Below are 57,671 nucleotides of genomic sequence, written 5' to 3'. Positions count from 1 at the left end.
TTCCTTGTTCCTGATCATTATCCACCACTACCAGGGGTAGGGAATAGAGAAAATAAATCAGCAACAACCCTGCAACAACGAAAATAATTTGGGATCTCTTCATCTTTTCTTTTTACCAGAAATTAATCCTGCGGAGCCAATTCTTTCACACTTTGGCTATTTTTGATTTTTTCGATAAAAGATTTTGATGGCTTGAATGCCGGAACGTAATGTTCGTCGATCACGATTGCCGTGTTTTTAGAGATGTTTCTCGCAATTTTTTTAGCTCTCTTTTTGTTAATAAAGCTGCCAAAACCTCTGACATAGATATTTTCTCCTTCTGCCATTGAATCCTTCACGACCCTGAAGAACGCTTCCACGGTTTGTGTAACATCGTCCTTCTGAATTCCTGTCTTCTCCGAAATCTTTGTGATTACCTCTGCTTTAGTCACTGTCTTAAAATTTTGTTGTGTAATTTAATAGAGGCTTAACCTCCTATTAACCAAGTAATTTTGGGAGTGCAAATTTACAATAACCATTCCAATTAAAAAATAAAATGAATAAAATTACCTTGTTTTGTTAGATAAGTGGTGAATAAACAAATTCTAAATATTTTGACTAGTACCTATTTTACTGAAAAACTTCTCGGTTGGTATCCCCTTCACCGTCGCGATTTGCCATGGAGAGCCACCCGGGATCCATATATCATTTGGTTGTCCGAAATCATTCTCCAGCAGACACGGGTAGCTCAGGGCCTGCCGTATTTTCATGCGTTTGTTAGCCGATTTCCCCGCGTACAAGATCTGGCAGCAGCACCGGAGGAAGACATTCTCCGCACCTGGCAGGGGCTGGGTTATTACAGCCGCGCCCGAAATCTCCATGCCTGTGCCCGGCAAATCGTCCAGGAACGAGGGGGTAAGTTTCCAGAAAACTACGAATCCTTGCTGCAGCTAAAGGGCGTAGGCCCCTACACTGCAGCAGCCATTGCCTCCTTTGCCTACCAGGAGCCGGTGGCAGTGGTAGACGGAAACGTGTACCGGGTATTGGCGCGGTTTTTTGGCATTTCCACCGATATTGCCTCCCATGCAGGGAAGAAAGAATTTCAGGTCCTTGCCAATCAGCTCATTCCAGGCGAGCATCCGGATCAATACAACCAGGCGATCATGGAGTTTGGCGCCCTGCAATGCACCCCCTCGAATCCGGATTGCCCAAATTGTCCGCTTTCATCCGGATGTCTGGCCTGGAACCGCAACCTGGTATCCAGCCTGCCCCTGAAAGAAAAAAAGACCAAAGTCCGCTCCCGGTTTTTTACCTACCACCACATACAGGTGGACGGCCATGTTGTCATTCACAAACGGACCGAAAGCGATATCTGGCAAGGTTTGGTCGACTTCCCGCTGGAAGAATTTACTTCTTTGGAGCAGATTCTTTCTCCAAGACCTGAAAACCTGTCAGTCCTACGGGAATTAGCGTCCCTTGGACCGGTTTTTGAGCAAGGAACGCAACAGCCCTGGAAACACTTGCTAAGTCACCAGAAAATATATGCGTCTTTTGTGAATATTACCATCCCGGAGGACCAACAAATCAAGCTTGAAAAATGGGCGCAGAAAAACGGGTACCAACTGGTAGACCGCCAAAGACTGGAGGAATTGGGAAAGCCCAAATTGATTGTTCGGTACTTGAATCAAAAAAAATAATTCAGTATATTTCATTTACAATTTTTACATCCAATCTGACTAAAAACGACAAACCATGGCAGGAGTAAATAAAGTAATTTTAGTAGGCAATCTGGGTGCCGACCCGGAAGTCAAACACCTGGAAGGCGACAAAGTCGTGGCGAATTTGCGGCTGGCCACTACGGAGGCTTACAAGGACCGGACCGGAAATCGCGTAGAAAATACCGAGTGGCATGACCTGGAGCTATGGGACGGACAGGCCAAAGTAGCCGAGCAATACCTACGAAAAGGAAGCCAAATCTACGTAGAAGGCAAAATCAAATCCGATACCTGGCAAGACGATCAAGGAAACAATCGCAAAAAAATCCGAATCCGGGTACTGAGTTTTACCATGTTGGGCTCCAAAAATATGGGACCGGATAATCCCTCCTCGGGATCGGGTCAAACTGCCGCCAATCCGGAAAGTGTACGGGGTAACCAAATGGCCCAGCAGCCATCCTTTGAAAATGAGGAAGATGGTTCTGACGATTTACCGTTCTAAGCCAACCGGGTTCCGTTAAAATTCTGTAGTTTTGCAAAAATTAATTTTCATACATTAATGGACGACCCCTACCCGAGTTTGCTGCTGCTGGCAGATGTTCTGGCTGTTTCACCGGTTTACGTGGTATCCAATGCGATTCTATTCATCGTCTTGTTGGTTATATCCGCATTGGTCTCTGGCTCAGAGGTAGCTTTTTTTTCGTTGAATCACGAGGATATTGCGTCTATCCGGGAAACTCCGGATTCCCGTTCGGAAAAAGTGATTGCGCTCATAGAAAATCCCCAGAAATTGTTGAGCACCATTTTAATCCTTAACAACCTGATCAATATCAGCATCGTCACGCTGACTACTTTTTTTACTTGGACGGTATTCGGAACGGATACCACTGGCATTGTCATCATCCTTTTTCAAACGGTAGGCGTGACCTTCGCCATTGTATTTATTGGAGAGATCGTTCCCAAGGTCTATGCCAATGCCGCCAGGGTGGCCTTTTCGCGGCTGACGTCCACTTTTCTGTATTTTTTTTCCCTGCTGCTCAGCCCCCTGTCTTATGCGCTGATGGCCATGAGTAACGTCATTGAAAAACGCATCGAGCGAAAAGGCTATTCCCTATCCGTGGATGAATTGCACCAGGCGCTGGAAATCACCTCGGTGGATACCAGCAATAACGAACGGGATATTTTAAAGGGGATTGTAAATTTCGGCACCTTGTCTGTCAAACAAGTGATGCGTTCGCGCATGGACCTTACAGCAGTAGATGTCGATATGGACTTTCATGAGTTGATGGATAAGATCAATAAAAGCGGCTATTCGCGAATACCCGTTTACGAAGACACCATCGATCAAATCAAAGGTATCCTTTACATCAAAGACCTGCTCGACCACATCGATAAAGATGAACATTTTCGTTGGCAGGATCTGATTCGAAAAGGCTATTTTATTCCTGAAAATAAAAAACTGGCAGACCTGTTAAAGAATTTTAAAAACAGACGGGTACACATGGCGATCGTCGTGGACGAATACGGCGGAACCTCGGGTCTGGTGACCTTGGAAGACCTGATCGAAGAGATCATCGGAGACATCAACGACGAATTCGATGATGTGGAAGAACACCTGTTTCGAAAAATCGACGAGCGAACGTATATCTTTGAAGGAAAGATATCGTTGAACGATTTTTGCAAAAAGCTGGATTTGGACATTCAACTATTCGACGAGGTGAAGGGGGAAAGCGAATCCTTGGGGGGGTTATTACTGGAACTAAATTCCAATTTGCCAAAAAACGGGACTAAAATCAGGTTTGAAAACTTTGAGTTTACCATCATTGCCGTAGACACCCGGAAAATAAAAAAAGTAAAAGTGGTATTAGATGCCCCGATAGACAAAAACATTCCGGACCATTCCGACTGAGCCCATTACCGATCTACCGGACTATTAAAAGATTCAGTTTAATTTTTGTAGGGACCGGTTTATTTTTCTGATTTTTTTTTTGTAGTTTTAAAATTACGAAAAGCGAGCTTGAATGAGCACTTCAGCCCGAAGACTTCCTAAAAAGTGGTTAAAAATCGAACCAGAAAATTCAAAACAAACGTAAAATAAGCTCAAACAGGTTCGGATTTAAGGGTAATCTCTTATTCTGTTAATGATAATTTTTTATTTGGTTCTGAACATTTCTTTCATTTTTGTTTTACCTTTATTGTCTAGAATTTAAAATTTGAAAAATTTATTGTGAATTTTTCAAACCGATTGGAATACCTATTACAAATAAATATACCAGAATGAATCAAGGATTATATCGTTCACAGTTTGAGCATGATGCCTGCGGAATTGGGGCTGTTGTGAATGTGAAAGGCCAAAAAAGCCACGAAACGATAAGTGATGCTTTGCTAATGCTTAGCAATATGGAGCATAGAGGTGGAAGAGGAAGTGATCCCAAAACCGGGGACGGTGCCGGTATCCTCATCCAACTTCCCCATACGTTCTTGAAAGAGGTGACGCTAAGGCTTGGTTTTGGGTTACCGGAAGAAGGAAGCTATGGCGTTGGCATGGTCTTTTTCCCCAGAAACAAGCAACTATACAGAAAAAGCAAAACACATTTAAACACACTAATTCAGGAGCTTGGATTCGATTTGCTCGGCTACAGGTCCGTACCTACCGATGAAACAGTACCCGGATCCGGTGCATTGGAAGTAATGCCCATTATTGAGCAAGTATTTGTGCGGCATCAGGACGGGCTTTCGGGCATCGACCTGGAGCGTAAGTTGTACGTGCTGAGAAACTATGCCACCCGCGTCATCAATGCAACCATCCCCGGTGTCAACGATGCGTTTTACTTTGCAAGCTTCAGCAGCCAAACCGTCATCTACAAAGGACAGCTGCGAACGGATCAGGTGCTAACCTTCTACAAAGACCTGCAAAACAACAAGCTTACCTCCGCAATCGCACTCGTGCATTCTCGTTTTTCGACGAACACCTTCCCAAATTGGCGATTGGCGCAACCCTTCCGTTTCCTATCCCATAATGGGGAAATAAACACCATCCGGGGCAATCTAAATAAAATGCGCTCCAAAGAAACGCTGATGAAAACGGCGCTTTTCACGGACGAGGAACTTCAGATGCTCATGCCGATCACCAATGCCAAGCATTCGGATTCTGCCAATCTGGACGCCATGGTGGAGCTATTGACCCTTAGTGGAAGAAGCCTCCCTCACGTCATGATGATGCTGGTGCCGGAAGCCTGGCAAGACAACAAAACCATGGACAAGAAGAAGAAAGCCTTCTATAAATTCCATGCGTCCCTGGTCGAACCCTGGGACGGCCCTGCGGCCTTATTGTTTACGGATGGTAAATCCCTGGGTGCGACACTAGACCGTAACGGGCTTCGCCCACTCCGCTATTTCGTTACCTCTGACGATCGGCTTATCCTTTCCTCGGAAGCAGGAGCCTTGCCTATTCGGGATGCCACCATTTTGGAAAAAGGCCGAATTAGCCCCGGCCGAATGCTGCTAGCCGATCTGGCAAAAGGAAAGGTAGCCTTCGATGAGGAAGTCAAAGCTGAGGTGTGTAATCGAAAACCGTACGACGCCTGGATTCGAAAAGAACGGCTGAAGTTGCGATTGATTCCTTCACCGAAGGAGCTTTCCCTACCCTACAGCACCGAAAACATTCGCAAGCGGCAGACCATTTTTGGCTACAGTCAGGAAGATCTGAAAGTCCTGCTCGCTCCCATGGGTGATACCGCCTATGAGCCGATTGGATCCATGGGTGCCGACACGCCACTTGCCGTACTGTCCAAACAAAGTCAGCATATCTCCAATTACTTCAAGCAGCTTTTTGCCCAGGTAAGTAATCCACCCATCGACCCCATCCGGGAGCGGTTGGTGATGTCACTTTTCACCCGAATCGGTGAAAGCCACAACATCCTGGAAGAAAGTCCGCAACATACCCGGCAAATCCACATATCCCAGCCCGTGTTGCTGAACGAGGATCTGGAAAAATTGAGAAACCTGGAAGACAGAGGGTATCGGTCTGCCACCTTGCATGCACACTTTACAGCCGACCACCAACCCGGTCGCCTCCTGGAGGCACTGAACCGCCTCTGCCAAGACGCAGAGGACGCGATCAAGGCAGGTAAAAATATACTGATCATTTCGGATAGAGACTGCAAACAGGAAACGGCCCCCATTCCGTCACTCCTGGCCGTTGGGGCCGTGCATCACCACCTGGTGAATCAGAAAATCCGAACCAAAGCGGGAATCGTGGTGGAAGCCGGAGATATCCGTGAAACCCACCATTTTGCCACGGTAATCGGGTACGGTGCCAGTGCCATAAATCCCTACCTGGCCTTGGAAACGCTTCTCTACCTCAACGAGAACGAGATGCTTTCCAAAAAGATACCGCAGAAAAAGCTGTTTGAAAACTACAAAGAAGCGATTGGAAAAGGCTTACTGAAAGTACTCTCCAAAATGGGAATCAGTACACTGCAATCCTACCAAAGTGCACAGATTTTTGAAGCGATCGGTTTGGGCCCGGAAGTCATCGAAAGGTGCTTTAAAGGTACTGTAAGTAGAATCAGCGGAGTGTCCTTCGATGAATTGGCAGACGAAGTATTGGTCCGCCACCATGCCGCCTACGAAACCGAAAGTCCCTTGTTGGAAGCAGGTGGAATTTACCAATGGAAGCGGCGGGGAGAAAAGCATTTGTTTAACCCCGAAACCATCCATTTATTGCAAAAATCGACCCGGCTGGGGGATTACGGATTGTACAAAAAATTTGCGAAAAAGATAAACGACCAAACCAAGGATGCATTGACCTTGCGGGGACTACTGGAGTTTAAAAAACGTATTTCCATTCCTGTAGAGGAAGTGGAACCGGTAGAAAAGATTATGAAACGCTTCGCCACCGGTGCTATGTCGTTTGGGTCCATTTCTCACGAGGCCCACAGTACCTTGGCCATTGCCATGAACCGAATCGGTGCGAAAAGCAATAGCGGGGAAGGTGGAGAAGACGAAATCCGCTTTGAGAAAAAGCCCAATGGAGACTGGGAACGCTCTGCGATCAAGCAGGTGGCCTCGGGAAGGTTTGGCGTTACAAGTAATTACCTGGCCAATGCCGACGAGTTACAAATCAAAATGGCCCAGGGAGCCAAGCCTGGAGAGGGTGGACAGCTACCCGGGCATAAGGTGGACGACTGGATCGGTCGGGTACGGCACTCAACGCCGGGCGTGGGATTGATTTCACCGCCGCCACACCACGACATCTATTCGATTGAGGATTTGGCGCAGCTTATTTACGACCTCAAGAATGCAAACCGGAAAGCCCGGATCAACGTAAAACTGGTCTCTCAGGCCGGTGTTGGTACCGTGGCAGCAGGGGTAGCCAAGGCCCAATCGGATGTAATCTTGATTTCCGGAGCGGATGGTGGTACGGGAGCCTCTCCCTTGAGCTCCATCCGGCATGCCGGATTACCCTGGGAACTGGGTCTTTCTGAAGCCCACCAAACCCTGGTGAAAAACAACCTGCGAAGCCGGGTAACCCTGCAAACCGACGGGCAATTGCGCACGGGCCGGGACCTCGCCATCGCCGCGCTGCTTGGTGCCGAGGAATGGGGTATCTCTACCGGAGCCCTGGTGGTGGAAGGCTGCATCATGATGCGAAAATGCCACCTCAATACCTGTCCCGTAGGCATCGCTACCCAAAACCCCGAACTCCGAAAGCTCTTTACAGGCGATCCGGATCACGTGGTAAACTACTTCCGTTTCCTGGCCGAAGACCTTCGGGAAATCATGGCCTCTTTGGGATTCCGTACGGTGAACGAAATGATCGGTCAAAGCGATGTGCTTAAGGCAGCCAATGGGCAGATGAACCATTGGAAATGGGATAAATTGGACTTGAGCCCGATTTTCCACAAAGTGGAAGTTCCGGACCACGTGGGTATTTACAAGCAAATCGATCAGGATTTCCGACTGAAAAAAGTACTCGACAGAAAGCTAATCCAGGCGGCCACCCCGGCGCTCGAACAAGCAAATCCGGTACGGGGAAGTTTTGAGATTAAAAACGTAGACAGAACGGTAGGTGCCATGCTATCCAACGAGGTTTCCAAGTTTTTTGGCAGCCCCGGACTACCGGACAATACCATCCACTTTAAATTCAAGGGATCGGCCGGACAGACCTTCGGTGGTTTCCTGGCCAAAGGCATCACCTTTGAATTGGAAGGAGAGGCCAATGACTATTTTGGAAAAGGGCTCTCTGGTGGAAAGCTGGTTGTTTTCCCAAGCCGAAATGCCAATTTCGTAGCCGAAGATAATATCATTATCGGCAACGTGGCTTTCTACGGCGCCACTTCGGGCAAGGCTTTTATCAAAGGAAAAGCCGGAGAGCGGTTTTGCGTGCGGAACTCGGGAGTAGAAGCAGTCGTTGAAGGAATCGGGGATCATGGCTGCGAATACATGACCGGTGGCCTGGCAGTGATTCTTGGCGAAATCGGCCGTAACTTCGCTGCCGGTATGAGTGGGGGTATTGCGTACATTTTCAAAGAAAATATAGGCAATATCAACAAAGAAATGGTAGACATCGACCCACTGAACGAAGACGATTACGCTACCATCAAAGCTTCACTGCAAGAACATTTGGAATACACTTCCAGCAATATCGGCAACGCAATTCTGGAAGATTGGGAAGCAAACAAAGCGCGCTTCATCAAAGTTATCCCAAGAGACTACAAAGAAGTACTGAGAAAAAGAGCGTTGGAAAATTCAAAAACATTAGTGTAATATGGCGGATAAGGAAGGTTTCTTAAAATACAAACGACAGCTACAAAGCTCACGGTCGCCTGAAAATAGGAAAAACGATTACAAAGAAATATACAAGCCCTTGGACCCCAAGGTATTGAATCAGCAGGCAGCCCGATGCATGGATTGCGGCATCCCCTTTTGCCACAACGGCTGCCCCCTGGGCAATGTCATTCCGGATTTTAACGATGCGGTTTACCACAAGGAATGGGAATTGGCCTACAACATCCTTCGCGGCACCAACAACTTCCCGGAGTTTACCGGTAGGATATGCCCTGCGCCATGTGAGGCCAGTTGTGTACTGGGCATCAACAAAGACCCGGTGGCGATCGAGTTGATAGAAAAGAGCATTGCAGAAAAAGCTTACGAACTTGATTTGGTCAAGCCAAAAATCCCAGCCCATCGGACTGGTAAAAAGGTAGCAGTCATTGGTTCCGGCCCTGCGGGTCTTGCCGCGGCAGACCAGTTAAATCAGGCGGGGCACGAAGTCACCGTATTTGAAAAAGACAAGGAAGTAGGTGGCCTGCTTCGGTATGGCATCCCTGACTTCAAATTGGAGAAATGGGTGATTGAGCGCAGGGTAAACGTGATGAACGAAGAGGGTGTCATATTCAGCAAGGACACCGAGGTTGGGTTCAATATCAAAGCCGAAAACATACTTCAAAATTACGATGCCGTTGTTTTGTCCACTGGAGCACAGCACCCCCGGGATTTGAAAATCAACAACCGGGATGCCCAGGGCGTACACTTCGCGATGGATTTTCTGGGACGGCAAAATCAGGTAATCGCCGGAGAGTTGGATGAAAATCCGATCCATGCAAAAGGCAAGCACGTGATTGTAATTGGTGGCGGCGATACGGGGAGTGACTGCATCGGTACGTCTAACCGCCACGGAGCAGCTTCCGTAACGCAACTGGAACTGCTTCCCAAGCCTCCACAGGGCAGGACCACCCTCAATCCATGGCCAGAATGGCCCATGACGCTGAGAACCTCCAGTTCCCACGAAGAAGGAGCGGAGCGCGTATGGTCGGTACTTACCAAAGAGTTTACCAAAGATGCCGATGGAAATGTTACAGGTCTTACCGTAGTGGAAATCGAGTGGAAGGAAGAAAACGGAAGAATGCAGTTTTACGAAATCGAAGGTACTGAAAAGACGCTTCCTTGCGACCTCGCATTGCTAGCGATCGGCTACCTGGGGCCCAAATCTGGGCTTCTGGAAGCTTTTGACGTGGAATTGATGGAAAACGGGCTGCCCAAATCCAAAAATTACCAAAGTTCTGTCCCTAAGGTTTTTCTTGCCGGGGACATGCGTCGGGGTCAATCCCTGGTGGTATGGGCCATTGCCGAGGGTAGGGAATGTGCCGTAGAGGTGGATAAATTCCTAAGCGGTGGAAAATCTTCCCTGGCCCGAAGGGATCAGTCCTTCTACTCCTACGAGCAAAGCGAGGCGGAGGCCTAAACTTGAGGAGTTGATTGAATAAAATACAATAAAAGGCAGTTTTTTGAAACTGCCTTTTTTTTTAATAAAACCCAAAAATGGAAGAATTTGGTCCAGGTGAACACCGGAGCCAGGCTTGTTTTGTTGGGAGGCGACGCACAATTCTACCATTTTTTTGGCCACTAATCGCAGGTACCCCTCGACCGCATTCGCTATGGGAGAATCGGGGACGCTTGGCGTGGTGGTGACCAGTACCAAAGATGGACAAATCATACATCCCTTTATCCCAAACGAAGGGGACAAAGACCTGGATGAGGAGGCACTACGAGTGACTCGCTTACTCCCAGACGAATGGGTTCCACTAAAACTAATGGCATAGCCATGGATAGTTTGGTCCTTCTATTCCTCAATTTTCGACGGGGCTAAGGCGCCCTCCACTACCCGAAAAAAGCAATGCTACCCGGAGACAAAAAATTCAGGCTTTATTAGATTAAATCTAAATAATAATTGTATATATTTGGTCGGAAAGACGCCGTCCTTTGTCGGAGGTTTGCACAGCGCTTTCGCAGGGCTGGTTTGTTGCTTGGCTGACAGACACTGCTGCGGGATGCTCCGCTAGTAGCATTACCCCGAACGAAGGCAGTGAGAATAAATACCCATTTGATCCGGTTTCAAACAAGGCGGGGACATCCGTACTGACTTGTTTCCGCTAAAAATACTAGCAAATGCTTTTCCCATGAATACACCTGGCACCAACCTGTCCTGGATTACAATCCGAAAATTTGTTAACGACATTCATCTCTGGGCTGGACTGATTAGCGGCATTGTGTTGCTGATCGTATGTCTAACCGGAACCTTGTATGTCTACAATACCGAAATTAGGGAGTGGGCTGCCTCCCATCTTTACCGGGTAGAGGTGCCTCCCGGGCAAACCAGGTTAGCGGTGGAAACCATTCTTGAGAATGGACAGAAATATATCGAAGGAGATATTACCGGACTAAAAATTCCCTACGAGGCCAACCGCAGCTTGCAGGTGACCGCCAGGGCCGAGGGGGACCTTAGCCGTTTTGGGACGACCTATTTTTTCAATCCGTATACCGCTGCCTACCTGGGCAATAGCAAAGAACCCAACCCTGCCGCGGAGGTAATGGGGAACCTCTTTAGCCTGCATCGCTGGCTGCTCCTGGACAAAATAGAAGAGCCATTGATCGGTGGGTTGGAAAACCGCAAGCTGGGAAGTTACATCACGGGAAGTGCCACTATTTTGTTTACCATAGGAGTCCTGACCGGTCTGATCATCTGGGTGCCCAGAAAAGCCCGCTATTGGCGGAAAGGGTTGAAAATCAAATTCGACAGCAATTGGAAACGGATCAACCACGACTTACACAATACCCTGGCTTTTTATTCCGCAATCGTTCTTTTCCTCATGGGGGTCACCGGGCCTTTCTGGTCCTTCCCCTGGTACCGGGAAGGCTTGCAAAAAACCCTCGGAACCTATCAGGAGCGCAGGGAAGCCAAACCGGAAAAAAGTGCTGCAACGACCAATGCCGCACCGAAAGAAAGTGGAGCAATGGCCTTGTTTCCTATGGAAGAATACGTGGAAGTGGCCGACCTGGCGTTGGGCTACAAAGGAAGCTACAGCATTGATCTGCCTCAGAAAGGGGCAACAGACGTACGCATTAGCAAAAAGAGGGCAGGCTTTTTTGCGCCCGCCGCTTCGGACCAGGTGGTAGTGGATGCCGGCACCAAAGCAGTAAAGCAAGTGGCGTTGTTTCGCGATCAACCCTTCAACCAACGTATTTCCCGGTCCATCAAAGCCCTGCATGTGGGGGACGTGTACGGGTCCTTTAGCAAGTTGCTGTATTTTATTTCCTGCCTGATAGCGACCAGCCTGCCTGTCACCGGCACCCTTATCTGGATCAATAAGATGAAAAAGAAAAAACAGACAAGGAAACCACCAAAAGGCCGGGAAACCGTCACTTCCTACTAATGGATCTTTACGAGGAAAAAGCAAGCCGGCGGTAGATATCTCGTAGGGAATCAATCCGGAAAAAGGCTCGCATCCATGTTGGGGATAATCCGCAAGGCATTTTTATAGTAAACTTTTTTCAATACTTCGTCCGGCAAGTCCAGGCCGTACATGCGCCAGAAGGCATGGTATTTCTTGTAGTAGGGGAAATACTCATCGGCTGTTTCCAATACCCGGAAATAGGTGTAAAATTCTTCTTTGTTGTAGGCATCCTTTCCAAAAAGAATCCGGTCCTGGTACTGGATAAAAAACTCCCGTGCCATGCGGGGCTGCCTGCCGAATTCGGCTATAACTGCTCCAATACCAAAGTTTACATTGGGATATTCCTCCAGGTGGCGTCCGGCTTTTGCCAGATCGTTAGCCATCCAGCCCATATGGGCATTGATAAAGGTGGTCTTGGGGTGCTTGCGAAACACATGGTGTTGCTCGGCAATGATTTGCTCGAAAGGCGCCGGGTTGTCCGGGCCTCGTTTTCGGTTGGGGTTAATTTTCAACTCCAGCCAGCGCTCGTTGCGGGCATCCATGGGCTGCCAAAAGGGGGCCGGGTCTGCCGCATGGATAAGCACCGGAATGCCCAGTTCGCCGCACTTGGCCCATATCGGGTCCAGGTCAGGATGGTCAATCGGTACCCGGTTGCCTTGGATATCATTGATAGAAAGTCCGAGGCTTTTGTAAATCTTCAAGCCATTGGCACCATTTCTTACGTCCGTTTCCAACTCCTCTACTGCATTTTTCACCCAATCTTCGCCTCCGAAACCCTCGAACCCCAAATTGGTAAAGACAATAAAACGACCCGGAGCGACGCCGTTAAACCGGCGGATCATCGAATTCAAGTAGGCCTGGGCATCGATTTCACTCCGGCTCCTGGCAAATCCCTTACCGCTAAGATTCACCATGGTGGCCATATTCAGTTCATCCATTTCGGATACCAGTCTATGGATCAGTTCCTGTGTCACGTTCCATTGATGGCTGTGAATGTCGACAAAGGGGAATTTTGCCGATTTTACCGGGTTTTCGGGAACTACCAGCGTGGATACAGGCTCGTATTCCTCGAAACCCATTTCCTGGGCATTTGCGGTAAGCGGACAGAAAACAACGAGCGAGAGCAGGCCAGCTAACAGCGTTTTGAGAAGAGAGGAAGCACGTTCGGACATGGCAATTGGTTTTGAATCAGCGTTGAATTTACAACAGAAATGTCAATCTTCCAGCACATCGCCCCAGCTTCTTACAAATGCCTTCCGCCGGGATACCCCATTCCAGGTAGCAGTCGATTTATCACAGGAAGGGTGGCGAGATTTTAGCACTATCAGAATTTAATGTACTTTTGATCGTTGATTTGACGAACAGTTATGATAAAAATCTATACGGACGGCTCCTCCCGAGGCAATCCGGGCCCCGGGGGATACGGCGTGGTGTTGCTATACAAAGACCTGCGAAAGGAGCTCGCTGAGGGCTTTCGCCTGACTACCAACAACCGCATGGAGCTGCTGGCAGTTATCCGGGGCTTGGAGGCGCTTAAGGTAGCGGGCCTACCCATTACCATCTATTCCGACAGCAAATACGTGGTAGACGCCATCCAAAAAGGTTGGATCTGGGGCTGGCAGAAAAAAGGCTTTAAGGACAAAAAAAATCCCGACCTTTGGAAAAAATACATTCCGCTTCATCTTCGGTATAAACCTCGGTTTCATTGGGTAAAGGGCCACGATGGCAACATAGAAAACGAACGCTGCGACCAATTGGCAGTCGCTGCTGCCTCGGGTTCTGGTCTGAAAATCGACGAAGGTTACGAAGCCGCGCAGGAGAACGGCATGTTTTAGGGATGGCGAATAGTTACTTTCAATTCAAACAATTTTTGATTCGTCAGGACCGCTGTGCGATGAAATTGAGCACCGATGCGATCTTGCTAGGCGCCCTGGCTCAACACCCGGGCCCAAAACAAATCTTGGACATAGGAGCGGGAACGGGTGTTATTGGACTTATGCTTGCCCAACGATTTCCAGACGCAGAAGTGCATGGGGTGGAAATTGAGCAAGCTGCTTTTACCCAGGCTTCCGAAAACATTCAGCAGAGTCCATGGAAAGAAAGAATGAAACTATTTCATCTTCCCTTTCAAGTGTATGCGAAAAACTCCAACCAAAAATACGACTTGATCGCAAGCAATCCCCCCTATTTTGCGAATCACCTCAAGTCGAAAGACCCCGGAAGAAATTGGGCCCTTCACGATGATCAATTGTCGTTGACAGATTTGGTGAAAGGCGTCAATCGAGCCTTAGGTAAGGAAGGCTCATTTTGGCTGATTTTGCCTGGCACGGAAATGAAACGTTTTGCCGAGTTAGCGCTCCATTCCGACCTCCACCGGAGTGTCCGGTACCAGATTTACGATCGACCGGAACGCCCACCCCACCGAGAAATCTGTTGCTTTAGAAAGTCTGTCCTACCCAACAGCCATTCGCTCGGAATCTGCTTAAAAGATACAGCCGGACAATACAGTCAGGCTTACCGTAAACTGTTACACGATTTTTTGCTCGATCGCTAGTACCCCGGATTCCTAGTCCTTTACCAACGTTACAAAAATCCCGGTTTGGCAAACTGACACCATTGAGGGCACTACGTTTCAGCGGTATATTCCAGATAGCCTGCAAAAGGGGTGCGTTTAGCAGAAATACCGGACTGCCACAACTACTTCTTTATTGCCGCGGGAGAGCCGTCCGGTATTTTGTGCGTATTCCCCGATTCCGATTTATATGTTACCAAATCCCATCGAGGCCTAATTATTGCTATGGTGAAACCATGAAACTTGTATACATCGGCACCTATCCCCCTCGCGAATGCGGCATTGGTATTTTCACCCAAGACCTTTACCGGGCCATGGTCGCCGATCCGGACAAGGAAAAAGCTGATACCCTCCCGGCAGAAAATCCGGTGGAAGGCTTCGTAGTAGCCATGAATGATCATGACCTGGAATATGCCTATCCAGAGGAAGTGAAAGTAGTCATTCGCCAGGAACAGCAACGCGACTACCTGAAAGCCGTGAAATACATCAATTTAAGCGGGGCAGAGCTGTGCATTTTGGAGCACGAGTTCGGTATTTTTGGTGGGCAGAATGGCATGTATATTTTGCCGCTGCTGCATCGGTTGGAAATTCCACTTATCGTTACACTTCACACGATTCTGGAAAAACCCTCCTACAACGAAAAGGCAGTATTGGAGCAAATCTGCAAAATGGCGTACAAAATTGTTGTAATGAGTCACAAGGCCATTGAATTTCTCCATTCCATCTACGATGTAGATCCAGGTAAAATCGAATTGATTGAACACGGTGTTCCCGATATTCAGTTCGATCAGGAACAGTCGAAAAAGGCCTTCAAGCTCGAAAAAAAGAAATTTTTACTCACGTTTGGCATTATCAGCAGGAACAAGGGGATCGAAACCGTCATCAAGGCCTTGCCAAAAGTGATTGAAAAACACCCCGATGTAGTCTATATGGTTTTGGGAAAAACCCATCCGAACGTGTTGCACCACTCGGGCGAAGAATACCGCAATTTCCTACACCTGCTCGTAAAAACCCTACACCTGCAAGAACATGTAATCTTCTTAAATGAGTTTATCGATCAAAACGAACTATTTAGATACCTGGCCGCTTCCGATATTTATATCACGCCCTACCTAAACGAGGCGCAGATTACCAGTGGTACCCTTTCCTATGCAGTTGGCGTCGGGTCTGCCGTTATTTCCACTCCTTACTGGCACGCCACTGAGCTTCTGGACGGGGGACGGGGCCGATTGTTTGGTTTTAATGACTCTGTGGCCCTTTCCACCATCCTGCTGGAACTATTGGATTACCCGCAAGCGCTAAAAAAAATCCGCAAAAAAGCACGCGACTACGGAAAAACCATCACCTGGTCCAAATCCGGCGACAAGTATGTAGCGCTTGCAAGGGCTGTCTGCCGGGATAAACCGGAGGTTGTGTCCCGGCCGGAGACCCTGATTGACCCGCTGATGCTTCCACCTTTTTCCTTGGACCATATCCGACGCCTGACCGACGATACGGGCATTATTCAGCACGCAAAATTTGGAATTCCCAATCTCAAAGAAGGCTATTGCCTGGATGACAATGCCCGTGCACTACTAATGGTATTGATGGACTATCAGCAGACAAAAAATAAAATAGCCCTAAGCCTCGCCCCCATCTACCTGAGCTACATCCATTTTATGCAGAATGAAGACGGCACCTTCCGTAATTTTCTTAGTTTCAGCAGGCAATTTTTGGACGAGGTGGGATCCGAGGATTCCTTTGGACGCACCATCTGGGCACTGGGATACCTCCTGGGCAACGCCCCAAATGATGCGTACTACCAGACTGGAAAGCTCGTGTTTTTCGACGCTTTGCCAAACTTCGAAAAAATTCAATCCATCCGGGGCATCGCCAATACCATGTTGGGAATTAGTTACTACCTTACATCCAACCCTTCCGACGAGTCCATGGTAGAAACCCTAAGAAACCTGGCACACAAACTGGTCAATCACTACGGGGCAAACAGAACGGAAGATTGGAAATGGTTTGAGCCATTGCTGGCCTATGACAATGGAATTTTACCCCTTGCGCTACTGCATGCAGCCGAAATACTTCCGGAGGAACGAATCCGGGCAGTGGCCCTGGAAAGCATGGGTTTTCTAACAAAAACAACCCTCCATGACGGTTACCTATCCATTATCGGTAACGAAAATTGGTATCAAAAAGAGGGCGAGCGGTCTCAGTTTGCCCAGCAACCCATTGATGCACTGGCCATGATTCTGATGTATCAGCAGGCCTTTCACCTTACCAAAGACAAGGAATACCTATCAAAGCTCTTTTCCTGTTTTATGTGGTTTCTCGGCGAGAACGATTTACGAATGAGTCTATTCGACTTCGAAACCAAAGGTTGTTGCGATGGCTTCGAAAGCAATGGAATCAACCGAAACCAGGGGGCCGAAAGCTCCCTGGCATACCTGATTTCCTATTTGATCGTGTTGCAGGCCTTTGAAGAATTTGAAGAAAAGCAATTGGTAAAAACCACCGGGCAGGGTCGATAGGCAGAAAAATCCCGCCAGCTACCGCGTATTCTGCCTAATTCATCTTTTGCGTTAATTCCTATGAAAATCGCCGTTCTTTCACCCATTGCCTGGAGAACCCCACCGCTGACCTATGGTCCCTGGGAACAGGTGGCTTCCAACCTAACCGAAGGACTGCTTGAAAAAAACATCGACGTCACGCTATTCGCCACCGGAAATTCCATTACGCAGGGAAAATTGGCCTATGTCAGCCAAACCGGCTACGCCGAAAACCCAGATAATGACCCGAAAGTCTGGGAATGCCTCCATATCAGCCATTTAATGGAACAAGCAGATGATTTTGACCTGATTCATAACCATTTCGATTTCCTTCCACTGAGCTATTCCCGCTTGATCAGGCCACCCATGCTGACCACGATTCACGGCTTTTCCTCCCAGCGGATCATACCTGTCTATAAAAAATACAACGCCTCCACGCATTACGTGTCAATAAGCAACTCCGACCGCCATCCGGACCTGGATTACCTGCAGACCGTGTATAACGGAATCAATGCCAGTGAATTCACCTTTCGACCCGAGCCAGAAGATTACCTGTTGTTTTTTGGAAGAATACACCCCGATAAGGGCACCTACGAGGCCATACAAATTGCAAAAAAATCCGGTAGAAAATTAATCATTTCGGGCCTAATCCAGGACCAGGCCTATTTCGACGAACGGGTACTTCCGTTCCTCAATGACGAAGATATCGTTTTTGTCGGCAATTCGGGACCAGTGGATAGGGATCGCTTGATGGGGGGTGCCTGTGCACTGTTACACCCGATTTCCTTTCGAGAACCCTTTGGGTTGAGTGTGGCAGAAGCCATGTTTTGCGGTACTCCCGTCATTGCGTTTAACCTGGGTTCCATGCCGGAACTTATCCTGGACGGAAAAACAGGCTTTCTGGTCGATACGATCGAAGAAGCCGTGACCGCTGTCAACGCCCTTCCCTCCATCGAAAGAAAAAATTGCCGGGATTGGGCAAACGCTACATTCAGCAAGGAAAAAATGACGGATCAATACCTTCAAGTGTACGAACAGCTAGTAACCACCTAGCCCCAGAAACCACCTATTCAGGCAAAATTGCCTACAAAACGAGAAAAACCCGGACATGTACGACCGCTCTTTTAATAAACCAATGGTAAAACGCACACGAATCAAAATCGTCAGAAATACCTCCCGGGTGATTACCCGGGCACACATTCCGGAGATCCACCGAATAACCAAAATAATCGACCGCGTACAAAAGCTGACCGAAGCGAAAGCTGAGGAACTTCTTTTTCACATCAATCGGCATTTTATCGGTCGGCATAAAAACATCGAGGCGATTTATACCCGAAATTTCGGTAAGGTAGCCCACAACCTGGATGAAGACTTCAGCCTAAGCCATACACGGCAATTACTGATTGGTGCTTTTTTTACCATGGAATATTCCATTGAGTCCGCCGCCCTTTTCAATCCATCCATCGTGCCACATCCGAATCAGGAGGGTCTACCGGAGGGAAGTATTCGGTTTATCATGAGTTTGAGAGCCACCGGAGAGGGCCACATCTCCTCGATCGTCTTTCGCAGCGGTACGATTAAAGCCGACTGCACCTTCTTGATTAACCCGGTAAGCGAATTTGTAGATTCGCCCCGAATCAGGCACGATCAGTCGTATGACCGTCATTTATTTCAACTTAAGCTTGAAAACATGCATGCCTGGAACGAAACCAGCGTCCGAATTTTCGAAGGGTTGGACAATTTATTTAGCTTTGACGAACTAAAAAACAGGATTAACGCGGTACAACTAAATACCGAACGCGCTTTCGATACGGAAGCCGTTAAAAATATCGCCTGGCTGGCCGATTCAAACTACTTTATCAAATTTGAGGAGAAACACGACATTTCCGAACACGTCATTTTTCCCTTGTCTGCAAACGAAAGCCGCGGAATCGAAGACGCCCGATTTGTAAAATTTTATACGGACACTGATTCCTTTACCTATTACGCTACCTATACCGCCTACAACGGCGTATGCATTCTGCCCCAATTACTGGAAACGAAGGATTTTATCAATTTTGACATCATTACGCTGAATGGCAAAGCCGTCCAAAACAAAGGCATGGCGCTGTTTCCTCGGAAAATACACGGGAAATACGCCATGTTGTCCCGTGTGGACGGAGAAAATAATTACATCATGTTTTCGGATCACTTGCATTTTTGGGATGAGGCCATCCTTCTTCAGGAGCCCGAATTGCCCTGGGAGTTTTTTCAGGTTGGAAACTGTGGCTCCCCGATCGAGATTAACGAAGGCTGGCTGGTGCTTACCCACGGGGTCGGCGCCATGCGGCAATACTTCATCGGGGCCATGTTGCTTGACCTGAACGATCCGACGAAAATAATCGCCCGTCTCGAAGAACCGCTACTTACCCCCAACGAAGAAGAGCGGGAAGGCTACGTACCCAACGTGGTGTATTCCTGCGGAGCCTTGATCCACAAAAACGTACTGGTGATACCCTATGCCATGTCCGATATCACATCCGGAATTGCTACTGTGCCCGTACCCGAACTGCTGGCCTGCATGACGCCATGCGGCGAGTACGGAAAACCAACCCAGATGTAAAAAAAAGGAAAAATTATGCAAGAGTCCCGTGTGGTGGAGCGAATAAGTCCAGCTGCTAAACGATTCTTCACTGCGTTGTCCCGCATTCATTTTATACGAACTGCGTATGTTGATGCCCATGATGCCTGTCCTTACCACCGCACCAACAGGCTGCGCCTTGCTCCTGAGACCGTTTACTTCCCGGGCGGGAATACAGAGGAAAGTGCGTTTCAGGAAGACTGGTAACTCAGGCCTCCACCTACGGTAGACTACATCTTTGTCAACAAAAAATTCATCGTGAATTCCTACGAGATTAGCCATCGTATCCGGGCAGGAGTCTTTATCGCCGATCATTGGCCACTTATTGCAAAAATAGCGCTTGCCAATAAACAGCTACCGATGTGTTTTGAACGGATTCGAAGGCAAAAAGCAATCCGATCGAACCAGAATACTTGTCTGGAAAACCCGTAAACCCTTTCAGTGACTGGTTTTGGTAATCCTTTACAAAAAGATTACATTCAGGAATGAACGAAATAAAACCACCGCAGGCCCAGATTGAACTCGTGGTGGGGGACATCACGCAACAAGCCGATGCTGACATCATCGTCAACGCCGCCAACGCTCAATTGGAATCAGGGGGAGGTGTGGCCGGTGCCATCCATCGAGCTGCCGGACCCGACCTGGCTGAAGCCTGTCGCCCCCTGGCACCCATCCGTCCGGGAGAAGCCGTCATTTCGCCTGCTTTTCGACTTCCCAATTCTTATGTGATCCACTGTCTGGGACCGGTTTATGGGCAGGACGAGCCTTCCGATACCTTGCTCGCAAACTGCTACCGCAATGCCCTGTTACTGGCAGATAAACAACGGGTAAAGTCAATCGCCTTCCCGGCCATCTCCACCGGCATCTTCGGATTCCCGAAAGAAAAAGCAGCCAAAATAGCGTTGCGTACCATCAAATCCAGCATTCCTTCCTTACAAACCATCCGAACAATACGAATGGTGCTCTTTGACCAGGCGGACCTCACGATTTTTGAGGAAAAGCTTGCGCAAATAATTGAGTAGCCACAGAAACCAGTACACACCCAACCCAATGAAGATATCCCCGATAAAAAATGTTGTCTTTTTGACGCTTTTCCTACTGCTGTTTCCCTTTGCCGTTATTTCTCAAACCTTCGGCGAGCGTGCGTTTGTCAAAGGGATTTATGGCAATCCGGAAAGAATGCTTACCGCCGGCTATCAACTGGACGAACTGGGGGTAAATGCCGTTTTCGTCAGAAGAGCCTCCCTGAATCCAGAATTCCATGCTACAGCCAAAGCTCAAGGCTGCAAGGTGTTCGTAGAGTTCCCCACCCTGAATGGGAAAGGCTACATCGAAACCCATCCGGAGGCCTGGCCTATCAATGCAGCGGGTGAACGGGCAGCTCCGGCAGATTGGTTTATGGGGGTATGCCCGACCGATTCCGAGTTCAAATCCTTCCGCGTCGAACAACTCCGAGAGACGCTACGTGACTATTCGGTTGATGGTGTGTTCTTAGACTACCTACATTGGCATGCTCAATTTGAAACGGACCAACCGATACTTCCGGAAACCTGCTTTTGCGATCGGTGTACCGGCCTCTTTGAAGCAGCAAAAGCCCTACACATTCCAACCGAAGGCACCGCAGGCAGGGCACAATGGGTCCTCGAAAACCAGGAGACTGTCTGGAGGGAATGGAGAAATGAGGTATTGAATCAATGGGTAGACGATTTAGGGAAGATCCTACGAGAGGAGCAGCCCAAGGCACTTTTAGGGGTCTTTTATTGCGCCTGGTTCCCGGAAGACCACGGCGGGGCCTTGTACAAAAACCTGGGCATACACGTACCGGCATTGGCCAATCGGGTGGATGTACTCGCCCCCATGCTTTTCCACCGGATGCTGGCCCGACCCGTAAGCTGGTCGGGAGACTACCTAAAATGGCTGGGGCAGACCATCCCCTCCGCCGGTCCGCTGGTCTGGCCCATTGTGCAAGCACACGACAAACCTGGCGAGGTAAGCCCAGAGGAGTTTGGAAAAGCCCTGCAACAAGGGTCCAGCGCCCCCGCATCCGGCATCATGCTATTTTCCGAACAGTCCCTCCTGGAAAATCCGGAAATGATACAGGTGATGCGGGATTTTTACCGGGGAATGCGACCGTAATTGGGTTTTCGGGATGTCCCGAATACCTCCGGAAAAAGCGCTGGACCTTCCAATAGCTGCCATGAAATAGATTGTCCAGATAGGCTTGAGGACAAAACCCCGATTTAAAAAAAGGGAGCGGTTATCCCCCTTTTTGTACGTAAGTTTGTCAGTACCTGGGACGAAATTCCATGTAAAACGCATATTTTTTAAACGATTTTTTTAAACTTGGAAAAAATCGGTTAGCTAGTTGGGTGAATAGGTCATTCTCTCCACCCCATCGTCCGTTTTTTCTGACCAATCGCGCATGGAAACCATCACTTTTATAGATGCCGAGATCGACCCTGTGAGCCATACCATTTTTGACATGGCCGCAGTTTCTGACAAAGGAACGTTCTACCGGGACCGCTCGATTAGCGGCTTTTTGTCCTTTATCGAAAATTCACGGTTTATCTGTGGCCACAATATTTTTAACCACGACATCGCCTTTTTCAAAAAAGCGGGACACCTCTCCTGGCTAAGCGACGATCGGGTGATCGATACCCTCTACTTTTCTCCGCTGCTATTTCCATCCCGGCCCTACCATGCCTTGCTCAAAGACGATAAACTGCAGACAGATGAGCTGAACAACCCCTTAAACGATGCCCGCAAGGCGAAGGATCTTTTTTTCGACGAAGTGGCCGCCTTCCAGAAACTAGATCCCGAAATGCAGGCGCTGTATGTTTTGCTGTTGGGAAAGCAACGCTATTTTTCGGCCTTTTTCAGGTATATCTCGTACGAAAGCAAACCAAACAGCGCCGAAAATTTAATTCGGCAGGTATACGCTTCCAAAATCTGTGAAAACTGTCAGCTATCGCAGCTCATCTCCGAGCAGCCAGTCGAACTGGCCTATTGCCTGGCTTTGATCGGTGCTGCGGACAAATTCTCCATTACACCTCCCTGGGTGCACAAAAATTATCCAGACGTTCAACGGCTACTTTTTTTGCTCAGAGGCAAACCATGCTTGGAGGGCTGTCCGTATTGCGAGCAGTCGCTGGATAGTCATCGGGCCCTCAAGCACTATTTTGGCTACGATTCCTACCGTACCTTTGGTGGGGAAGCTTTGCAGGAAAAAGCCGTTCAGGCGGCCATCGACAACAAGTCGATTTTAGCGGTTTTTCCTACCGGAGGCGGAAAATCCATTACCTTTCAGGTACCCGCACTCATGTCGGGAGAAAGCACCAAAGGACTTACGGTGGTGATTTCTCCCCTGCAATCGCTGATGAAAGATCAGGTGGATAATCTGGAGAAATCCGGCATTACAGCAGCCGCCACCATCAACGGCTTGTTGGACCCAATCGAACGGGCCAATTCCTTTGAGCGGGTGGAGGATGGTTCCGTATCACTACTCTACATTTCGCCCGAATCCTTGCGCTCCAAAAGCATTGAACGCCTCCTTCTGGGACGAACCATCGCCCGTTTTGTTATTGACGAAGCCCATTGTTTTTCTTCCTGGGGTCAGGATTTTCGGGTCGACTATTTGTACATCGGCGATTTCATCAAAAGCCTTCAGCATAAAAAAAAACTGGAAGACGCCATTCCGGTTTCGTGTTTCACCGCCACGGCCAGGCAACAGGTGATTCGGGACATTCGCGCCTATTTTCGGGAAAAGCTATCCCTGGAGCTAATTTTGTTCCAATCCCTTTCCTCGCGCACCAACCTGAATTACAAGGTATATCCCAAGCGCAGCGAAGAGGAAAAATACCAAACGCTGCGGGACCTCCTCGAAGAAAAACAGTGTCCTACGATCGTCTATGTATCCCGGACACGCAAAGCCTATATACTGGCCGATAGGCTCGATCGGGACGGCTTTCCTGCCCGCCCGTACCACGGTAAGATGCCCAAAAACGAAAAAACTGAAAACCAGGATGCCTTTATCCGGGGAGATGTCTCCATCATGGTAGCGACCTCTGCCTTTGGAATGGGCGTCGATAAAAAGGATGTTGGAATGGTCGTTCATTTTGACATATCCGATTCCCTGGAAAACTATGTTCAAGAAGCCGGGCGCGCGGGCAGAGACGAACAAATCACGGCAGATTGCTACGTGCTGTTTGATGAAGACGACTTGAGCAAGCATTTTATCCTGCTGAATCAAACAAAACTCAGCATAAAAGAAATACAGCAGATTTGGAAAGCAATCAAAGACATCACCCGATTTCGATCCGTCGCCTCCCAATCGGCGCTGGAAATCGCGCGAAAAGCGGGCTGGGATGACAACATCATCGAATTGGAAACCCGGGTCACCACGGCCATCGCAGCGTTGGAAGAAGCCGGTTACCTCAAACGAGGGCAAAACATGCCCCGGATTTTTGCAAACAGTATCCTTTCCAAAAACGCTAACGAGGCCATCGAAAAAATCCATGCCTCCAACAAATTTCTCGAAAAGGAAAAAGAGGGTGGTGTGCGCATCATAAAAAAGCTATTTTCCAGCAAAACCAGAAGCGAGGCATCGGATGAAGTCGGCGAATCCAGAATCGACTACATCTCCGACCACCTGGGCATGGTTCGGGAAGAAGTCATCAACATCATCAACTTATTACGGGAGGAAAACATTCTGGCCGATGCCAAAGACCTCAAAGCCTATCTCAAAAAAGGAGCAAACAAAACCCGGTCGCTCGAAATCCTGGAATCCTACGGGAAACTGGAAAACTTCCTACTGACAGCAATCGGGGAAACCGAACGAACCGTTCACCTCAAAGCATTGAATGAAGAAGCCGAAAACTCGGGCTGTACCGATGCCTCTCCGCAAAAGATCAAAACCATCTTTAATTTCTGGGCAATCAAAAATTGGATCAAGAAAAAGCAACACTATACCTCAAAAAATCACCTGGCGGTGGTTTGTATGCAGCACAGGGAGGCGTTGAAAAGCAAATTGGAACTGCGGCATGAATTAAGCAGGTTTATCATCGGCTACCTGTTTGACAAAACCAGCCAGGTCAGGGATACCGCGTCAATTCAGGCACAGGAAACCCTCGTGGACTTTTCTGTGCAAGAATTGAAAACGCAATTCGAAACAGCCCCCGCCCTATTCCGTCAGGAAGCGAGCAGTCAGGAAGTGGAGGATGCCCTCTTTTTTTTGTCGCGTATCGAAGCCATAAAGATCGAAGGTGGTTTTTTGGTGGTGTATAACCGTCTCAACATCGAGCGGCTGGAGCAGGACAATAAACGGCGATACAAAGTGGAAGATTACCAGAAACTTCAACACTTCTACGAAAACAAAGTCCAGCAAATCCACATTGTCGGCGAGTATGCCAATCGGATGATCAGCGATTACAAAGATGCGCTACAGTTTGTGGAAGATTATTTTCACCTAAATTATGCAGCCTTCCTGCAAAAGTATTTCAAAGGAAGCCGGCAAAATGAAATCAAACGAAACATCACCCCGGTAAAATTCAGGCAGCTTTTTGGCGAACTTTCCCCAACCCAATTGCGCATCATAAACGATCATAAAAACCAGTATCTGGCAGTTACGGCCGGACCTGGAAGCGGAAAAACGCGAGTTCTGGTACACAAATTAGCGTCCCTGGTACTGATGGAGGACATTAAGTACGAGCAGCTACTGATGTTGACATTCTCCAGAGCGGCCGCCACCGAGTTCAAAAAACGCCTCTTTGGCCTGCTGGGCAATGCTGCCGGTTACATCGCCATCAAAACCTTTCATTCGTATTGCTTCGACCTGCTGGGAAAAGTGGGCAACCTGGAAAAATCCGAGCAGATACTTCCCATGACCGTCCAAAAAATCAGAAACGGAGAGGTGGAGCCAAGCTGGATTAGCAAAGCCGTATTGGTAATCGACGAGGCACAGGATATGGACGGGGATGAATTTGCGTTGATTCAGGCCCTTATGGAAGAAAACGAGGAAATGCGCGTGATAGCCGTGGGAGACGATGACCAGAACATCTTCGAATTCAGAGGCGCAAGTGGAAAATACCTGGAGCAATTTATCAGCAATAAAAAGGCAGTTCAATACGAACTGGTCGAAAACTACCGAAGCAGACCCAACCTGGTCGCATTTGCGAACGGATTCGCAGGTACCATCAAAACCCGTCTGAAACAAACCCCCATCCTCGCCACGCAGACCGAGGCTGGAAAAATCGAACTGGTTCGGTACCACAGCGACCAACTGGTGATACCACTGGTGCAACGCATCATACAGGCCGGACTATCGGGCAGTACCTGTGTGTTGACCCGGACCAATGAAGAATCCCTTCAGGTCGCCGGCTTACTCACCAAAAACGGGTTCCCCTGCCGGCTGATCCAAAGCAACGAGGGATTCAACCTGCTCCAATTGTACGAGATCCGGTCTTTTTTGAGCCTGCTGTATGGAGGTGAAGCCGTCGTTCTAATCGATGACCAAACTTGGGCCGAGGCCCGACGGAGATGGGAGGTAAAATTCCGATCAAGTTCCAGGTTTATTCCTATCAGCCAATTGTTGACAGATTTTGAACGAAGTCACCCTGTAAAAAAATACCTGTCGGACTTATTGGTCTTTGTCCGGGAATCCAAGTTGGAAGACTTTTATGCGGATTACGGCGATACGGTGCTGGTTTCCACCATTCACAAAGCGAAGGGAAAGGAATTTGACAATGTGTATGTCCTGCTGCCCAATTTTACGCCCAAAACGGACGCCGAGAAGCGGCTGTTATACGTAGCGCTGACACGTGCCAAAAATTTCCTCAGCATTCACCTCAACCGGCCATTTTTGGACACCATTGCCGCGGAAGGCGTGGAACGAAAAACAGACCACCGGGTCTACACAGCTCCCACAGTGTTGGCCATGCAATTGTCCTTCAAAGACGTTTGGTTGGACTTTTTTATGCGCCGACAAGGCTTGCTGGAAAACCTACAAAGCGGTGCCTCACTCAAGGTGGATGGGCAGCGTTGTGTGACAGAAGATGGAAAACCCGTGCTGACCTTTTCGAAACAGTTTCTCAAACAATTGGAGCACCTGGCAAAGAAAGGATACCAACTGAAAGCCGCAAGGGTCAACCATCAGGTTTACTGGCAAAAGGAAGGCATGAAAGACGAGACGCTGATTATTTTACCCGAGCTGCACTTTGAGTTACTGCCCACGGCATAAAACATTAACCGGCGGTTCAGGCAGTACTTTCGTTTACAACGCTGGAATGCCGGAAAGAATTCGTACATTAAGGAAAAACGGGCGCAGGCAGGGGATCCGAAAAGCCATCCAGACGGTACTTGGGACCGAGCGGTGCAGGTACAATCGGAACTTCAAAAAATGCCCTGGTTTGGCTCCCAAAAACCAATTAATACCACCACATTGAAAATACTACTTACAGGAGCGACCGGATACATTGCCCAGCGCTTATTGCCAGTACTTTTACAGGAAGGACACCAGGTAATCTGTTGTGTCCGGGACAAAAACCGCTTCAATAGCCACCGTTTTGCTCCGGAAAACCTTCGTGTGATTGAAGTCGATTTTCTGGATACAAACAGCCTGCAAAATATCCCTGAAGATATTGACCTGGCCTACTACCTCATTCACTCCATGTCTACCCAAAGTGGGAAATTTGAAGAAATGGAGGCTACCTGCGCCAACAATTTCCGGGACCGCCTGGAAAAGACCGGGGCCAGGCAGGTTATCTACCTGAGCGGTATTGTCAACGATGCGGAATTGTCCAAACACCTCTCCTCTCGTAAGAACGTCGAACACATCTTATCCAACGCTCGCTTTGCCCTAACTACCCTCAAAGCAGGGATCATTGTCGGCTCCGGCAGCGCCTCCTTCGAAATCATCCGGGACCTGGTAGAAAAACTACCGGTCATGATTGCTCCACAATGGCTAAAAACCAAGTGTCAGCCGATAGCCATCCGAAACGTGATCGAATTTCTAAATGGGGTCATCTTGAAAGAAGAAACCTATAACCAAAGTTTCGATATTGGCGGACCCGACATTCTCAATTACAAGGAAATGCTGCTGCGTTTTGCAAAAATAAGAGGGTTGACCCGAAGGATTGGGATCGTGCCGGTCATGACACCAAAAATCTCCTCCTATTGGCTGTATTTTGTCACCTCCACCTCCTACGCCCTGGCCCAGAACCTGGTCAACAGCATGAAAATTGAGGTGATTTGTTCACCGAATAACCTGGCGTCCACACTGGGTATTACCCCTATCGGCTACGATGATGCCATACGAATGGCATTCGATAAGATCGAACAAAACCAGGTCTTGTCCAGCTGGAAGGATGCGCAGACCAGTGACCTGCTCCAAAAAGGGCTCACCCAATACATGGAAGTACCGGTAAACGGCTGCTTTGTGGAAGTACGTAGGCAAGAAATAAGCCACCCGGAAGCGGTACTACAGGCCGTCTGGAAAATTGGTGGAAAAACCGGCTGGTATTACGGCAACTGGCTTTGGGAAATGCGGGGCTTTTTGGATCAGTTGGTAGGCGGTGTCGGCATGCGCCGCGGAAGAAAAAGTGAGACGGAAATTTCCGCAGGCGAGACCCTGGATTTCTGGCGGGTGCTCATTGCCGACAAGGAGGAAAAGCGGCTCCTGCTGTACGCAGAAATGAAATTACCCGGAGAGGCCTGGCTGGAATTCAAGATTGAAGACAAGGTGTTGATTCAAACAGCTACCTTTCGACCCTTGGGCTTGTTGGGCAGGCTGTATTGGTATTCCGTGCTGCCTTTTCATGGATTTATCTTTGGAGGGATGATTAAAAATATAGCCGCTATTGAGTAACTTATCCAGTGAATCTAAACCGATGAAAAGACCGCGCTGCTGACCGACGCTTAAAATGACATAGGTCTGAAACACGCAAGCGACCATGCGTACAAGAAAAGACCCGGGTACTCGTACCAGAAACCGAGTAAATTCGAAGGATCTAAAACCGAAACTGGAAGCGGATGAGGAGGTTTGAGTCCTGATGATTCAGCAAAGCCCTTCGGTTCGAACTGCGGCAAGGAAGGTATACAAGCAAGTGATAGCGAATGAGCGACCGGTCCCTTACTTTGTCAATCATTCCGGTACGGAGAATTTTCTATCCGTTCACAAAAGTGTTTTAGAAAAGCTAGTCAAAATAAATTGATCGCGATGCATGTAAGCCTATTGTGTGGTACTCTTGGGAGGAATTTGCTTTTAATGGCCCTGTTCGGATGGGCTTTTGGCTGCCAATCCGAATACCAGAAAGATGGCGCAGCTTATTCCGCAGCGGTAGTAGGTCCCTACAAAGGAAAGCCCACCATCTTCCTGAACGGAACGCCGGTAGCGCCGGTTCAATACGGATTAACCGATGTCCCTGGCGGCCGCTGGTCCTGGGAGGAAATCCCCCAGCACAATATCCGGCAATTTTGCGAACAGGGCATACGGCTGTACCAACTGGATTTGTTTTTGGAGCAGTTCTGGCAAGCGGACGGAAGCCTGGATCTCTCCCTGGCCAAAAAACAGGTAGACGGTGTCCTGGAAGTTTGCCCCGATGCCGGGGTGGTTTTTCGATTCCACCTCAATGCGCCTAAGTGGTGGATGGAACTACATCCGGAAGAGATGACCCGATACGATGGCGTAGAACCCATGCCGGATGAACAACTAGGCTTTAGCCGCCTGGTGGAAGCAGATGCCCGAATTCCGATTCGGGCCAGTTTTGCCTCCAAACGCTGGCAATCCGAGGCCAGGGAAAAATTGGCTGCCTTTTGCCAATCCTTTTCAAAAACTCCACAGGGAGATCGACTCATCGGGATGCACCTGGCAAACGGTGTCTATGGAGAGTGGCATCAATGGGGCTTCATGCGCAACGAAGCCGATTTTAGTTCTGCCATGGAAGCCCATTTCCGCGAATGGCTGCAAAAGAAATACGGTAGTCAGACCGCCCTGCAGCGGGCATGGGCGGACAGTACCGCTTCTTTTGCTAGCGCAAGCATACCCGATACCGAGGAACGCAGCCATACATCTGCCGGTATCTTTCGTGATCCGCAGGCCGAAAGAAATGTAATCGATTATTACAGCTGCCAGCACGAACTGGTAGCGGATTTGATCATCGATTTTTGTTCAACCGTCAAGGAAAACTGGCCTCGGCCCATCCTCACCGGAGCCTTTTACGGGTACTACTTTTCCGTATTTGGCCGGGAGGCCGCCGGGGGACACCTGGCACTTCAGAAGGTCCTGGCCTCGGATCAGATCGACTACCTGAGTGGACCCCAATCCTACTATCCGGATAGTGGCTACCAGCCCGGGGAGCCCTACCGGTCCAGAACCCTCAACCATTCTCTCCTACTGAATGGAAAACTATGGCTGGACGAATACGATCAACAACCCAGAAGGGTCTGGCCCTATCAGGGATTGACCGAAAACCGGGAAGCCTACGAACAAGCCCTGACGGCCAATGTATCCATGATTCGCCGCAACGTGTTGTACCCATTGCTGAAGGGACAGGGCCTGTGGTTCTACGATTTTGGCCCGGCCAGTATGCACCTCCACCCAAACAACCAGCGAAACGACCAGGCGGGTACCAACGGTTACTGGGATCATCCGCGGTACATGGAGACCATTGGTGCCTTAAAGGCCATTGCCGACACCCTGCTCCACCAGGAATACGAGTCCGGGGCAGAGGTACTTGCCGTGTTCGACACGGAAAGTATCAAATACACGAGAAGCACCCGGCAGCAACCCTGCCCCATTACCCCCCAATTGATCAATTACAGCAGCCTTGCCTTGTTTTATTCGGGAGCCCTTTTTGATGCCATACACCTTGCGGATTTGGACAAAGCAGACTTATCCTCTTATAAAGCGGTGGTTTTCTTCAACACGTTTGTAATGGACGCAGGCAGCAGAGCACTGATAAAAAACAAAGTAGCGGCCGAAGGTCGGCATCTGGTTTGGATGTACGCACCGGGATACCTGGACGGAAATGACTTTCAATCCAGGTTTGTTTCGGAATTGACTGGAATCAACCTAAAGACAACCCACTACGGTGAAGCCCTGAAAATTATTTTTGGAGATACCTGGACAACCCTGGACCCCATGGAGGCTACGGCAGCCTATGATCCCGTCTTTTACCCGGAGGATCCCGAGATGACCCAACTGGGTACCTATCAGGGCCTGAATTTGCCCGCAATTGGCAGGAAGGAGCAGGCAACCCATACGGCCTGGTACAGCGGAGTTCCCATTGTGAACCCGGAAGTGTTTCGCCAAATCTGGAAAAAAGCGGGGGTAAGCATCTATACAGACAACGGAGATATTGCGTATGGAAACCACGACTGGATCATGATTCATAGCAAAACTGCCGGTACCAAAGTGCTACCGGGTGGGAAGGAGATTGAAACGAAAAGCGCTCCTTCGACCCTCTTGCTGGAACGCAAATCGAACCGGCTCCTGCTGGAATAGGCCCTTGTGAAGACCTGTTTTACCTTCCCATGGAGCTGCTTCGTTTTCTTTATTTTTGAAGCAGGTGCCTTCCCAAATACGCCACGGTGGCTTCGTTAACCCGTACCCGATTCGAAAACTGCATCCAATGGTGCGTATCTCCCGGAATGACCAGATAGTCGTAGGGTTTTCCCAACTCGTCAAAACGCCGGACCAGATCGGCGCTGTGATAAAATCCCACGTTACGGTCATCGTCCGAATGAATGAACAAGACAGGGGAGGTCCATTGATCTAAGTCGGCCATGGGAGAGGATTCCCAGGCGATTTGTTTGGCTTCTGCATAGTCCGGTGCCACTTCGATGCCCTCGGGGAGTGCGTACCGGTGGTCCATGTCGTGCACACCACTGATGTCAACGCCTACTTTGAACAGATCGGAGTCCCGGGCCAATGCCATGGCCGTCAGGTAACCCCCATAAGATCCTCCATAAATTCCGATGCGCTCCGCATCCACCTGCTCCATGCCGGCCAGGAATTCCCCAGCAGCCTTGATGTCCTGGTATTCGGCTGCCCCCTGGTAATAGGTGCCGGCAGGTCGATGGAAGTCGTATCCGTATCCTATACCCAGCCGGTAATTCACCGACAGCACCACAAAGCCCATTTCGGCCAGCTTTTGATTAATGGCGTAGGTATTGGAATAATAATCCATGTAACTCCAGCCCAATAGCATCTGCCGCTGCGGTCCGCCGTGAACAAAGACTACGGCTGCCTTTTTCGCCGGACCGCCAGCCGGTTCAAACAATTGCCCGTACACCCGGGTACCGTCGGCGGCGATAAACGACACGTGCCTGGGAGCTACCAACGCTTCCGTAGGAAAATCGGCTGGAATGAGATTTTCACCCAACAAACGGACCTCCCCCTCCCGTAAAACGGCCGGAAGCAAGGGACGCTTCGGCGTGGCTGAGAAAAAGGCGATTTCGTCCTCGCGACCGGTAAAGATCGGATAAGCTTCAATACCCTGTCCGGAGGTTTTCCAGGTAAATGTTCCGCTCGTCAAATCAACCGTAGCCACATGGCGCCTATCCAGATCATCCGGCAGGTCGCCCCCATTGGCGGCAAAAACCAGGCTTTTTCCATCCGGATGCAGGCTGAGCTGCTCCACCATAAACTCTCCCGGACTGAGTAGGGTCGCTTCCTGGCTCCGCAGATCGAGCGAATACAGGTGCGGCCATCCGTCTTCGTAAGAAAGGTATACCAATTGCTCCCGCATCGGCCAATGCAGGTTAAATCCACCGTGCGTGGTGGGCACCGAACCAGCCAGGGTTTCCGGAGCCTTCCACTGTCGGACCGCTTTCCCGGACCGTACATCGGCTGTCCAAATCTCCCAGGGCACATGACGCTTTTCCAACAGCGGCAAGGCCGCTCCCGAACCCCCCAGGGTCCGTACAAAAGCGATGGACTGTCCATCCGGTGACCATCGGGGCGACTGATCGCGTTGAAAGGAGGGGGCAAGCCAATTCACCGGGGTGGATTCGTCCCGGTGCACCCCGATCAGGGCATGCGTCCCCCGGTTGGCCACAAAAGCCAATTGACTGCCATCTGGAGAGAAACGGAGATCACCGAGCCGACCTCTATTCTGAATAATGGCCTTTGCCGGCTCCTCGCTAGCCAGGTCCTTGAGCCAGATTTCGCCGTTTTTGATAAAAGCCAAATTATGTCCGCTGCCCCATACGGGATAATCCCCGCTGGTCAAGGGACTGGCTTTCCCGGATGCAAGGGATATTGTCCAAATATCCACGCTACTCATTTTCGGCATGTTTTGGGTGTTTACCGGTCGCGAAGCATTGCCTCCACCGTGGTCTCCACCCCGTACAAACACCAGGTACTCCCCATCTTTGCTGAACTGCAAACTGCTGATTTCCTGGCCATCGTCTTCCTGAAAGTGAGTCAACCTTCGGACGGCATAATCGGGCGCTTCGGCAAGGTATACGTTTCGTTTGCCTTGCTCGTCCATGGCCCAGGCAATGTGGCCGCTGGCAGCATGAGCGGTGAGTTCGGAAGGAAAGGAAAACCGGGAAACAGAAAGCGTACTAAAACCCTGAGCAAACGATAAACAGGGTGGTAACAGCGCAACAAGGACCAGTAATAATCCGAAAAGTGCTTTGAAAAGGGGCATACAGGGGTCGGGGTCAATAATTCGCGTGGATAAAATAAAGTACCTTCTGAAGTTCGGTCTTCTGAACACTGGAACTCCCGGTATAATTGTTAAAAAACGTGCTGAAGAGCAGGGTTTTACCGCTTTTGGTAAACAGGTATCCACTCAACGCCGCGCTCATGCTCAGCGTGCCGGTTTTTGCATATATATAGGGGGGGTCTCCCGGGTCTGCGGGATACCAGTTTCGGATCGTCCCGGACTCACCTCCGGCGGGAAAATACGCCTTGATCTTTTCCATGGGTACCTCCTGTTGGATTTTGTCGAGCAATTTGATGACCGATCGTGGGGTAAACATGTTTTGTGGAGACAATCCCGATCCATCCACCCACTGCGGTTCGTCCGGAAGGTCTTTCAACAAACTGTCGGTGGCATAGGTGATGGCTGCGGCCATATCCAGGGAGTCAAAGAGCGCGTCTGCCACCAGTACCATGAGTTGTTCTGCCAGAAAATTATCACTGATTTTCATCATCTGAGCGTAGATCGAATCCGCTTTTGCCGTTTGCAGCGTTTGATGGGGCGTGCTGGTATACCCCAGATCTTCGATCAGGTTGATTTTCCGGCCAACGGCTTCCTGAAGCAAATTTTTGGTCAGGTTGGGAGAGGTAATGATGGGTTTGTCGGTTTCAAAAGCCAGTTCTCCCGCCTCCGGGTTCAATGCATAATAAAACAGGTTTCGTTCGAAGTCCCTGCGAATGGTGTACCTGTCTGGCATTTCACCCATCTCCTTACTCAGGGGTAAAAAGGCACTCTTAGGATAGACGGTGGCGATAGGCGAAGCGGCGACTTTGGAATACCGGATTACATTCCCGTAGACAGGCATGGCCGATCGCTCGGCAGCAAAGTAGTACGGGTACCAATTCCAGGTCCACCCGCGACCGTACCGGGGTACCTGCGCAAAATTATCTACCAGGTACAGGTCTTCCGGCCGTTCCTTCAAAAATCGGATGACGGTGCTATCCTGAAAATCCGGATGCAACAGGGATGGATCCCCTGTTCCCCAAAACACCAGGGAATCTCCTTTTTCCAGGTAGTTCAGTCCATTTACCCGATCGTCCCCCAATACTTTGTAGCTGGTATAAAAGGTAAAAATCTTGGTATTGGAAGCGGGAATAAAATACTTTTTCTCGTTCAGACTGACCAGCGTCTTTTCCTTAACCGGGTCATACAACATGAATCCCATGTGTCCTCTTTCAAAGACCTCGGAATCGTAGACGGATTTTTTAACTTTTTGTACCGTGCAGGAACTGATTAGGAGGAGTAATAGCCAGTAAATGTGCTTCATGGGTTAAATTTAACCCTGCCTTGCCAATAAAAAATAAAAAGCTAAAAAAAATATCGAGGAATTGGCCGTTTTTTAGGAAAAAAAAAGGCGAATTTTGAGTCTCATCCATTATTTTAAACCGATTGCACTTCTTGATCCCGGCAAGCCTACGGAGGGAAATGGCAGCCCTATCCCGGCAGAAGTGGCGAGCAGACCCTAGCCAGGCCCGCTGGCCTTGATCCTGCGGTAAAACCTCTTCAGTAAATGGATGTGCCCGGGCATGAAAAAGCCTTTTGATCATTGCTTTCAATCGGATAAAATGATTACTTTTCCTTCAACTATTGCAGCCAATGCCTGACCAACTGAAACGACACCGGCCCGAACCGGACATGGGGGAGGCAAGGCACCCGATTGGCTGCACGGATAGCCCTTAAATTTACCAAATCGGTCTGGGGAAGGGGTCTCCCGAGCTTCCGGGTGCGACAAATTATGACCTATAACAATCAAACAGCGAATCGATGAAAAAATATAGTGGCTTTTTCGGCTGCCTTTTTCTCGCACTTTCCGGTACCCTTTTTGGCCAAGGAAATGACGCCGATTGGCCTGCCTACGGAGGTGATCCGGGCGGTAGGCGGCATGCTACACTTTCCCAAATTACCCCGGAAAATCTCCATCGGTTGAAGGTGGCCTGGACCTACCGTACCGGGGAATTGGCATACTACCAACAAAATAACGCCGCAGAAAAAGCCGCATTCGAAGCCACGCCTTTGATGGTGGAAGGCGTTTTGTACCTAAGCACTCCCAGCAATCGGGTCATTGCCCTGGATCCAGCAACCGGTGCCGAAAAATGGACCTTTGACCCAAAGGTCGACTTAAATAGGGATTATTCCGAAATCACCTCCCGGGGCGTATCTACCTGGCCGGGACCGGATGTGCTGGGAAAGGATAGGAAACGAAGAATTTTCCTGACAACGATTGACGGTCGTCTGATTGCACTATCTGCCGCAACCGGAAAACCGATTCCCGAATTCGGAAGGAAAGGCACCATTGACTTGCGCAGGAGAATCGGCCCCATCAGCGTCACCTCCCCTCCGGCGATCATTGGAAATACGCTCATCACCGGCTCTTCCATGGGCGATAACCAACGGCTGGATTACGAACGCGGAGTAGTGAGGGCCTTTGATGTGTTGACGGGAAAATTAAAGTGGCGTTGGGATCCCATACCCCGCAGGGCCGACGATCCGGCCAGGGCTACCTGGAAAGGGAAAAAAGCAGCGCAGACCGGTGCCGCCAATGCCTGGTCCATCCTTTCAGTGGATCCCGAACGGAACCTGGTATTTATCCCCACCACGAGTCCCAGTCCGGATTATTATGGGGGAGAACGCGTCGGTAGAAACGAGTACGCCAATTCAATAGTTGCTCTCCGGGCCAGCACCGGTAAGCTGGTCTGGCATTTCCAGACCGTTCACCACGATCTCTGGGATTATGACAACGCCGCCCAGCCGGCATTGATTTCGGTAGAGCGGGATGGTGGGGAGGTTCCGGCAGTGGCAGTGGGAACGAAGATGGGGCATATTTTCCTCCTGCACCGGGAAACCGGAAAACCCTTGTTTCCGATAGAGGAACGGCCCGTTCCCGCAAGCAAGGTCCCCGGAGAACAAGCGTATCCTACCCAGCCCTTTCCGGTGTTGCCCCTACCCGTAGGGCCGCAGCAGGTTCGTACAGCAGATGCCTGGGGATTAACGGAAGCCGACCGGCAAACTGCGGAAAGGCGAATCGCATCCTTACTTAACGAGGGTCCGTTTACCCCTCCGAGCCTGCAAGGCTCCATGATAGCCCCCTCCAATGCCGGTGGCGTGCATTGGGGAGGAGTTTCCTACGATCCAGGCCGAAATCTCCTGATTACCAATATCAACCGACTGGTAGCCGTCATCCGGCTGATCCCCCGCGAAAAACTAAAGGAAGAGGAAGGAAAAAACGAGGCCCTACTGCGGGCAGAAACCGGACTTCAGGAGGGAACCCCCTATGTCTTGAAAAGGGATTACTTGTTTACGAGAAGCCAGGAGGGATTGCGCATGCAGACAAAACCGCCCTGGGGAACCCTACTGGCCATCGACATGAATTCCGGGGAACGCAAATGGGAAGTACCGCTGGGATTTATGTACGATCCCCAAACCTACCCCGACGCGGTCAATTGGGGCTCCATCAATTTTGGGGGTGCCTTGACCACGGCCAGCGGACTGACGTTTGTAGCCGCATCCGTAGATGGTTTTTTCCGGGCCTTTGCTACCGAAACCGGTGAACTACTCTGGCAAAGCCAGCTTCCTGCAGGTGGCCAATCCACCCCTATGTCCTATCAATTGAACGGGAAACAATACCTGGTGATTTCAGCGGGTGGGCATGGCAAGTTGGGTACACCACTAGGCGATTACGTCGTAGCCTATGCCTTGGATTGAATGGGGTATGGCCCGCATTTTTTCCCCGTTCTCGTCCACACTGCTTCTTCCTGCATCCGAAAAACGACCAGGTTTTGGATTCAATGGGCATTGCTTCAACCGGAAAAACCTGCAACCGTAAAAATAGATTGAGGTGTACCAGGATTCATCGGGATTGAAAACTCATCGGCTTTGTTAAACCCGAAATAGCCAATAAGCCTATCTACCCCAAGGCCCACAGATAGTAGGAACTGAAACTACTTCAAAATCAGTCGCTACGCTGCGGTTTTCGATTTCACCGTAGCAGTGCAATGCCTCAAACTCCAAACAGCCTGATTTTCTTGCCGTTTCAATTCTCATGACGATTAGTTATGCAAAATCCGGACTAAAGGGAAGGTGCGGTTCTTTCCAGGGGTTCATAGAACGCAACGATCAGTAGGAGTCGCAAAAAAAGTAAGGGCGAAGTTTCTAACTTCGCCCTGGGAAAAAGATGCATTTAATTTTTACTTACTGGTCCCACCAGATTCGGTCCAATAGGGTCACATTAGGCACATTTTGGCCATTTCTGCTGACTTCATTGTCCGGGTAGGCGAGCCTGCGGATAAACTGCCCGTTCAGATCGGCATTTAGATTTGCTGGTACGGTCATGTCCTTGTAGCCGTAATCGAATCTCCTGGCATCGTTCCAGGTTTCTGGATGCAAGAATAGGGCTACCCATTTTTCCTTTAGAATGGTATCCAAGGTCAGAGCTTGTGCACCCACGGCCACGCTGGGGTCGGACAAATAGGCGTCCTTCTCCGCCTGAGGCACCTCCAGCATGTCCATATGCGCTTCGATTCCGGCCAAATAAGCCGCATAAGCCCTGCCTGGATCCGTGGATAACGCGGCTTCCGCTTCGATAAACTTTTGCTCTGCATAGGTTGCGATCAAAAGCGGCGACAATTCGGAAGTATAAAACTGCCCGGGAACCAGGGTGGATCGGGCACCTTGCTCCGGCGCATCTCCCCGGCCCTCACCGTTGAGTACACCCACAAATTCACCCTCATCCGTGGTACCAATCATTAGACCAAGCCGTGGGTCTACTGTAGGATACGACGTTCCATCCAACGCTTCGATAAACTGGGTGGAAATCCATCCGCCCAATAACAGGTTTGCGTTGTTAATGGCCACCTGGGCCCAGGGATTGAAACGCTGCTCAAAAAAGGTCACGAAGGCATCGTCTTCGTTCCCGGAAAATCCATTGTCCAGTGCAGCGAGCAATTCGCTTTCGTTGTAACTACCGGTACCTTTCGTATGAAGCATAAACCTTGCTTTAAGAACGTTTGCAAACTTGCCCCACTTTTCCACGTCTCCCTGGAAGATAAAATCATCTGCTCCCATGGAAATGGTGGTGCTACCTGCGAGGTTCTGTATGCCGCTATCCAACAAACGCATAATTTCTGCATACAACTGCTCGTCATCGTCGTAAGTCGGGGTCACCGAACTGAAATCAAAGCCTTCGGAATAGGGCACATCACCAAAGATGTCAACCGTCATACCCAGGTTCAGTGCCATCAAGACCTGCCCGGCACCCAGGTAATGACCTGCGTCGGATTCCTCGGCCTTGCTGATCAGGTCGGTCAAATCGGTCATCACGTTGTAGAGATTAAACCAGGTACCACTAAAGTTCAGGGGATCCATGACATCGGAGGCACTTGCGGGATTGGGAGAGGCAAGGTATTGCACGTAATTGGAGGTAGTGCTGCCGACCCGTTGCACGTTCAGGGCCGTTTCGTAGGTAGCGTTGGTCATCAGCCCCGTAATGGGAGCATCTTCCGGATTATTCGGATTTTCATTGACGTCCAGAAACTCTTCGCAGGAAGAAAGTCCCACCAAAAGCAACAGACCAAGTAGTCGGATATGTATCGATTTCATAATGGCTGAAAATTAAAGTCCAAGGTTGAGATTAAAGAATACACTCTGTACTCCGGGGAAGCCAAGGCCAGTAAATCCCACGGCATTTCCTCCGGCTCCAGCTGAAAAGGATTCCGGATCAAAGCCATCCCAGGGCGTGTACAGGATAATATTATTGGCTGCCACGGATACCCTTGCGGATCGAAACGGCGTGCTTTCCAAAATCTCCGGGCTCAGGTTGTAGCCCAAGGTGAGATTTCGCAACTTAATGAAACTGGCATCGGTCACAAAGTTTTCACTGGTGGTGCGGTAATGATTCCGCCAGTAGCCGGCGCCGTAGTTCACGCCGTCCGGACCGACACCCTGACCCAGCCATACTTCCTGTGTATTGGGCGAACCGTCGGCAAGTACTCCCTCAAACACCCGGAAATCCTCCCGGGCCTCGGTAAACTCGTTTTTGCCAAAGGCAGAGAGGAAATTTGCAAACTGGTTGTATTGCTCTACACCGGTTCGAAAGTCTACCAAAAAGGATAACTCAAATCCCTTGTAGGTAAAATCGTTGCGGATCCCCCCGATCCATTTTGGTACGGCATTTCCAAGCACCAATTGGGTTCCGGTTCTTACGGGGAAGCCGTTTGCACCAATGATTACCGGCAGGCTACGATCCAGAAACAAGTTGTCCGGATCGGCACCAAGCCGCTGGTAAGAACTGCCGAAAATATTTCCATAGGCCTCTCCCTCTATCAATTTCATGGTAACCGTGGACCCCACGTAGCCAAATTGACTGCCTACCACGATCTCGTCAATTCCTTCCCGAATAGACTTGATCTCGTTATTGTTTATCGAGAGGTTGGCATTGATCGACCAGGAAAAATCCTGCGTCTGAACCGGCGTGCCGCCTAAAATAAATTCAAAGCCGCTATTTTCAATTTCGCCTGCATTCGTGATGTAGGAAGAAAATCCGGTTGCGTCAGAGATCGGTACCGGGATGATCTGATCCTGGGCGTTCGACTTGTAGTAGGTCACGTCAAAGTTGGCCCGATTGTCCCAAAAGGCCGTCTGCAAGCCAAACTCGAGCGAAGTCGTTAACTCCGGCCGTAAGTTCGGATCGCCAAAGACAGAGTTCCGGGTGAACCCTACCTGTCCGTTCAACGGGAAAATGGACGGAGAGGCATACGTAGCTCCCAGGATGTGGGGATTGGTGTCTTTTCCTACTTGCGCCCAGGAAGCTCTCAATTTACCAAAGGTAACCCAGGAGGGCAGGCTTAGGTTTTCGCTAAACACGTAGCCCAGGTTTACCGAAGGGTAAAAAAAGGAATTGTTGTCCTTGGGCAGGGTGGAGGAGATATCGTTTCTTCCGGTAAGATTCAAAAACAGAAAGTTTTTGTAATCCACCATCAGGTCGCCATAAAAACCTACCAGCCTTCTGAGACTTTTGCCCTGACTGGCGAATATCTGCGTGGTATTATTCAAGTTGTAAAACTCAGGGATGACAAAATTCTCTCCCCTTGCTGTAATGCGATCAAACCGGCGCTCAAAGATATCGTTACCGAGCCGAAGGCTGGTGTTCCAGTCGGAGTTGAATTGCTTTTTCAGCGTTATGTAGAAGTTTGAAGTAAGGTCCCGGCTATTGATACGGGTCTCTTCCAACAAACCAGTGGAGCTCAATGCCCTTTCCCCATCGATTCCCTTGGGACCTGGCGTAATCTCGGTTCGCGTATCGCTGTAAAAGTCATTCCCCAATCGGTAAGAGAAGGACAACCAATCTGTCGGGTTGTAATTCAGGTTGATGTTCCCAATGATGCGGTTCACATCATCTTCATACGTCGCAAAGCGGGCATCGTAAATGGGATTGGTATTGCCATAGGTACGCATGGTGCCGTCTTCGTTGATGTAGTCTCGGACATCGGTCGTTTCGGACCAGTACATCATGCGTTCCATAAAGCGGTCGTGTGGCACGCGGTTTCCTCCGGTATTGGAGAAGTTGATCGAACCGGAGAAGTCAAATTTTTCGTTGGCCTTTACTGAACCGGAAAGCTTGGCGGTGGTCCGGTCCCAGGTAGAGAAGGGGATGATTCCCTCCTGGGTCAGGTTGCCGATTGATCCGTAGAAAGTTGCTTTTTCGTTTCCGCCAGAAATGCTGACGCTATTGTCCACTTGTACCCCCGTGTTGAAGGCGCGGTTCCAGTTGTCCTGGTAGCGATGGTCGGGTACGGTTTGCTGCACTTGACTGATGGGGGCTCCCCAGGAAGGCCAGAAGCTGTTGGGCTGGTATTGTCCGCTGAATCCTTGTCCGTATTCGTCCTGTAGCCGGGGCAATCGGTTTAGTTCCTCGATACCTACGGATCCATTGTAATTGACACGAATCTGCCCCTCTTTTCCTTTTTTGGTAGTGATGATTACCGCCCCGTTTGCAGCTCTCACGCCGTATAGCGCCGTGGCGGCGGCTCCTTTAAGCACCGACATGGATTCGATATCGTTGGGATTTACATCGGCCATTCGGTTGGATAGCCCCCGGGGAGTTCCACTGGATTCGATGGTGGAATTGTCCACCGGAACCCCGTCTACCACAAAGAGCGGCTGGTTGTCTGCTCCGGGATCCAGGGAGTTAATTCCCCGAATGATGATCCGGGCCGATTGACCCGGTGCGCCTCCCGAATTGGTAACCTGCACCCCGGCTACCTGCCCCTGAAGGGCATTGACCAGGTTAGGCTGCTTCATTTTGGTGATGGCTTCTGCATCAATGCTCTGTGCTGAGTAGCCTAGTGATTTCTTTTCCTGGGAAATACCGAAGGCCGTCACGATAAACTCGTCCAGATCTCCGGCTTCCGGACTTAGGGCGATGTTCACGGTTTGGCGATTTGCCACTTGCTCCGATCGGGTAGCAAATCCAATGAAGGAAAAAAGCAACACCGCGTTCGGACCGGGTACGTCCAGGGAGTAATTTCCTTCCAGGTCGGAGACCGTGCCGGTGCTGGTTCCTTCTATAACGATGCTCACACCCGGGAGCACTTCCCCATCTTCGGTGGAGGTAATGGTGCCGCTAACCGTCCGCTGCTGCGCCAGCAACACGGATCCCTGCAAAAGGAAGCAGGTTAGTAACACGAAATACAGGGTAAATCTTCTTTTCATACGTTTGCGTTTAAAATAATTCAACTTGATTTAATAGGTGTTTATTCGATCTAAAGACCATTTGGGTTACTTAGCCGTGCAAAATTGAACCCAAGATCGCGATAATTTAAACCCTCCTGTGTCGATTTGGTTCACTTAGTGCCCGGAAAACAAGTTTAAGGTAAGTATAAAAACCAGTAAAACGAATAAATACGGTACTTATTTCTCCAATAGTTCAGAGAAAAGTTCAATTTTTGACTTGCTTAATTCAAAATGATTCCGGCGAATTCTAAATTTAAACCGTATGTTTAGAAAGTTAAAGCCAAAAATACCGATGGAAAAAAACAGGAAAATCAGCAGCAACAGTAGTCTGGAAATCCTACTACGAGAGGATTTGGACGCCATTCGTCTCAACCTGGTCCATTTAGCCCGCAAGGCCGCAGACCTCGCCTATGCACCCTATTCCAATTTTCGCGTAGGCGCGGCTGTGGTCCTGGAGGACGGGCAGACCTTTTGGGCCAACAACCAGGAAAACATTTGCTTTCCGGTCGGTGTTTGCGCGGAAAGAATTCTGCTCGGGTACACCCATGCCAACTTCCCGCACCTAAAGCCGGAGATTTTGGTGATCGCCGCCCTAAAGTCGGACAATACCGGGCTGGCTACGGTAACTCCCTGCGGCCTTTGCCGGCAAAGTATCAGTGAATTCGAAATGAAGTTCAAGGCGCCCATTGAAATCCTGATGTGCCGGCCGGACGAAACCTTGCTCCGGGCCGAGGGAATCGATCAGCTGTTGCCGTATAAATTTGAAGACCTGAATCGGTGATGATATCCCATTCCCTTTCGTTTGCCCATCGGCACCTGTATTACCTGAGTCAGCCGCTTACGGGAAAAGAAACCAGCCTTTGGATCGTTTTTCACGGATACGGTCAACTCGCCAATTTTTTCCTGCGAAAGTTCGCGCATTTTGTTTCCGAGGACCGGCTGATTGTTGCTCCCGAAGGTCTCAACCGACAGTACCTGAACGGCTTTTCCGGTCGGGTGGGAGCCAATTGGATGACCAAGCACGAGCGCTCTGCGGCCATCGAGAATACCAACAATTACCTCAATTCCATGCTGAGCGAGCTACTTCCACAGCTCCCACACCTTCAGGTGGTACATAGCCTGGGCTTTTCGCAAGGTGCTGCCACCATGAGCCGCTGGCTCTGTCAGACGGAGGTCTCCCTGGACAAGGTGATCTTCTGGGGAGGCGCGCCAGCCTATGATCTGGAACCCGATTTGCTTCGCGAGCGGCTACAAAATAGCCGGGTCCTGGTTGCACGGGGAGAATCCGATCCATTTCTTCAGACCGAACAATTCCAGGAAGCCCAGGCCCGGCTGCTGGAGGCGGCAATTCCGGATATACGTACGTTTCACTACCCTGGCGGACACGAATTGGAACCCGCATTGCTCAAACAACTATTTTTGATGTAATTTTGTGGCATGAGCATGGTATACCATCTGGGCATGTATTTGCTGGACTTTTTTATGAAAATCGGAAGTCTGCGATCGGAAAAGCTAAAACTAGCCGTGGAGGGCAGGAAAGAGCTGTTTGCTGCCCTCACCAGCTTTCGAAAAAAGCACCCCAGTCCCCTGGTATGGTTCCACGTGGCTTCCCTTGGGGAATACGAACAAGCCCGGCCAGTCATTGCGGCATTTAAAGAAAAATACCCGCTGTGGGCCGTTGCGGTTTCTTTTTTCAGCCCCTCGGGATACGAACAGGTGCGCAAGAAAAAACAACGTTGGGTCGACCACATTACCTATATTCCGACGGATACTCCCGGAAATGCCAAAAGATTTGTGGCCACGCTGGCACCCGATAAAGTCATTTTCATCAAATACGACCTCTGGGCAAACCACCTTCGGGAAGTGAAAAAACGCAAAATCCCTTGTTTTTTGGTCGCGGCTTCCTTCAGAAAAGAACAGCTTTACTTTTCCTGGTATGGGGCATTTTTCCGCCGGATCCTTTTCCGCTTCGATCATATTTTTACCCAAAATACCGACTCCCTGGAACTGCTGGAAACAATTGGCTACCATCACTGCATACAATCCGGCGACCCACGGTTTGACAACGTGGCCGCGATTCGCCTTCATCCAACCCCGTTCCCCAAAATCCAAAATACCATCCACCAGCCCGTGATGGTCCTGGGAAGTGTCTGGCAAGAGGACATGGACCTGCTGATTCCCTGGATCAACCAATCCCGGGACAGGCAATTTATACTTGCCCCACACGACATCAACGCTGCAACCATCCGTAGGTGGCAGCAGGCCATCCGGCTCCCTTCCCTCACCTATTCCGACTTTAGTGGCCGGGAAAACCCTCCCGAATGGAAGGTTTTGGTGATCGACAACATCGGTATGCTCTCCTCCCTGTACCAATTTGCCCGTTGGGCTTATGTGGGTGGCGCCTTTGGCAAGGGACTACACAATATTCTGGAGCCACTGGCATTCGGCATTCCCGTTTTGTTCGGAAAAGTCCGGCGGGTTTCTAAATATCCGGAAGCGGGCATCAGCCAGCAGTACGGTTGCGGGTTTCCCGTGCAACATACGCAGGAGTTGACCGAGGTTTTGGAACGCCTGACCGAACAGGGCGCTTATGAAAAAAGCTGTCAGGCGGCAAAAAAGTTGCTCCAGGACAACCTGGGCAGTGCAGAAAAGACAATTGCACACATAAAAAAGCTGGAATGGAAGGAAGGGTAATCAAAACCACAGGCTCCTGGTACGCCGTGCAAACGCCCAAAGGCCTGCTGAAAGCGCGCCTGCGAGGCAAGTTCAAACAGGAGGAGCTCAAACTGACCAACCCCATTGCCGTGGGGGATTATGTTCTGCTCGCTAAAGAGAAAGATCAGGAAACGGCGGTGATTTCCGACATCCTACCCCGTGAAAACTACATCATTCGGAAATCAACCCGAAAACACCATTTTTCACACATCCTGGCCTCCAACATCGATCAGGCCTTCCTGATGGTGACCGTGCGTAACCCCCGGACCTCGCTGGGATTCATCGACCGCTTCCTGGTAAGTACCGAAAGCTTTCGCATTCCTGCCAGCATCCTGGTCAATAAGGTGGAAACCCTCAGCAAAGAAAAAGACCTGGAATACAAGGAATTGATCCGGGAAATCTACGAACCCCTGGGCTACCCGGTGTTGGAACTCTCCGCCCTCTCTGATCCAAACCTTACCGAACGGTTTATCCCCCTGTTAAAAGAAAAGACCACCTTGATCGCCGGTCATTCGGGAGTAGGCAAATCCACGCTGCTCAACCGGTTGGTGCCAGCGGCCAGTCAGGTCACCCAGGAGGTTTCGAAGTTCTCATCAAAGGGGGTGCATACCACCACCTTTGCTGAAATGTTTCCCTTGGGCAAGGAAGAGGGCTACCTGATTGATACGCCCGGTATCAAGGAATTTGGGATACTGGACATTGGGGAGCAGGAATTGTCGCATTATTTTGTAGAAATGCGCGCCTACCTGGGCCAGTGCAAGTACAACAATTGCACCCATGTCAACGAACCGGGCTGCAAGGTCATTGAGCAACTTGAAGCAGGATACATCCACCCCTACCGGTACGAAAGTTACCTGAAAATACTGGACGAAGAAGACAGCCACCGCTAAGAAAATCGGAGCCTTTCGAAGGATCGGATGCAGCATCGCCTGCGAGTATTTTAGTGCTTTGCTTTGAAAGCAGGGTCTTTTCGGTTAATTTCATTAAAATTTTGACAAAGGCATGGAAACGACGCAACAGGGAAAAACGATGGTACTGAACCACCGGCAGATCGAACAGAAAATCACCCGAATCGCATTCGAAATTTTCGAAAGGAATGCGGAAGAAGAGGTACTGGTGGTGGCCGGCCTTACGGGAATGGGCTATGTGCTGGCCCAACGAGTGGTAGAGAAACTCCGCGAAATCGCGCCTTTTCACCTGCAGTTAATCAAAATCGACCTGGATAAATCCCAGCCAAACATACACGAGGTACGCCTTTCCGAGCAGGTGCCGTTAACGGGTGCCGCCGTCATCCTGGTAGACGATGTTTTGAACACCGGAAAAACCCTGGCCTATGCCATGGTTCCTTTCCTGGAAGCCGAGGTGAAGCAAATGGAAGTATTAGTCCTGGTAAACCGCAGCCATAAATTGTACCCCGTAGCACCCGACTACACCGGTTTTGAATTGGCCACTACCCTTAGCGAACACATTACCGTAGATTTAAACGCCGAAGCCTCCACCGTTCACCTGCACTAGCCATGTCTGTACACCAATCCACCCATTTGAAGCGGATCACCACGCACATTCTGCAGGAAATGAAAAAACGGAAAGAGAAAATTTCCATGCTCACCGCCTACGATTTCTCCATGGCCGGAATCGTGGATGCCGCCGGTATTGACATGATATTGGTCGGAGACTCGGCTTCCAACGTCATGGCGGGTCACGAAACCACCCTACCTATCACCCTGGACCAGATGATCTACCATGCCACCGCTGTGGTTCGGGCTGTCGAACGGGCGCTCGTCGTGGTAGATATTCCCTTTGGCTCCTATCAGGGAAACAGTTCCGAAGCGCTGCGGTCTGCCATCCGGATCATGAAGGAGTCGGGTGCGCATGCCGTCAAAGTAGAAGGCGGGGCAGAAATACGGGAATCGGTGGTGCGCATCCTAAGCGCCGGTGTACCGGTCATGGGCCACCTGGGGCTGACTCCCCAATCCATTTATAAATTTGGGACCTATACCGTTCGAGCCAGGGAAAAAGAGGAAGCCGGAAAACTACTGGAAGATGCCAAAATCCTCGAAGAATGCGGCTGTTTTGCCCTGGTTTTGGAAAAAATTCCTGCCAAACTAGCCAGGAGAGTAGCAGAAGCGGTTACCATTCCCGTGATCGGTATTGGAGCGGGTCCCGATGTGGACGGACAGGTGCTCGTGCTGCATGACATGCTCGGCATTACCCAGGAGTTTAAGCCCCGATTTCTCCGCCAATACGCGGACATCCGTAACACCATGCTGGAAGCCGTGGGGAAATACATTCAAGACGTAAAATCGGCTGATTTTCCAAACGAGAAGGAAAGCTATTGAGCCTGCAAAAAAGCCAATAAGTCCGTTAGTTCCTGATTAGTCAGCCGTTGTTCCAGCCCACTGGGCATCAGGGAGCTGTCGGACATGCCGTAATTGGCCACCTGCGCTTTTTGCACCTGGATGAAACCTTCTGCCTGCGTATACAGCTTGATCTGCTTTTCGCCTACATCTATTTGCCGGCCCTCGTAGCGCGTGCCATCGTTCATCTCCAGGAACCAGCCTTGCCATTCCGGGCTCATTTCTTCCGAGGGGACGAGGATGGAACTGATCAACCCTTTTCTATCCTTCGATTTACCTACATTGCTCAAGTCGGGACCCAGATCGCCTCCACGGCCTCCGACAACATGGCACGTGGCACACAGCGATGCGCTGGAATAAAAAACCCTCCGGCCCCGGTCAGGATCTCCCCCACCTTCAAGTAAAGACGTCCACTCCTCCAATTCCTGCGGGTCGGGTCGTTTTCCCCTATCCTGAGACAAGGCCAGCATCAACTGCTGCCGCAGGCCTTCGCTGTCACAACTGCTTCCATCATTCAAAACCCGCTCCATGGCTTTTTGCACCGCTTCATCCCCGCTCTTGGCCCGGAGGTACCCTGCCGCAGCTATGGCCAGGTTTTCATCGGAAACTTCCAATAGGGGAATAATCTCTCTCCAATCCTCAAGGGGCTGCCTGGAAAGCGCTGACAAAGCCTCAGCTCGGAGATTGACGGGCTTATTTGTTGATAAACTGACCTGAAGCAGCGCATCGGCCACCCGTGGATCAGGGACATTGGCCAGGGTCTGGATAATTTCCAATTGCAGGTCATCTGCCGCTTCCTGGGATAAAAAATCCAGCAGAAGTTCCTTGTGACCGGCCGGATCTTCAAGATACCGAAGGGCATAGGCTCTCATTTGAGAAGGTTGGCTAGGATCACTGACTATTCCCGCAATGAATTCATCCGGCAATTTTAAAGGGATCCGCTTGGAGATTTCTTCCTCTTTGTTTTGGTATGCCTGCTGGTATTGGGGTTCCAGCAATTTTACGGTTTCCAAATACGTTTCGAACAATTGGGGCGTAAAATCTCCGGCCATAAGGGCCTGCTCCAGGTTTTCCCGTTGGGAGGCCAGTCCATGACTGCCGATCCATATCAGTGCCATTCTTCTTATTTCTGGATCAGGATCTTCTAAAAATTGCGGGGCCAGGGCGGCTTCCCTGGGATGATCAGAATGCCGGAGTGCCAAAAGTGCGCCCAACCTTACATCAGCTGATGCGTCCTGCATGGCCTGTTCCAGTTTTTCCCTGTGCTCACTGCTACTTAAGGCCATCACCGCAGCATGTCTTACATAGGGATCCTCCGCATTCAAATTCTCAAAATGCAAATCAAAATTACCCGTATCGGCCATCAACTGCCTTAGTTCTTCCACTTTCGGGTTTTCTTTCGGGGCTTGATACACGCTTCTCCGGGTTACCGGGTCAGTAATTTCCCTAGCAGAAAGCTTCCATATTTTCCCTCTTCCATGGTTGGGATACACCCGTTCCACCCAATCGGTAAAAAAGATCGATCCTTTACTGTCCGCGGCAAATGCCACCGGTCGGAAATCGTTACCTCCTTGTACAATCACTTCCGTGGACCCTGTCAGGGACAGCCCCTTTTCCTCCAGGGCAATCCGGACGATGCTGCTTTCTTCCCAAATGGTACAAAGCATTTGGTCATCGTAATCCCGGGGTAACCTGCCCAGGTTGGCATTTAGTAGCCCCGATGGCGATTCTCCCAACGGGACCGCATAGGGCAAGGTTCCCGGCAATTCCCCATTCCAGGCCAGGTATGGGTGGATACCGCTTCCGCCAAACAAGGACTGGTAGCCAAAGTCGGAGCCTTTTACCGCATGTACCAGGCGATTGGGACCCCGGCTGTCGGGGTCGTTATCCGCTACCAGCAAGCGGCCGTAGTTGTCAAACTTCAGGTCAAAGGGGTTCCAATATCCCGTAGAAAATACTTCCAGTTCCGTCCCATCCGTTTTGGCACGAAGGATATTGCCGCCATCTCCATAACCTTCAACCTGGCTCCCATCGCTACCTTCCAGAATCCAGTGGGCGGCACCGGTGTTGCCTCGTCCGATATACATCCAGCCTTCGGTATCAAAAGCTATGCTCAACAGGGCTGCATGGGCATAGACCTGTTTGGGTTTGGTAAAAGCCAACAGCTTTTCGCGTCGCTCACTGATACCATCCCTGTCTTCGTCGTAAAATTTCCACACTTCTTTGGAGGTCACAGCATAGAGGTGCCCTTTCGGAGAAAAAGCGATATTTAAGCCCTCGAATAATCCCTCGGCAAAAACGGACTCCTTGTCCCAGGTCCCGTCTCCATTGCTGTCTTCATAGACTTTGATGAGATCGTGTTCAGGACCTCCATAGTCCTTTGGAGGCAAATGCGTGTGGGATTCAAGCACGTAAACCCGATCCTCCGCATCCACGGCAATGCCTATGGGGGTGACAATTTCCGGATCCTTTTTCATCAGCGTTAGTTCCAACCGCTCGTCCAAAATGGTAACACCGTCCACTACCACGGGCCCATTTTTTATCGCACTGTTTTCACAGGAGAAAAAAACGGGTATCCATACCATGAAAAGTGCAACTAGGAATACGTCGGGTTTTTTTAGATGCATAACGGTGTCCTTTGATCGTTTGAAAGCGATTTGATTCGTGCTTATTGATCCCCAAACCTGTCAGGTTTTTTTGGTTTCCGACCAACAACGAACGTTTACTTTATCAAACCTGACAGGTTTATTCGGCCGGTTAGTGGTCATCAAAAACCGATTAATAGTGGCGGATAATGGTATCAGAAAATCACTAGCTCTGGTATTTTTCGAATAATTGGTACGCGCGCGTGAGGTCTTTTACCAGGGTAGTTTCATTCAGGGGAGGGGCCATTTCAACCAGCAAATAGCCTTCGTAACCATGGTCCAGCATCTTTTGAATTACCCCATCGTTGTCGGTAACCCCCTCTCCAAAGTTGACCACTTTGTGAACACCCATTTTTTCGGTGTCTTTGATGTCGATGTGGAGGATTTTTTCGTGGAATTTTTCTACCACTTCCATCAGGTCCACGTTGGACCCATTGAAGTGCGCATTGTCCATACACATCCCTACATGGGTGGAATTGATGGCATCAAATATTTTCTCATAATCCTCCATGAATTCGATGTTGTTATTGGCATGGTTTTCCAGCAGGAGCAGTACATCCATTTCTTCTGCTGCGGGGGCCAGTTCACGCACGATTTCCACTACGGCTTCGGGACCTCCAGCTTTCCCCCGGCCTGCTCCGGTGCATTTGACCCGGCGGCAACCGAGTTTTTTTGCCGCTTCCATCAGCCACAGTTTATGGGCAACATCCTTTACGATGTTTCCTTCTGCCCCAAAGGAACTGCCCTGCACACAGATGGGGGTCAAGCCATGTTCGTAGCAGCGTTGCTGTATGCTGCCAATGCCCGAAGGGGTAAGGTTACGGCCATACCAGCAGTTGAATTCCACATTTTTAAAGGGAAGTTGAGGAATGACCTGAAATGCTTTTTCAAAATTTTCGTCCCCAAAACCGTCACAGGTGATGGTGGCAATGGCCAATTCCACTTTTTTTGATTGGCTTGTTGAATGCCGGGAATTTGCCAGCGATGCTGCCTGAAAAGATGCCAGGCCTGCGATGCCCAAACCCGCTTTTTTAAGAAAATTACGCCGGTCATGTGTCGAATCCTGAAGGTCTACCTGTTTCATGATCTACTTTTTATCGTCTCCTAAAGTACTAAAAATTCAAATCAGGAGAAGTATCTTGCAGCATAAATCCTTCATGGTCTAGTATTTTGGGTAAATTGGAAGCAGGATCAAGCCACTAGCTCTTTCCTACTAGACTGAGTTTGTAACTACATCCCTTTTATCGTTTTTATTTAAGTCAGCGAGGCATTTGCAATGCCGGGTCCCTTGGACAGGGCGTTTAGAAAATCATTCCTGGAAACGTGTGTGTTTAGCCATTGCAAATGGCTTTTAGACGGTTTCTATCTGTTTATGACTCCAAAGATAGTACCGCCACCCCTGTTTTAATCTGTGTTAATCTGAGTAATCTGTGGTGCACCTTTTTTTCACCACGGATTCATACCGATTTTCACGGATTTTTTAGACACCAAAATTGACCTTTACTCTATGCGAATCTGTGCTGCGATCCTATTTGCAGGCAGGGATTCTTCTAGTACAACATACCAAATAACCAAAGGGGGATTCTCCGATTACTCCCCCCGGCAGTATCTAGTGCCAGGTAAGACTGGGGGACTCCCTGAAGCTGTTCGCTGGTTTTGGAAGCTCCGCCCACCTCAAATACATAGGTATCATCGACCATAAAGTCGCCATACCTGGGAGCCGTCACCGAATGAACTGCTGTTAGTTGATTGAGGAAAAATGTTTCACGTACGTTACCTATATTGGCCATCGTCGGAGAAAAAAGGTAAATAAAGTTGGGGTTTTGCAAATAGATCTTTTCCGGCTTCTGAAGGTAACTTACCCCGTTGGTAAAAGATCGCAATAGGAGCAGTATCTGCGCCTGGTTCAATATGTCCAGAAGTCTTAAGACGGTATTCCGAGGGGTCTCCAGTTTTTGGGACAATTTCTCGATGTTGGGAGTGAAAGGGACGCTTTCGCTCAAGACGAAAAGCAGCTTTTTCAATAGTCGTGTCGTAGCATGCTGCAGTTCCTCAAAAGGCGCAATATCCGTATCAATGACCAATTGGATGGTTTGCTGCAATTTTTGATGGTAGGCCTTTTTGGATTCTAAAAAATAAGGGAAATAGCCGAAACTAAGGTAATCCCGGAAATCTGAATGGAAATCAAAGGTGTCCAGAAGTTCAGGTGCCACTACATGGTGCTGGTTTATAATCTCTTCCAGACCTAGTATTGGCAAATCCACGTTTTTTTCGAAATGAAGGTATTCCCTGAAAGACAATCCATGTAGGTGATAGACCGATGCTCTCCTGGAAAGATCCGCATTTCCCCTGGAAATATCAAGAATGGAAGAACCTGTCGCAACTACCTGAATGTCCTCGTAGTCGTCATAAAGCTGCTTGAGATCTTTTGACCACCAACGGTACCGGTGAACTTCATCCAATAGGAAAATGCGGTAACCCATAGCGTAAAGGGATGCTACTGCTTCTATTAATCGGTGGGTTTCGAAATAAAAATCATCGAGACTTAAATAAATACCTTTCCCTTGGATAGCAGAAAGGTATTGCAAAAGAAGGGTTGTTTTGCCAGAACCCCTGTAGCCAAGAACAATGATCAGTTTTTGCTCCCAATCAATTTGTCCATAGAGGTATCTTCTTTTTTTCCCTTTGACGAAACTGGCTCTACGCTCAGATTTTCGAATCAGACTTTCCATAAATTAATTTTTACAAAAAGTAAAATTACGAAATAGTTTTTATAAAAAGCAATTTTGAATAATGCTACCTGAAAAAAGTATTTTGGGAAGTTTGTGGATAAGCTCTTGAAGGTTTCTACCTCGTTTGTCCTATTCAGATCGTGAAAAGCTTCCTTGGGCGGGGTTTTTCTATTGCAGCGAATCTGTGGTATCGGTAGCGCACTTTTTCACCACGGATTCGCACAGATTTTCTCAGATCTTTTTAGACACCGAAATTGTCCTATCCTCTAATAATTACGCTGTGCGAATTTGTGTTATCTGTGATACAACTTTTTTCACCACCAATGCACATCGATTTATTGTTATTTTTGAGCCGAATGAGCTTTTTATTCAACTCATATTTATATTATATTTGAGCCAAATAACGAAAATAATCGGCTCATGCGGTATAATTGGCAACTAAAAGACTGGCCCCGTTTTCACTATCGTTTACTCGAAGTTGAACCACTGCTCTTTAAGTTTTCCGAAAAAGCAGGTCATGTCAGTGGCCTTTTGAAGGGTTTGCCTAAAGAAACGCAAAATGAGGCCATTATTGATCTGATGGTATCCGAGGCCATTAAAACATCGGAGATTGAAGGCGAATATTTGAGCCGGCAGGACGTTGTTTCCTCTATTCGTAATCAGCTGGGTCTGGGACAGCAGCAGGTGAATGATTTGCGGGCACAAGGTGCAGCCGCACTGATGGTGGATGTGCGCAATACGTATCACGAAGCCTTAACGGAAGAGAAACTTTTTTCCTGGCATCGTATGATTATGAAGGGCAGTAAAGGTATCACCGTTGGTGATTGGAGATCTCATGAAGAACCAATGCTGGTCGTATCCGGAGCTTTAGGAAAAGAAAAAATTCACTTTGAGGCCCCGCCGTCCAGTAATGTACCCAAGGAAATGGCCGGTTTTATCAATTGGTATAATGAAACAGGACCAGGGGGCAAAAATGAAATAAAAAAGCCCGTGGTGCGTGCTGCCATCGCTCATTTATACTTCGAAACCATTCATCCTTTTGAGGATGGAAATGGCCGCATTGGCCGTGCCTTATCAGAAAAAGCCTTATCTCAGTATCTCAAGCGACCTGTTCTTTTAAGTCTTTCGCAGGCAATAGAGGCGAACAAAAAAGAATATTACGATGCATTACAGAAAGTACAGCGATCCAATGAAGTGACATCCTGGATTTCCTACTTCCTGTCTATGGCAATGCAAGCGCAGGAGCAGGCGGAAAGGTTAATTGATTTCACCCTAAAGAAAACCCGGTTTTTTGATCGGTATACCCCTCACTTAAATGAAAGACAACTAAAAGTAGTACGTCGGATGTTAGAAGAAGGACCAAAGGGATTTGAAGGAGGCATGAGTGCCAGAAAATATACGGCCCTTACCAGGATATCAAAAGCCACTGCTACAAGAGATTTACAGGATTTGGCCGAAAAACAGGTCTTTCTTTCCTCCGGAGGAGGTCGAAGCACAAAGTATTCGCTTAACCTGAATAATTTCGAGGGTAGGTGAATGCGGCCTCCCCAGTATTCAATGACAAACGAAATCTGAGGAATTTGAAATGTCGGACCCATCGAAAAGAAGTAAGGAATTTCGTTCAATAAAATGTCTCGGCTAAGCCATTGCAAATGGCTTTTTGGCGGGTCTTTCCAATTAACGATGGCGAAGATATCAGGGTGAAGTGGGATAGTACCGCCACCCCTGTGTTAATCTGAGTAATCTGTGGTGCATCCTTTTTTTTCACCACGGATTCGCACAGATTTTCTCAGATTTTTTCTCTTTTACGCCTGAGCTGGGTATAGTTTGTAACTACATCCCTAATATTATCTAATTCACGCCAGCGAGGCATTTGCAATGCCGGGTCCATGGACAGAACGTTAGGAAAATCATTCCTGGAAAAGTGCTCGTTTAGCCATTTCAAATGGCTTTTTGGCGGGTCTTTCCAATTTACGACGGCGAAGATATCAGGGGATAGTACCGCCACTCCTGCTTTAATCTGTGCTAATCTGAGCTATCTGTGGTGCCCTTTTTCTATAAGGGTTTAGGGATTATCTTCCTTCTCTCCAAACCAAACCACCGCATACTGCTTGTAAATGCCCACGCCCAGGGCTTTCCAGGTGGCGGCTTTAAAGGGCGCCAGGTTGGCCAGCACGGCGTGGTGGCCGGGACTTTTCTTCCACATTTCCAAGGCATGACCGGGACTGGCAGCGGCAGAATGCCAATACGCAATTTCGTAGCCTGGGCTGGTGTAACCCGCAATTTCAAGGGGTTTGTTCCACATGCATTCGGGGTTCTTGTGGTCATCCCGGTAGCAGCAAGCTTCCCAGGGTCCCTGGTCCGACCAGGAATGCAGGTTGCAGCGCTTGTTTGGGCGGTAGTTTACCATAAGGTCCCGCGCGTGGGCTTTGGCCACCTTGCTCAATGCCGCCGAAAAAGGGACCGCTGGAAGACCCCTGCTTTCCCGGTAACCATTGATTGCATCAAAAAGCTCCTTTTCTTCCGGGGAGTCCTGCATCCGGATCGGATTGCCGGGCGCAAGGCCTCCGAAACTAAGCCACCAGAAGAGAATCAAATACCCTGTCATTCCGTGATCGTTTTGGGAAGACTTAACGCAGCCGGGTGACAAATGTTATCCCCTCACAAAATTGGTTCATTCTGCACCACCGGTCATTTTATACGGTTTTTTTTCGTATTTTAGCGCCTCAATTGAATCAGGCGTTCATTTTTAACGAAATCGAAAAATAATGAGTGACAAAACCCCTAAAATTCTTTATACCCTTACCGATGAGGCACCGGCCCTGGCCACCTATTCCCTATTGCCCATCATCAAAGCGTTTACGGATTCGGCAGGTGTGGTCGTGGAAACCCGGGATATCTCCCTTTCCGGAAGAATCATCGCCACCTTCCCGGAATTTTTAACACCCGATCAGCGGATCAACGATGCGCTGGCGGAATTAGGAGATATCGCCAAAACGCCGGAGGCCAATATTGTGAAACTACCCAACATCAGTGCCTCCATTCCTCAGTTGAAGGCCGCGATCAAGGAACTGCAGTCCCAGGGCTATGCCCTTCCGGACTATCCGGACGATCCCAAAAACGAACAGGAAAAAAATATCCGAACCAAATACGACAAAGTTAAAGGCTCCGCTGTGAACCCCGTTTTGCGGGAAGGAAATTCGGACCGTCGCGCGCCACAGGCCGTCAAGCAATTTGCCCGAAAAAACCCCCATAGCATGGGGAAATGGTCAACGGAGTCCAAGTCCCATGTATCCAGCATGAGCGAAGGCGATTTTTACGGCAGCGAAAAATCCATGACCCTCCCGGCAGCAACCCAGGTTTCCATTCAGTTGCATCAGGCCGATGGAAAGGTTACCACGCTTAAAGACGGGTTGGCACTGCAGGAGGGCGAAATAATTGATGCCGCAGTGCTAAGTACCCGCATTCTTCGGGCGTTTTTGCAAGAGCAAAAAGCCGAAGCCAAAAAACAAGGTGTCTTGTTTTCCCTACACCTGAAAGCCACCATGATGAAGGTGTCGGATCCGATTATCTTTGGCCATGCCGTGACGGTTTTCTTTGCGCCGGTGTTTGAAAAACATGCCGAAACACTCAACGAGTTGGGCGTGGATCCAAACAACGGTTTCGGCGATTTGATCGCCTCCCTGGAAAAATTGCCTGCGGACAAACGAACAGCCATTGAAGCCGATATCGAGGCCTGCTATGCCGACAGTCCGGACCTGGCCATGGTCAATTCCGACAAGGGCATCACCAACCTCCACGTGCCAAGTGACGTAATCATCGATGCCTCCATGCCGGCCATGATCCGCAGCAGTGGACAGATGTGGAACAAAAACAACCAATTGCAGGATACGAAGGCAGTCATTCCGGACCGTTCTTACGCCGGCGTGTACCAGGAAACCATCGACTTCTGCCGGGAAAACGGGGCCTTTGATCCCACCACCATGGGATCCGTACCCAATGTGGGACTAATGGCCCAAAAAGCCGAAGAATACGGGTCGCACGATAAAACCTTCGAAATCGCTTCCGATGGCATCGTGACCGTGTCGGACGATAGCGGAAAAATACTACTGGAACATTCCGTAGAAAAAGGAGATATCTGGAGGATGTGCCAGGTAAAGGATGCGCCGGTACAAGACTGGGTGAAACTTGCCGTCAACCGCGCCAAAGCTACCGGGGCACCCGCCGTCTTCTGGCTGGATAAAGACCGTGCACACGATGCACAGCTGATTCAGAAAGTAGAAACATACCTGAAAGACCATGATACCAGTGGCCTGGATATCCGGATCATGTCTCCGGTGAAAGCAACCAGATTCTCGCTGGAAAGGATCAAGGCTGGAAAGGATACCATCTCCGTTACGGGAAATGTGCTTCGGGATTACCTTACCGATTTGTTCCCTATCCTGGAACTGGGCACCAGTGCCAAGATGCTTTCCATCGTTCCTTTGATGAATGGCGGAGGATTGTTTGAAACAGGTGCGGGTGGATCTGCGCCCAAGCACGTGCAGCAATTTGTGGAAGAAGGACACCTCCGGTGGGATTCGCTGGGTGAATTTCTGGCACTCGCCGTATCCCTGGATCACCTGGGCGATACCTTTGCCAACGAACGGGCAAAGGTGCTTGGCAAAACCCTGGATCAGGCCACAGCCAAGTTTTTGGAAAATGGCAAATCACCTTCCAGAAAAGTAAATGAGATAGACAACCGGGGCAGTCATTTTTACCTGGCCATGTACTGGGCAGAGGCCCTGGCCAATCAGGAGGAAGACGAAGCCTTGAAAAAAATATTTGGTCCGGTGGCCGAGGAAATGGTAGAGAAAGAAAAAGCCATCAATGAGGAGTTGATTGCTGCGCAAGGCAAGCCTATGGATATCGGTGGTTATTACCGGCCGGATGGGGAAAAGACCGCAAAATTGATGCGGCCCAGCGCTACGCTGAACAAGATTTTGGAGGCCATTGTCGCATAGTCCTGTGAAGTCCATGTAATTGCAAATTCAAAGAGGCTGTCCGAAAAGTCGGGCAGCCTCTAATTTAGTTGTTTTTTTTCTCCAAAAATGGTATTTTGGAGTTGTACAAAAAAGCAACTATGGCCAAG

39 protein-coding genes (1 of these 39 running past the window's edge) are annotated in these 57,671 nt (G+C 49.4%); 27 read left to right on the top strand and 12 right to left on the bottom strand.

From position 1 onward, the window contains the following. On the bottom strand, positions 1–103 hold the start of the coding sequence (locus GCU44_RS16500; protein ID WP_154857827.1) for a tetratricopeptide repeat protein. The gene continues 722 nt to the left of window position 1, outside the view; only the first 103 of its 825 coding nucleotides appear in the window; the start codon lies at positions 101–103; its stop codon lies beyond the left edge, outside the window. A gap of 19 nt (positions 104–122) precedes the next feature. Next, on the bottom strand, positions 123–455 hold the full coding sequence (locus GCU44_RS16495; protein ID WP_262885325.1) for an HU family DNA-binding protein: 333 nt from the start codon (positions 453–455) through the stop codon (positions 123–125). A gap of 138 nt (positions 456–593) precedes the next feature. Between GCU44_RS16495 and mutY the strand changes: the two genes are divergently transcribed. From mutY to GCU44_RS16460, 7 genes are all read left to right on the top strand, one after another. Then, complete coding sequence (gene mutY / locus GCU44_RS16490) at positions 594–1,676, top strand: A/G-specific adenine glycosylase (RefSeq protein WP_154857823.1); 1,083 nt, start codon at positions 594–596, stop codon at positions 1,674–1,676. Between the two features lie 55 nt (positions 1,677–1,731). After that, on the top strand, positions 1,732–2,196 hold the full coding sequence (ssb, locus tag GCU44_RS16485) for a single-stranded DNA-binding protein (protein ID WP_154857821.1): 465 nt from the start codon (positions 1,732–1,734) through the stop codon (positions 2,194–2,196). A gap of 57 nt (positions 2,197–2,253) precedes the next feature. Beyond that, a complete protein-coding gene (gene gldE / locus GCU44_RS16480) occupies positions 2,254–3,603 on the top strand; it encodes a gliding motility-associated protein GldE (protein ID WP_092170625.1) in 1,350 nt (449 codons plus the stop codon). A gap of 368 nt (positions 3,604–3,971) precedes the next feature. Next, positions 3,972–8,465 carry a glutamate synthase large subunit gene (gltB, locus tag GCU44_RS16475; protein ID WP_092170627.1) on the top strand — a complete coding sequence of 1,498 codons (4,494 nt, stop codon included), beginning with the start codon at positions 3,972–3,974 and terminating at the stop codon, positions 8,463–8,465. Between the two features lies 1 nt (position 8,466). Beyond that, positions 8,467–9,942: a glutamate synthase subunit beta gene (locus GCU44_RS16470; protein ID WP_154857819.1), complete on the top strand. Its 1,476-nt coding sequence runs from the start codon at positions 8,467–8,469 to the stop codon at positions 9,940–9,942. Positions 9,943–10,096: 154 nt separating this feature from the next. Beyond that, a complete protein-coding gene (locus GCU44_RS16465) occupies positions 10,097–10,300 on the top strand; it encodes an energy transducer TonB (RefSeq protein WP_154857817.1) in 204 nt (67 codons plus the stop codon). A gap of 357 nt (positions 10,301–10,657) precedes the next feature. After that, positions 10,658–11,911 (top strand): PepSY-associated TM helix domain-containing protein, encoded by a 1,254-nt coding sequence (locus GCU44_RS16460; RefSeq protein WP_154857815.1) that lies wholly within the window; start codon positions 10,658–10,660, stop codon positions 11,909–11,911. A gap of 50 nt (positions 11,912–11,961) precedes the next feature. Here the strand turns inward: GCU44_RS16460 and GCU44_RS16455 are convergent, their stop codons facing one another. Continuing rightward, the gene (locus tag GCU44_RS16455; RefSeq protein WP_154857813.1) at positions 11,962–13,104 is read right to left on the bottom strand and encodes an amidohydrolase family protein; all 1,143 of its coding nucleotides are present in this window, start codon (positions 13,102–13,104) and stop codon (positions 11,962–11,964) included. Positions 13,105–13,299: 195 nt separating this feature from the next. On the opposite strand from GCU44_RS16455, the gene rnhA reads away from it, so the two are divergent. From rnhA to GCU44_RS16400, 11 genes are all read left to right on the top strand, one after another. Beyond that, the gene (gene rnhA, locus GCU44_RS16450; protein WP_154857811.1) at positions 13,300–13,767 is read left to right on the top strand and encodes a ribonuclease HI; all 468 of its coding nucleotides are present in this window, start codon (positions 13,300–13,302) and stop codon (positions 13,765–13,767) included. 2 nt (positions 13,768–13,769) lie between these two features. Beyond that, positions 13,770–14,486, top strand: coding sequence for a tRNA1(Val) (adenine(37)-N6)-methyltransferase (locus GCU44_RS16445; RefSeq protein WP_154857809.1), 717 nt, complete (start codon positions 13,770–13,772; stop codon positions 14,484–14,486). 254 nt (positions 14,487–14,740) lie between these two features. After that, positions 14,741–17,023, top strand: coding sequence for a glycosyltransferase family 4 protein (locus GCU44_RS16440; protein WP_154857807.1), 2,283 nt, complete (start codon positions 14,741–14,743; stop codon positions 17,021–17,023). A gap of 60 nt (positions 17,024–17,083) precedes the next feature. Continuing rightward, complete coding sequence (locus tag GCU44_RS16435; protein WP_154857805.1) at positions 17,084–18,094, top strand: glycosyltransferase family 4 protein; 1,011 nt, start codon at positions 17,084–17,086, stop codon at positions 18,092–18,094. 82 nt (positions 18,095–18,176) lie between these two features. Beyond that, positions 18,177–19,643, top strand: coding sequence for a glycoside hydrolase family 130 protein (locus tag GCU44_RS16430; RefSeq protein ID WP_206670853.1), 1,467 nt, complete (start codon positions 18,177–18,179; stop codon positions 19,641–19,643). A gap of 15 nt (positions 19,644–19,658) precedes the next feature. Beyond that, the gene (locus GCU44_RS16425) at positions 19,659–19,868 is read left to right on the top strand and encodes a hypothetical protein (protein WP_154857801.1); all 210 of its coding nucleotides are present in this window, start codon (positions 19,659–19,661) and stop codon (positions 19,866–19,868) included. 278 nt (positions 19,869–20,146) lie between these two features. After that, a complete protein-coding gene (locus GCU44_RS16420; RefSeq protein WP_154857799.1) occupies positions 20,147–20,683 on the top strand; it encodes a macro domain-containing protein in 537 nt (178 codons plus the stop codon). Positions 20,684–20,711: 28 nt separating this feature from the next. Continuing rightward, the gene (locus tag GCU44_RS16415; protein WP_154857797.1) at positions 20,712–21,797 is read left to right on the top strand and encodes an alpha-amylase family protein; all 1,086 of its coding nucleotides are present in this window, start codon (positions 20,712–20,714) and stop codon (positions 21,795–21,797) included. 286 nt (positions 21,798–22,083) lie between these two features. Next, positions 22,084–26,895, top strand: a complete 4,812-nt coding sequence (locus tag GCU44_RS16410; RefSeq protein WP_154857795.1) for a RecQ family ATP-dependent DNA helicase — start codon at positions 22,084–22,086, stop codon at positions 26,893–26,895. 201 nt (positions 26,896–27,096) lie between these two features. Continuing rightward, complete coding sequence (locus GCU44_RS16405) at positions 27,097–28,521, top strand: SDR family oxidoreductase (protein ID WP_154857793.1); 1,425 nt, start codon at positions 27,097–27,099, stop codon at positions 28,519–28,521. Between the two features lie 399 nt (positions 28,522–28,920). Continuing rightward, positions 28,921–31,158, top strand: a complete 2,238-nt coding sequence (locus GCU44_RS16400) for an alpha-amylase family protein (protein WP_154857791.1) — start codon at positions 28,921–28,923, stop codon at positions 31,156–31,158. A 49-nt stretch (positions 31,159–31,207) separates the two neighbouring features. Here GCU44_RS16400 and GCU44_RS16395 read toward each other — a convergent pair whose 3' ends face one another. The 3 genes from GCU44_RS16395 to GCU44_RS16385 are packed head-to-tail and all read right to left on the bottom strand — an operon-like array spanning position 31,208 to position 34,920. Continuing rightward, entirely contained in the window at positions 31,208–33,310 is a 2,103-nt protein-coding gene (locus GCU44_RS16395; protein WP_154857789.1) for a S9 family peptidase, read from the bottom strand. A 13-nt stretch (positions 33,311–33,323) separates the two neighbouring features. Further along, on the bottom strand, positions 33,324–34,631 hold the full coding sequence (locus GCU44_RS16390; protein WP_154857787.1) for a D-alanyl-D-alanine carboxypeptidase/D-alanyl-D-alanine-endopeptidase: 1,308 nt from the start codon (positions 34,629–34,631) through the stop codon (positions 33,324–33,326). Continuing rightward, on the bottom strand, positions 34,570–34,920 hold the full coding sequence (locus GCU44_RS16385) for a hypothetical protein (protein WP_154857785.1): 351 nt from the start codon (positions 34,918–34,920) through the stop codon (positions 34,570–34,572). Before GCU44_RS16385 ends, GCU44_RS16390 begins: the two co-directional genes overlap by 62 nt. A gap of 208 nt (positions 34,921–35,128) precedes the next feature. On the opposite strand from GCU44_RS16385, the gene GCU44_RS16380 reads away from it, so the two are divergent. Next, positions 35,129–37,066 carry a pyrroloquinoline quinone-dependent dehydrogenase gene (locus GCU44_RS16380; protein ID WP_154857783.1) on the top strand — a complete coding sequence of 646 codons (1,938 nt, stop codon included), beginning with the start codon at positions 35,129–35,131 and terminating at the stop codon, positions 37,064–37,066. Between the two features lie 486 nt (positions 37,067–37,552). On the opposite strand, the gene GCU44_RS16375 is transcribed toward GCU44_RS16380, so the two are convergent. Further along, on the bottom strand, positions 37,553–38,959 hold the full coding sequence (locus GCU44_RS16375) for a SusD/RagB family nutrient-binding outer membrane lipoprotein (RefSeq protein WP_154857781.1): 1,407 nt from the start codon (positions 38,957–38,959) through the stop codon (positions 37,553–37,555). A gap of 12 nt (positions 38,960–38,971) precedes the next feature. After that, positions 38,972–42,070 (bottom strand): SusC/RagA family TonB-linked outer membrane protein, encoded by a 3,099-nt coding sequence (locus GCU44_RS16370; RefSeq protein ID WP_154857779.1) that lies wholly within the window; start codon positions 42,068–42,070, stop codon positions 38,972–38,974. Between the two features lie 283 nt (positions 42,071–42,353). Here GCU44_RS16370 and GCU44_RS16365 point away from each other — a divergent pair, with 283 nt between their 5' ends. The 6 genes from GCU44_RS16365 to panB all read left to right on the top strand — a co-directional run bounded on the left by GCU44_RS16365 (position 42,354) and on the right by panB (position 47,145). Further along, on the top strand, positions 42,354–42,872 hold the full coding sequence (locus GCU44_RS16365) for a cytidine deaminase (RefSeq protein ID WP_241684989.1): 519 nt from the start codon (positions 42,354–42,356) through the stop codon (positions 42,870–42,872). Beyond that, positions 42,872–43,519: an alpha/beta hydrolase gene (locus tag GCU44_RS16360; RefSeq protein ID WP_154857769.1), complete on the top strand. Its 648-nt coding sequence runs from the start codon at positions 42,872–42,874 to the stop codon at positions 43,517–43,519. Before GCU44_RS16365 ends, GCU44_RS16360 begins: the two co-directional genes overlap by 1 nt. A gap of 9 nt (positions 43,520–43,528) precedes the next feature. Further along, a complete protein-coding gene (locus GCU44_RS16355; protein ID WP_154857767.1) occupies positions 43,529–44,785 on the top strand; it encodes a 3-deoxy-D-manno-octulosonic acid transferase in 1,257 nt (418 codons plus the stop codon). Beyond that, positions 44,770–45,696, top strand: a complete 927-nt coding sequence (gene rsgA, locus GCU44_RS16350; protein WP_092170690.1) for a ribosome small subunit-dependent GTPase A — start codon at positions 44,770–44,772, stop codon at positions 45,694–45,696. The genes GCU44_RS16355 and rsgA overlap by 16 nt, the downstream gene beginning before the upstream one ends. Positions 45,697–45,808: 112 nt before the next feature. Further along, positions 45,809–46,321 (top strand): phosphoribosyltransferase family protein, encoded by a 513-nt coding sequence (locus tag GCU44_RS16345; protein ID WP_154857764.1) that lies wholly within the window; start codon positions 45,809–45,811, stop codon positions 46,319–46,321. A 2-nt stretch (positions 46,322–46,323) separates the two neighbouring features. Further along, complete coding sequence (panB, locus tag GCU44_RS16340; protein ID WP_154857762.1) at positions 46,324–47,145, top strand: 3-methyl-2-oxobutanoate hydroxymethyltransferase; 822 nt, start codon at positions 46,324–46,326, stop codon at positions 47,143–47,145. Here panB and GCU44_RS16335 read toward each other — a convergent pair. From GCU44_RS16335 to GCU44_RS16325, 3 genes are all read right to left on the bottom strand, one after another. Beyond that, entirely contained in the window at positions 47,139–49,790 is a 2,652-nt protein-coding gene (locus GCU44_RS16335) for a PVC-type heme-binding CxxCH protein (RefSeq protein ID WP_241684988.1), read from the bottom strand. The two genes, panB and GCU44_RS16335, sit on opposite strands and share 7 nt — an antisense overlap. A 184-nt stretch (positions 49,791–49,974) precedes the next feature. After that, entirely contained in the window at positions 49,975–50,892 is a 918-nt protein-coding gene (locus GCU44_RS16330) for a sugar phosphate isomerase/epimerase family protein (protein WP_154857760.1), read from the bottom strand. Between the two features lie 466 nt (positions 50,893–51,358). Further along, positions 51,359–52,540 (bottom strand): ATP-binding protein, encoded by a 1,182-nt coding sequence (locus GCU44_RS16325; protein ID WP_154857758.1) that lies wholly within the window; start codon positions 52,538–52,540, stop codon positions 51,359–51,361. Between the two features lie 420 nt (positions 52,541–52,960). Here GCU44_RS16325 and GCU44_RS16320 point away from each other — a divergent pair, with 420 nt between their 5' ends. Next, positions 52,961–54,076 (top strand): Fic family protein, encoded by a 1,116-nt coding sequence (locus GCU44_RS16320; protein WP_154857756.1) that lies wholly within the window; start codon positions 52,961–52,963, stop codon positions 54,074–54,076. Positions 54,077–54,605: 529 nt separating this feature from the next. On the opposite strand, the gene GCU44_RS16315 is transcribed toward GCU44_RS16320, so the two are convergent. Continuing rightward, positions 54,606–55,148: a CAP domain-containing protein gene (locus GCU44_RS16315; protein WP_154857754.1), complete on the bottom strand. Its 543-nt coding sequence runs from the start codon at positions 55,146–55,148 to the stop codon at positions 54,606–54,608. A gap of 160 nt (positions 55,149–55,308) precedes the next feature. Between GCU44_RS16315 and GCU44_RS16310 the strand changes: the two genes are divergently transcribed. Continuing rightward, complete coding sequence (locus GCU44_RS16310) at positions 55,309–57,543, top strand: NADP-dependent isocitrate dehydrogenase (RefSeq protein ID WP_154857751.1); 2,235 nt, start codon at positions 55,309–55,311, stop codon at positions 57,541–57,543. Positions 57,544–57,671: the final 128 nt, after the last annotated feature.

The organism is Cyclobacterium xiamenense, assembly GCF_009467825.1.
GTDB classification, from domain to species: domain Bacteria; phylum Bacteroidota; class Bacteroidia; order Cytophagales; family Cyclobacteriaceae; genus Cyclobacterium; species Cyclobacterium xiamenense.
This window is presented reverse-complemented; position numbering and strand designations above follow the sequence as displayed.

Excerpts from the sequence above, each read along its gene's own strand:
- gldE (WP_092170625.1), top strand. The coding sequence starts at position 2,254 with ATGGACGACCCCTACCCGAGTTTGCTGCTGCTGGCAGATGTTCTGGCT.
- GCU44_RS16335 (WP_241684988.1), bottom strand. The coding sequence starts at position 49,790 with ATGCATCTAAAAAAACCCGACGTATTCCTAGTTGCACTTTTCATGGTA.
- GCU44_RS16320 (WP_154857756.1), top strand. The coding sequence starts at position 52,961 with ATGCGGTATAATTGGCAACTAAAAGACTGGCCCCGTTTTCACTATCGT.
- GCU44_RS16355 (WP_154857767.1), top strand. The coding sequence starts at position 43,529 with ATGAGCATGGTATACCATCTGGGCATGTATTTGCTGGACTTTTTTATG.
- GCU44_RS16325 (WP_154857758.1), bottom strand. The coding sequence starts at position 52,540 with ATGGAAAGTCTGATTCGAAAATCTGAGCGTAGAGCCAGTTTCGTCAAA.
- GCU44_RS16370 (WP_154857779.1), bottom strand. The coding sequence starts at position 42,070 with ATGAAAAGAAGATTTACCCTGTATTTCGTGTTACTAACCTGCTTCCTT.
- GCU44_RS16410 (WP_154857795.1), top strand. The coding sequence starts at position 22,084 with ATGGAAACCATCACTTTTATAGATGCCGAGATCGACCCTGTGAGCCAT.
- gltB (WP_092170627.1), top strand. The coding sequence starts at position 3,972 with ATGAATCAAGGATTATATCGTTCACAGTTTGAGCATGATGCCTGCGGA.
- GCU44_RS16375 (WP_154857781.1), bottom strand. The coding sequence starts at position 38,959 with ATGAAATCGATACATATCCGACTACTTGGTCTGTTGCTTTTGGTGGGA.
- GCU44_RS16380 (WP_154857783.1), top strand. The coding sequence starts at position 35,129 with ATGAAAAAATATAGTGGCTTTTTCGGCTGCCTTTTTCTCGCACTTTCC.
- GCU44_RS16345 (WP_154857764.1), top strand. The coding sequence starts at position 45,809 with ATGGAAACGACGCAACAGGGAAAAACGATGGTACTGAACCACCGGCAG.
- GCU44_RS16395 (WP_154857789.1), bottom strand. The coding sequence starts at position 33,310 with ATGCCCCTTTTCAAAGCACTTTTCGGATTATTACTGGTCCTTGTTGCG.
- GCU44_RS16470 (WP_154857819.1), top strand. The coding sequence starts at position 8,467 with ATGGCGGATAAGGAAGGTTTCTTAAAATACAAACGACAGCTACAAAGC.
- GCU44_RS16310 (WP_154857751.1), top strand. The coding sequence starts at position 55,309 with ATGAGTGACAAAACCCCTAAAATTCTTTATACCCTTACCGATGAGGCA.
- GCU44_RS16390 (WP_154857787.1), bottom strand. The coding sequence starts at position 34,631 with ATGAAGCACATTTACTGGCTATTACTCCTCCTAATCAGTTCCTGCACG.
- GCU44_RS16400 (WP_154857791.1), top strand. The coding sequence starts at position 28,921 with ATGGCCCTGTTCGGATGGGCTTTTGGCTGCCAATCCGAATACCAGAAA.
- GCU44_RS16315 (WP_154857754.1), bottom strand. The coding sequence starts at position 55,148 with ATGACAGGGTATTTGATTCTCTTCTGGTGGCTTAGTTTCGGAGGCCTT.
- ssb (WP_154857821.1), top strand. The coding sequence starts at position 1,732 with ATGGCAGGAGTAAATAAAGTAATTTTAGTAGGCAATCTGGGTGCCGAC.
- GCU44_RS16425 (WP_154857801.1), top strand. The coding sequence starts at position 19,659 with ATGCAAGAGTCCCGTGTGGTGGAGCGAATAAGTCCAGCTGCTAAACGA.
- GCU44_RS16420 (WP_154857799.1), top strand. The coding sequence starts at position 20,147 with ATGAACGAAATAAAACCACCGCAGGCCCAGATTGAACTCGTGGTGGGG.
- rsgA (WP_092170690.1), top strand. The coding sequence starts at position 44,770 with ATGGAAGGAAGGGTAATCAAAACCACAGGCTCCTGGTACGCCGTGCAA.
- GCU44_RS16430 (WP_206670853.1), top strand. The coding sequence starts at position 18,177 with ATGGTAAAACGCACACGAATCAAAATCGTCAGAAATACCTCCCGGGTG.
- GCU44_RS16440 (WP_154857807.1), top strand. The coding sequence starts at position 14,741 with ATGAAACTTGTATACATCGGCACCTATCCCCCTCGCGAATGCGGCATT.
- GCU44_RS16360 (WP_154857769.1), top strand. The coding sequence starts at position 42,872 with ATGATATCCCATTCCCTTTCGTTTGCCCATCGGCACCTGTATTACCTG.
- GCU44_RS16365 (WP_241684989.1), top strand. The coding sequence starts at position 42,354 with ATGTTTAGAAAGTTAAAGCCAAAAATACCGATGGAAAAAAACAGGAAA.
- rnhA (WP_154857811.1), top strand. The coding sequence starts at position 13,300 with ATGATAAAAATCTATACGGACGGCTCCTCCCGAGGCAATCCGGGCCCC.
- GCU44_RS16330 (WP_154857760.1), bottom strand. The coding sequence starts at position 50,892 with ATGAAACAGGTAGACCTTCAGGATTCGACACATGACCGGCGTAATTTT.
- GCU44_RS16445 (WP_154857809.1), top strand. The coding sequence starts at position 13,770 with ATGGCGAATAGTTACTTTCAATTCAAACAATTTTTGATTCGTCAGGAC.
- GCU44_RS16460 (WP_154857815.1), top strand. The coding sequence starts at position 10,658 with ATGAATACACCTGGCACCAACCTGTCCTGGATTACAATCCGAAAATTT.
- GCU44_RS16435 (WP_154857805.1), top strand. The coding sequence starts at position 17,084 with ATGAAAATCGCCGTTCTTTCACCCATTGCCTGGAGAACCCCACCGCTG.
- GCU44_RS16415 (WP_154857797.1), top strand. The coding sequence starts at position 20,712 with ATGAAGATATCCCCGATAAAAAATGTTGTCTTTTTGACGCTTTTCCTA.
- panB (WP_154857762.1), top strand. The coding sequence starts at position 46,324 with ATGTCTGTACACCAATCCACCCATTTGAAGCGGATCACCACGCACATT.
- GCU44_RS16455 (WP_154857813.1), bottom strand. The coding sequence starts at position 13,104 with ATGTCCGAACGTGCTTCCTCTCTTCTCAAAACGCTGTTAGCTGGCCTG.